Origin of the sequence: Variovorax paradoxus (genome assembly GCF_009498455.1) — a bacterium.
In the GTDB taxonomy this organism is placed as follows: Bacteria; Pseudomonadota; Gammaproteobacteria; order Burkholderiales; family Burkholderiaceae_C; genus Variovorax; species Variovorax paradoxus_H.
On sequence record NZ_CP045644.1, the window covers coordinates 1,727,094 to 1,784,031 of the forward strand.

At 68.8% G+C, this 56,938-nt stretch carries 49 protein-coding genes (2 of these 49 only partly in view); 26 read left to right on the forward strand and 23 right to left on the reverse strand.

Translation table 11 applies throughout. The features are described 5' to 3' along the window. Positions 1–302, reverse strand: the 5' end (the start) of a protein-coding gene (locus tag GFK26_RS07830) for a septal ring lytic transglycosylase RlpA family protein (protein ID WP_153281502.1). Its footprint begins 814 nt before the window's first position; 302 of the gene's 1,116 nt are visible here — the first part of the coding sequence; it begins with the start codon at positions 300–302; its stop codon lies off the left edge, out of view. After that, positions 295–3,090 carry a bifunctional [glutamate--ammonia ligase]-adenylyl-L-tyrosine phosphorylase/[glutamate--ammonia-ligase] adenylyltransferase gene (glnE, locus tag GFK26_RS07835; protein ID WP_153281503.1) on the reverse strand — a complete coding sequence of 932 codons (2,796 nt, stop codon included), beginning with the start codon at positions 3,088–3,090 and terminating at the stop codon, positions 295–297. Before glnE ends, GFK26_RS07830 begins: the two co-directional genes overlap by 8 nt. Positions 3,091–3,115: 25 nt before the next feature. On the opposite strand from glnE, the gene GFK26_RS07840 reads away from it, so the two are divergent. The 4 genes from GFK26_RS07840 to GFK26_RS07855 are packed head-to-tail and all read left to right on the forward strand — an operon-like array spanning position 3,116 to position 10,845. Next, positions 3,116–7,285, forward strand: a complete 4,170-nt coding sequence (locus tag GFK26_RS07840; RefSeq protein ID WP_153281504.1) for a YhdP family protein — start codon at positions 3,116–3,118, stop codon at positions 7,283–7,285. After that, entirely contained in the window at positions 7,282–8,100 is an 819-nt protein-coding gene (locus tag GFK26_RS07845) for a carbon-nitrogen hydrolase family protein (protein WP_153281505.1), read from the forward strand. Before GFK26_RS07840 ends, GFK26_RS07845 begins: the two co-directional genes overlap by 4 nt. A gap of 2 nt (positions 8,101–8,102) precedes the next feature. Then, positions 8,103–10,175 carry a two-component system sensor histidine kinase NtrB gene (locus GFK26_RS07850; protein WP_153281506.1) on the forward strand — a complete coding sequence of 691 codons (2,073 nt, stop codon included), beginning with the start codon at positions 8,103–8,105 and terminating at the stop codon, positions 10,173–10,175. Between the two features lie 43 nt (positions 10,176–10,218). After that, on the forward strand, positions 10,219–10,845 hold the full coding sequence (locus GFK26_RS07855) for a response regulator transcription factor (RefSeq protein WP_153281507.1): 627 nt from the start codon (positions 10,219–10,221) through the stop codon (positions 10,843–10,845). Positions 10,846–10,849: 4 nt separating this feature from the next. Here the strand turns inward: GFK26_RS07855 and GFK26_RS07860 are convergent, their stop codons facing one another. The 3 genes from GFK26_RS07860 to GFK26_RS34000 all read right to left on the reverse strand — a co-directional run bounded on the left by GFK26_RS07860 (position 10,850) and on the right by GFK26_RS34000 (position 12,500). Next, positions 10,850–11,407: an OmpA family protein gene (locus GFK26_RS07860; RefSeq protein WP_153281508.1), complete on the reverse strand. Its 558-nt coding sequence runs from the start codon at positions 11,405–11,407 to the stop codon at positions 10,850–10,852. An 86-nt stretch (positions 11,408–11,493) separates the two neighbouring features. Next, positions 11,494–12,153 (reverse strand): OmpA family protein, encoded by a 660-nt coding sequence (locus GFK26_RS07865; RefSeq protein WP_056575284.1) that lies wholly within the window; start codon positions 12,151–12,153, stop codon positions 11,494–11,496. A gap of 197 nt (positions 12,154–12,350) precedes the next feature. After that, positions 12,351–12,500, reverse strand: coding sequence for a hypothetical protein (locus GFK26_RS34000; protein ID WP_194274051.1), 150 nt, complete (start codon positions 12,498–12,500; stop codon positions 12,351–12,353). Here GFK26_RS34000 and GFK26_RS07870 point away from each other — a divergent pair. Both GFK26_RS07870 and GFK26_RS07875 read left to right on the forward strand, forming a co-directional pair. Next, positions 12,499–13,644: a murein transglycosylase A gene (locus GFK26_RS07870; RefSeq protein WP_153281509.1), complete on the forward strand. Its 1,146-nt coding sequence runs from the start codon at positions 12,499–12,501 to the stop codon at positions 13,642–13,644. The two genes, GFK26_RS34000 and GFK26_RS07870, sit on opposite strands and share 2 nt — an antisense overlap. Before the next feature lie 201 nt (positions 13,645–13,845). After that, entirely contained in the window at positions 13,846–16,116 is a 2,271-nt protein-coding gene (locus GFK26_RS07875; protein WP_153281510.1) for a PhoX family protein, read from the forward strand. 31 nt (positions 16,117–16,147) lie between these two features. Here the strand turns inward: GFK26_RS07875 and GFK26_RS07880 are convergent, their stop codons facing one another. Continuing rightward, complete coding sequence (locus GFK26_RS07880) at positions 16,148–16,621, reverse strand: Lrp/AsnC family transcriptional regulator (RefSeq protein ID WP_062480783.1); 474 nt, start codon at positions 16,619–16,621, stop codon at positions 16,148–16,150. Positions 16,622–16,726: 105 nt separating this feature from the next. Here GFK26_RS07880 and mdeB point away from each other — a divergent pair, with 105 nt between their 5' ends. The 10 genes from mdeB (at position 16,727) to GFK26_RS07930 (ending at position 28,167) form a co-directional block, all read left to right on the forward strand. Further along, on the forward strand, positions 16,727–19,387 hold the full coding sequence (gene mdeB / locus GFK26_RS07885; protein WP_153281511.1) for an alpha-ketoglutarate dehydrogenase: 2,661 nt from the start codon (positions 16,727–16,729) through the stop codon (positions 19,385–19,387). 19 nt (positions 19,388–19,406) lie between these two features. Further along, a complete protein-coding gene (locus tag GFK26_RS07890; protein ID WP_228121942.1) occupies positions 19,407–20,243 on the forward strand; it encodes a FadR/GntR family transcriptional regulator in 837 nt (278 codons plus the stop codon). A gap of 157 nt (positions 20,244–20,400) precedes the next feature. Beyond that, complete coding sequence (locus tag GFK26_RS07895; protein WP_153281512.1) at positions 20,401–21,732, forward strand: MFS transporter; 1,332 nt, start codon at positions 20,401–20,403, stop codon at positions 21,730–21,732. A 16-nt stretch (positions 21,733–21,748) separates the two neighbouring features. Next, on the forward strand, positions 21,749–22,678 hold the full coding sequence (gene ltnD / locus GFK26_RS07900; protein WP_153281513.1) for an L-threonate dehydrogenase: 930 nt from the start codon (positions 21,749–21,751) through the stop codon (positions 22,676–22,678). 41 nt (positions 22,679–22,719) lie between these two features. After that, positions 22,720–23,733, forward strand: coding sequence for a D-erythronate dehydrogenase (gene denD / locus GFK26_RS07905; protein WP_153281514.1), 1,014 nt, complete (start codon positions 22,720–22,722; stop codon positions 23,731–23,733). Positions 23,734–23,736: 3 nt separating this feature from the next. Next, entirely contained in the window at positions 23,737–25,008 is a 1,272-nt protein-coding gene (gene otnK, locus GFK26_RS07910; RefSeq protein WP_153281515.1) for a 3-oxo-tetronate kinase, read from the forward strand. After that, a complete protein-coding gene (locus GFK26_RS07915) occupies positions 25,005–25,670 on the forward strand; it encodes an aldolase (protein WP_153281516.1) in 666 nt (221 codons plus the stop codon). Before otnK ends, GFK26_RS07915 begins: the two co-directional genes overlap by 4 nt. Before the next feature lie 12 nt (positions 25,671–25,682). Continuing rightward, on the forward strand, positions 25,683–26,501 hold the full coding sequence (gene otnI, locus GFK26_RS07920; protein ID WP_153281517.1) for a 2-oxo-tetronate isomerase: 819 nt from the start codon (positions 25,683–25,685) through the stop codon (positions 26,499–26,501). Then, on the forward strand, positions 26,498–27,703 hold the full coding sequence (locus GFK26_RS07925) for an amidohydrolase family protein (RefSeq protein ID WP_153281518.1): 1,206 nt from the start codon (positions 26,498–26,500) through the stop codon (positions 27,701–27,703). The genes otnI and GFK26_RS07925 overlap by 4 nt, the downstream gene beginning before the upstream one ends. Beyond that, positions 27,700–28,167, forward strand: a complete 468-nt coding sequence (locus GFK26_RS07930; protein WP_153281519.1) for a RidA family protein — start codon at positions 27,700–27,702, stop codon at positions 28,165–28,167. Before GFK26_RS07925 ends, GFK26_RS07930 begins: the two co-directional genes overlap by 4 nt. Here the strand turns inward: GFK26_RS07930 and GFK26_RS07935 are convergent. The 13 genes from GFK26_RS07935 to GFK26_RS07995 form a co-directional block, all read right to left on the reverse strand. Beyond that, positions 28,160–28,810, reverse strand: a complete 651-nt coding sequence (locus GFK26_RS07935) for a TetR family transcriptional regulator C-terminal domain-containing protein (protein ID WP_153281520.1) — start codon at positions 28,808–28,810, stop codon at positions 28,160–28,162. The two genes, GFK26_RS07930 and GFK26_RS07935, sit on opposite strands and share 8 nt — an antisense overlap. After that, complete coding sequence (locus GFK26_RS07940; RefSeq protein WP_153281521.1) at positions 28,807–29,769, reverse strand: PDR/VanB family oxidoreductase; 963 nt, start codon at positions 29,767–29,769, stop codon at positions 28,807–28,809. The genes GFK26_RS07935 and GFK26_RS07940 overlap by 4 nt, the downstream gene beginning before the upstream one ends. 36 nt (positions 29,770–29,805) lie before the next feature. Beyond that, on the reverse strand, positions 29,806–30,396 hold the full coding sequence (locus tag GFK26_RS07945; RefSeq protein ID WP_153281522.1) for an NAD(P)H-dependent oxidoreductase: 591 nt from the start codon (positions 30,394–30,396) through the stop codon (positions 29,806–29,808). Positions 30,397–30,537: 141 nt separating this feature from the next. After that, positions 30,538–31,566 (reverse strand): ABC transporter substrate-binding protein, encoded by a 1,029-nt coding sequence (locus GFK26_RS07950; protein ID WP_153281523.1) that lies wholly within the window; start codon positions 31,564–31,566, stop codon positions 30,538–30,540. Positions 31,567–31,625: 59 nt separating this feature from the next. Continuing rightward, a complete protein-coding gene (locus tag GFK26_RS07955) occupies positions 31,626–33,023 on the reverse strand; it encodes an FAD-binding oxidoreductase (protein WP_153281524.1) in 1,398 nt (465 codons plus the stop codon). Continuing rightward, complete coding sequence (locus GFK26_RS07960; RefSeq protein WP_194274052.1) at positions 32,995–33,888, reverse strand: ABC transporter permease; 894 nt, start codon at positions 33,886–33,888, stop codon at positions 32,995–32,997. Before GFK26_RS07960 ends, GFK26_RS07955 begins: the two co-directional genes overlap by 29 nt. Further along, the gene (locus GFK26_RS07965; protein ID WP_153281525.1) at positions 33,866–34,675 is read right to left on the reverse strand and encodes an ABC transporter ATP-binding protein; all 810 of its coding nucleotides are present in this window, start codon (positions 34,673–34,675) and stop codon (positions 33,866–33,868) included. The genes GFK26_RS07960 and GFK26_RS07965 overlap by 23 nt, the downstream gene beginning before the upstream one ends. Before the next feature lie 23 nt (positions 34,676–34,698). Beyond that, complete coding sequence (locus GFK26_RS07970; RefSeq protein WP_153281526.1) at positions 34,699–35,520, reverse strand: creatininase family protein; 822 nt, start codon at positions 35,518–35,520, stop codon at positions 34,699–34,701. A gap of 163 nt (positions 35,521–35,683) precedes the next feature. Then, positions 35,684–37,309 (reverse strand): MFS transporter, encoded by a 1,626-nt coding sequence (locus GFK26_RS07975; protein ID WP_153281527.1) that lies wholly within the window; start codon positions 37,307–37,309, stop codon positions 35,684–35,686. A 21-nt stretch (positions 37,310–37,330) separates the two neighbouring features. Then, the gene (locus GFK26_RS07980; protein WP_153281528.1) at positions 37,331–38,101 is read right to left on the reverse strand and encodes an amino acid ABC transporter permease; all 771 of its coding nucleotides are present in this window, start codon (positions 38,099–38,101) and stop codon (positions 37,331–37,333) included. 92 nt (positions 38,102–38,193) lie between these two features. Beyond that, positions 38,194–38,958, reverse strand: coding sequence for a basic amino acid ABC transporter substrate-binding protein (locus GFK26_RS07985; RefSeq protein WP_153281529.1), 765 nt, complete (start codon positions 38,956–38,958; stop codon positions 38,194–38,196). Positions 38,959–39,038: 80 nt separating this feature from the next. Continuing rightward, positions 39,039–39,818 carry a hypothetical protein gene (locus tag GFK26_RS07990; protein WP_153281530.1) on the reverse strand — a complete coding sequence of 260 codons (780 nt, stop codon included), beginning with the start codon at positions 39,816–39,818 and terminating at the stop codon, positions 39,039–39,041. Further along, positions 39,815–40,291 carry an Lrp/AsnC family transcriptional regulator gene (locus tag GFK26_RS07995; protein WP_153281531.1) on the reverse strand — a complete coding sequence of 159 codons (477 nt, stop codon included), beginning with the start codon at positions 40,289–40,291 and terminating at the stop codon, positions 39,815–39,817. The genes GFK26_RS07990 and GFK26_RS07995 overlap by 4 nt, the downstream gene beginning before the upstream one ends. A gap of 178 nt (positions 40,292–40,469) precedes the next feature. Between GFK26_RS07995 and GFK26_RS08000 the strand changes: the two genes are divergently transcribed. The 5 genes from GFK26_RS08000 (at position 40,470) to GFK26_RS08020 (ending at position 50,140) form a co-directional block, all read left to right on the forward strand. Then, positions 40,470–44,081: an indolepyruvate ferredoxin oxidoreductase family protein gene (locus GFK26_RS08000; protein WP_153281532.1), complete on the forward strand. Its 3,612-nt coding sequence runs from the start codon at positions 40,470–40,472 to the stop codon at positions 44,079–44,081. Between the two features lie 258 nt (positions 44,082–44,339). Then, on the forward strand, positions 44,340–44,675 hold the full coding sequence (gene yajC / locus GFK26_RS08005) for a preprotein translocase subunit YajC (RefSeq protein WP_099793994.1): 336 nt from the start codon (positions 44,340–44,342) through the stop codon (positions 44,673–44,675). Between the two features lie 89 nt (positions 44,676–44,764). Next, a complete protein-coding gene (secD, locus tag GFK26_RS08010) occupies positions 44,765–46,657 on the forward strand; it encodes a protein translocase subunit SecD (RefSeq protein ID WP_153281533.1) in 1,893 nt (630 codons plus the stop codon). Between the two features lie 18 nt (positions 46,658–46,675). Further along, on the forward strand, positions 46,676–47,635 hold the full coding sequence (gene secF, locus GFK26_RS08015) for a protein translocase subunit SecF (protein WP_153281534.1): 960 nt from the start codon (positions 46,676–46,678) through the stop codon (positions 47,633–47,635). Between the two features lie 111 nt (positions 47,636–47,746). Continuing rightward, a complete protein-coding gene (locus GFK26_RS08020) occupies positions 47,747–50,140 on the forward strand; it encodes a DUF1631 family protein (protein WP_153281535.1) in 2,394 nt (797 codons plus the stop codon). A 125-nt stretch (positions 50,141–50,265) separates the two neighbouring features. Here GFK26_RS08020 and GFK26_RS08025 read toward each other — a convergent pair whose 3' ends face one another. From GFK26_RS08025 to GFK26_RS08035, 3 genes are all read right to left on the reverse strand, one after another. After that, the gene (locus GFK26_RS08025) at positions 50,266–50,802 is read right to left on the reverse strand and encodes a DUF494 family protein (protein ID WP_153281536.1); all 537 of its coding nucleotides are present in this window, start codon (positions 50,800–50,802) and stop codon (positions 50,266–50,268) included. Positions 50,803–50,953: 151 nt separating this feature from the next. Next, positions 50,954–52,096 carry a DNA-processing protein DprA gene (dprA, locus tag GFK26_RS08030; protein WP_153281537.1) on the reverse strand — a complete coding sequence of 381 codons (1,143 nt, stop codon included), beginning with the start codon at positions 52,094–52,096 and terminating at the stop codon, positions 50,954–50,956. Between the two features lie 33 nt (positions 52,097–52,129). After that, the gene (locus GFK26_RS08035) at positions 52,130–53,353 is read right to left on the reverse strand and encodes a LysM peptidoglycan-binding domain-containing protein (RefSeq protein WP_153281538.1); all 1,224 of its coding nucleotides are present in this window, start codon (positions 53,351–53,353) and stop codon (positions 52,130–52,132) included. 160 nt (positions 53,354–53,513) lie between these two features. On the opposite strand from GFK26_RS08035, the gene def reads away from it, so the two are divergent. The 5 genes from def to GFK26_RS08060 are packed head-to-tail and all read left to right on the forward strand — an operon-like array spanning position 53,514 to position 56,554. Then, positions 53,514–54,035, forward strand: a complete 522-nt coding sequence (def, locus tag GFK26_RS08040) for a peptide deformylase (RefSeq protein WP_153281539.1) — start codon at positions 53,514–53,516, stop codon at positions 54,033–54,035. Continuing rightward, entirely contained in the window at positions 54,032–54,526 is a 495-nt protein-coding gene (locus tag GFK26_RS08045; RefSeq protein ID WP_153281540.1) for a hypothetical protein, read from the forward strand. Before def ends, GFK26_RS08045 begins: the two co-directional genes overlap by 4 nt. Next, positions 54,523–55,479: a methionyl-tRNA formyltransferase gene (fmt, locus tag GFK26_RS08050; protein WP_153281541.1), complete on the forward strand. Its 957-nt coding sequence runs from the start codon at positions 54,523–54,525 to the stop codon at positions 55,477–55,479. Before GFK26_RS08045 ends, fmt begins: the two co-directional genes overlap by 4 nt. After that, on the forward strand, positions 55,479–56,219 hold the full coding sequence (locus GFK26_RS08055) for an AzlC family ABC transporter permease (protein ID WP_101490875.1): 741 nt from the start codon (positions 55,479–55,481) through the stop codon (positions 56,217–56,219). The genes fmt and GFK26_RS08055 overlap by 1 nt, the downstream gene beginning before the upstream one ends. 56 nt (positions 56,220–56,275) lie before the next feature. Beyond that, positions 56,276–56,554, forward strand: a complete 279-nt coding sequence (locus tag GFK26_RS08060) for an AzlD domain-containing protein (RefSeq protein WP_416222564.1) — start codon at positions 56,276–56,278, stop codon at positions 56,552–56,554. 10 nt (positions 56,555–56,564) lie between these two features. Here GFK26_RS08060 and GFK26_RS08065 read toward each other — a convergent pair whose 3' ends face one another. Beyond that, positions 56,565–56,938, reverse strand: the final stretch of a protein-coding gene (locus GFK26_RS08065; protein ID WP_153281543.1) for a Bug family tripartite tricarboxylate transporter substrate binding protein. The gene runs 601 nt beyond the window's last position; only the last 374 of its 975 coding nucleotides appear in the window; its start codon lies beyond the right edge, outside the window — the gene reads right to left on this strand; the stop codon is at positions 56,565–56,567.

A 56,938-nucleotide genomic window follows, 5' to 3' on the forward strand; every position in this document is an offset into this window, starting at 1 on the left:
CGGCCGTACCACGAGGCGATGCCCGATTCGCGGAACGGCCGGTCGTCGGTGATCGGCTGGTAGCCGCGGCCCAGCACCGTGTAGGGCTTGCTGGTGCCGCCGCTGCTGCGGATGGCCTCGATGCGGGGCTCGGCGTCGGGCACGCGGTCGAGGTCCGAGGGGATGTTGCTGCCGGGGCCGTCGCGGCCGCTGGCGACGCCGCCACCGCTGCTTCGCGGTCCGCTGGCGCAGCCGGCCAGCACGAGCGCGGCGGCCAGGGCGCAGGCCGTCAGCGCGCGGGAAGCGAGCGTGCCGTCAGCCAAAGACCGCCTTCCACAGCGCCAGCATGGCGTCGCGCTCGGCGCTCAGGGCGGGCGGCGTGACCTGTGTCGGCTCTTCGTTCAGGCGTGCGCGGTGCTGCACGCGGCGCAGCTCGCGGTAGGCCTTGGCCGCGTCGCGGCCCACGCCTTCGGGCAGCAGGCCGGCCTGTTCGGCGCGCAGCAGCAGCGCGATGTTGCCCAGGTTGGGAATCAGCTCGGGGTGCGCGCCCGAGGCCGACAGCACCAGGAACTGCACCGCGAACTCGGCATCGACCATGCCGCCGGGGCTGTGCTTCACGTCGAAGCGGTCGGCCTTCACGGGGCGGGCGCCGCGCAGCTTGTTGCGCATGCCGATGATCTCGGCCTTCAGCGACTCGCGGTCGCGCGGGGCCACCATCACGGCCTCGCGCACCTGGTCGAAACGCGCGCCCAGTTCGGCGCCGTGGTCGGCGCTGCCGAGCACGAAGCGCGCGCGCGTCATGGCCTGGTGCTCCCAGGTCCATGCGGTGTTGCTGCCGCGCCCGAGCTGGTACTTTTCGTAGGCCTCGAAGCTGGTGGTGAGCAGGCCCGAGTTGCCGTTGGGCCGCAGCGCGGTGTCGATCTCGAACAGGTCGCCCTCGCGCGTTTTCACCGTGAGCCAGTTGATGAGCTTGCGCACGTAGGCCGCATAGACCTCGCCGGCGCGCTCGTCGTCGTCGTCGTAGACGAACACGATGTCCAGGTCGCTGCCGTAGCCCAGCTCTTTGCCGCCCAATTTGCCGTAGCCGATGATCGCGAACTGCGGCACCTCGCGGTGCCGGTTGCGCACATGCGGCCAGCACCAGCGCGCGGTCACACGCAGCGTGGTGTCGGCCAGCGCACTCAGGTCGTCGGCCACCTGCTCGACGGTGATGCGGCCGTCCACGTCGCGCGCCAGCGTGCGGAACACTTCGGCGTGGTGGGCGTGGCGCAGCAGGTTCAGCAGGCGCTCTTCGTCGGCTTCGCCGGTGCGCGTGAGCGAGGTGTGGCGCGCTTCGAGTTCACGCTCGAATTCGTCGGCGATGAAGCGGCCCGAGAGCATCTCGTCGCTTGCGAGTTCGTCGATCACGCCGGGGTGCTGCATCAAATAGCGTGCCGGCCATTTCGCGGCGCCCAGCAGGCGCAGCAGGCGCTCCTGCACGGCGGGGCGTTCGACCAGCAGCGCCAAATAGCTCTCGCGGCGCATCAGCGGCTCGATCCAGTCGGCCCAGCGCATCGCGGCGTCGACGTGGCGCGGCGTTTGTCCTGCGCCGTCGCCGTCGGGCTCCTTCAGCCACTGGCCGGTGCGTTGCACCAGTTGGCGCAGGCGGCCCCGGGTTTCTTCGCGCAGGGCGAGCACGCGCGGCGTTTCGCACCAGTCGCGGATGCGCTCGGCAAACACGGGCGGCAGGTCGTCGAGCAGGTCGGCCAGGTCGGCGGGCGCGGCCGATTTCTTGCCGTTGCACTTGCCGTTGCAGGGCTTTTCGCCGCCCAGCAGCTTGTCGAATTCCTGCGCAACGAACTCGCGGTGCGTGTCGAGCTGTTCAAGGAAGGGGCAGCAGTCGGCATAGCCCATCGACTGCGCGATCCAGCGCAGGTCGTCGTCGTTGACCGGCAGCACGTGGGTCTGCTGGTCGTCCAGGTACTGGATGCGGTGCTCCACGCGGCGCAGGAACTCGTAGGCCGCGGCCAGCGTGTCGGCCGTGTCCTGCGGCATGAGGTTGGCGCGCGCCAGCCGTTGCAGCGCGTCGAGCGTGGGGCGCGTGCGCAGCTCGGGGAACTGGCCGCCGCGCACCACCTGCAGCAGCTGCACGGTGAATTCGATTTCGCGGATGCCGCCGCGCGAGAGCTTCACGTCGTTGGCGCGCTCGGGGCGTCCGGCGCTGCGGCGCGCCGACTGCTCGCGGATCTGGCGGTGCAGGATGCGCAGCGAGTCGAACACGCTGTAGTCGAGGTAGCGGCGGAACACGAAGGGCAGCACCACGGTGCGCAGCGCCTGCGCCTGGCCGCCGAGCACCACCTCGCGCGGCGCGACCACGCGGCTCTTCATCCAGGCAAAGCGCTCCCACTCGCGGCCCTGCACCTGGAAATATTCTTCGAGCGCATCGAGCGAGACCACGCTGGGCCCCGAGTTGCCGTTGGGCCGCAGCGCCAGGTCGACGCGGAACACGAAGCCGTGCTCGGTCACGTCGCCCACCAGCGCATAGATGCGCTTCACGGCGCGCGCAAAGTACTCCTGGTTCGACAGCTTGCCGCGCCCGTCGGCATCGCCGGCCGTGTCGCCGTCGACGTCGTACAGGTAGATGAGGTCGATGTCGCTCGACACATTGAGCTCGCGCGCGCCAAGCTTGCCCATGCCGATCACCCACAGCTGCGAGCGCTGGCCTTCGGGGCCGAGCGGCGCGCCGTGCTGGGCGTCGAGTTCGTGGCAGGCGTCCTGGCAGGCGATGTCGAGCGCCAGTTCGGCCAGCTCGGTCACGGCCGTGGTCACCACGGCGAGCGGGGCCTGCTGGTCGCAATCGAGTGTGACCAGGCGTTCCATGACGAGCTGGCGCACGATGCGCAACGCATCGCCCACGGCCACGCCGCGCGTGCGCAGTTCGTCGTAGGCGACGGTCATCGATTCGCGCCGGGGCTCGCCGGGCGGCAGCAGATCGAGCTCGGCCGCATAGCGGCGACGCAGTCGCTGGACGAATCGGGACTTGGAAGAAAACGCGGAAAGCGTCGGATTGGATGGCAACTGATTCACACTGGTGTGGGTTGGCGCGGAACCCGGCTCTAGGCTGGCGGTCATAATTCCCGACACAGCGCGACCCTCAATGAACGACACGGCGTCTTCCCCTTCACGTCTGCTCCAAATCACCGCTGTGACAGCGCGCTGGCTATTGGGTCTGCTCTTCGCTGCGTGGCTTCTGCTGGCGCTGTCAGTCGTGGTCCTGCACGCGTGGATTGTGCCGCGAATCGGCGATTTTCGCGGTGCACTCGAGGCGCAGGCTAGCAAGGCCATCGGTGTCCCGGTGCGCATCGGCGCCATCACCGCCCGTTCCGAAGGGCTATTTCCGGCCTTCGAATTGCGCGACGTGGTGCTGCAGGACGCAGACAAACGCGAGGCCCTTCGCCTCGTGCGGGTGGTGGCGAGCGTGTCGCCGCGCTCGCTGTGGCGCCTGAATTTCGAGCAGCTCTACATCGAGGGCCCGCAGCTCGACGTGCGTCGCGACACTCAGGGAAAACTCCATGTGGCTGGATTGCACATGGAGACCGACACCACCGGAGAGACCCGCGCCGCCGACTGGTTTTTCGCGCAGCGCGAGTTCGTCATCGAAGGCGGCACCGTGCGCTGGACCGACGAGCAGCGCCGCGCCGAACCCCTGCTGCTGACCGACGTGCGCTTCGTGTCCCGCAACGGCTCGCGCCGCCACGGCCTGCGGCTGGACGCCACGCCGCCGGCCGGCTGGGGCGAGCGTTTCACGCTGCGCGGCCAGTTCCGCCAGCCGCTGCTGTCGATCCGCAGCGGCCACTGGCAGACCTGGGACGGCCAGCTCTATGCCAACCTGCCCTACATCGACGTCACCCGTCTGGGCCAGTACGTCTCGCTCGATGCGCGCATCCGCGAAGGCAACGGCGCGCTGCGCCTGTGGGCCGACGTGAACGACGGACGCATCGTCGGCGGCGCCGCCGACCTCGGACTGAACCGCATCGACGCCTCGCTCGGCAAGGGGCTGGAGCCGCTGGTGCTGCGCGCCGTCACCGGCCGGCTGGCGGGGCAGCTGAACGCCGAGACCTTCGAGTTCTCGACCACCGCGCTGCAGTTCGACACCGTCGACGGCCTGCGCTGGCCCGGCGGCAACCTGTGGCTGCAGCACACGCCGGCCAAGGGCCGCACGCCCGAGCACGGCGCGCTGAAGGCCGACCGGCTCGACCTCGCGGCGCTGGCCCTCATCGCCGACCGCCTGCCGCTGGGCGAGGCCACGCACCGCGTGCTGGGCGCCTATGCGCCGCGCGGCCTGGTCGAGCGCATCGACATGAACTGGCAGGGCGCGCCCGACGCGATCGCGCGCTACCAGGCCAAGGGCCGGATCAGCGGGTTGCGCGTGGCGTCGCAGCCGGCCCCGGCCGCACCGGTCGCGTCGAGTACGCCGCCACCGGCGGGCGCCGCCACCACGCCGCCCCGCGTGCACCCCGGCACGCCCGGCCTCAGCGGCGCCACGCTCGACTTCGACGCCAGCCACACCGGCGGCACCGCCATGCTGGCCATGGCCAAGGGCACGCTCGAATTCCCCGGCGTGTTCGAAGACCCGGTGATCCCCATCGACCGGCTCTCGACCCAGCTGCAGTGGAAGCTCGACAACGGCGCCATGCAGGTGCAGGTGTCGAAGCTGCGCTTCGCCAACGCCGACGCCGAAGGCGAGGCAGAGGCCCACTGGCGCACCAGCGATCCGGTCACCTCGAGCAGCCGCGCGCAGCACCCCGGCGTGCTCGACCTGCAAGGCAAGCTCACGCGCGCCGACGGCACCCGCGTGTTCCGCTACCTGCCGCTGGACATTCCGCAGCACACGCGCGACTACGTGCGCGAGTCGGTCGTCAAGGGCACGGCCAGCACGGTCGATTTCCGCGTGCGCGGCGACCTGTACGACATGCCCTTCATGGACCCCAAGCAGGGCGAGTTCCGCATCGCGGCCAAGGTGTCGGACGTGCACTACGCCTACGTGCCGCCATCGCTCGCCGCGGCCACGGCCGCCACCACAACCCCAGCGTCGCGCACCGGCCCGCCCGCCGCGCCGCCGCCCGTGTGGCCGGCGCTCACGGGCGTGTCGGGCGAGCTGGTCTTCGAGCGCGCGGGCATGCTGGTGCGCAACGCGCGCGGGCGCATCGCGGGCGCGCCCGGCGTCGAGGTCACGAAGGCCGAGGCGCAGATCGCCGACATGTCGCACCACGCCGCGCTGCTGCGCGTCGACGCGCAGGCCAAGGGCCCGCTGGGCGAAGTGCTGCGCGCGGGCGCGCCGCTGGCCGGCGAGGCCGGGCCTTTCCTGCAGCGCGCGCGCGCCACCGGTTCGGCCGACTACAAGCTGCACCTCGACCTGCCGCTGGACAACGTCGACAACACCAAGGTGCAGGCCACCGTGACGTTGGCCGACAACGAGCTGCAGCTGGTGCCCGAGGCCCCGCCGTTCACGCAGGCGCGCGGCACGCTCAGCTTCACCGACACCGGCTTCTCTCTGGCCGGCGTGCAGGCCCGCCTGCTGGGCGGTGATGTGCGCGTCGAAGGCAAGGGCCGCTTCAGCGGGCCGCAGCGCGAACTGGCGCTGAAGGCGCAGGGCACGGTCAGCGCCGAGGGCCTGCGCGGCGCGCGCGAGGTCGACTGGCTCGCGCGGCTGGCCAGGCAGGCCACCGGCAGCGCGCCGTATGCCGCCACCTTCTCGATGCGCGACGACACGCCCGAGTTCTCCCTCACCAGCAGCCTGCAGGGGCTGGCGCTGAACCTGCCCACGCCGCTGGTCAAGACCGCCGAAGAACAGATGCCGCTGCGCATCGAAAAGAAGGTGCTCATGCGCGACGCCCGCCACGTCGCCACGCAAGACCAGCTGACGCTCGAACTCGGCCGCGTCGGCGCGGTGCAGTACGTGCGCGAACTCTCGGCCACGGGCGAGGCGCGCGTGCTGCGCGGCGGCATCGGCATCGGACTGGCACCGGGCGAGACGGCGCTGCCGCCCGACCGCGGCGTGTTCGCCAACGTCAACGTCGCCAAGCTCGACATGGGCGCCTGGCAGACGCTGGTGGGCACCAGCGCCGCGGCCGCTGCCGGCGGCGAGCGCGCCGACGATCCCGACCTGGCCTACCTGCCCACGCGCATCGCGGTGCGCGCGCAGCAGCTGGGCATCGCGGGGCGCACCCTGCACAACGTGGTGCTCGGCGGCACGCGCGAAGGCGCGCTGTGGCGCGCCAACGTCGACGCCAGCGAATTGAGCGGCTACGCCGAGTACAGCCACAGCCAGGACGGCCGGCTCTATGCGCGGCTGGCGCGCCTGAAGATCGCGCCGACCGAGGCCACGCAGGTCGAGACCTTGCTCGACGAGCAACCCGGCACCTTGCCGGCGCTGGACATCGTGGTCGACGACTTCGAGCTGCTGGGCAAGCGCCTGGGCCGCGCCGAGATCGACGCCGTCAACCGCGGCGGGCGCGAGTGGCTGCTCAACAAGCTCGCCTTCAGCGTGCCCGAAGCCACCTTCACCGCCAAGGGCACCTGGGCGGCGCCGGCGGGCGGCGGCGCAAGCGCCGGCCAGCGCCGCACCACGGCCATGAACTTCAAGCTCGACATTGCCGACGCCGGCGACCTGCTCACGCGCTTCGGCATGCCGGGCGTCCTGCGGCGCGGCAAGGGGCGGCTCGAGGGCGAGGTCAACTGGCGCGGCTCGCCGTTCTCGCTCGACTACCCGAGCCTGGGCGGCCAGTTGCAGGTCGACGTGGAGCAGGGCCAGTTCCTCAAGGCCGATCCGGGCCTGGCCAAGCTGCTGGGCGTGCTGAGCCTGCAGGCGCTGCCGCGCCGACTCACGCTCGACTTCCGCGACGTGTTCAGCCAGGGCTTCGCCTTCGACTTCATCCGCGGCGACGCCAGGATCAACAAGGGCATCGCCAGCACCAACAACCTGCAGATGAAGGGCGTCAACGCCGCCGCGCTCATGGACGGCTCGGCCGACATCGTGCGCGAGACGCAGAACCTGCGCGTGGTGGTGGTGCCCGAAATCAACGCCGGCACCGCCGCGCTGGTGGCCACGGCCATCAACCCGGCCATCGGCCTGGGCACCTTCCTCGCGCAGTGGGTGCTGAGCAAGCCGCTCGCGGCCGCCGCCACGCAGGAGTTCCACATCGAAGGCACCTGGGCCGATCCGAAGATCGCCAAGGTGCCGCGCTCGCTGCAGCTGCCCGGCCTGCCGGGCACGTCGGGCGCACCCGCGGCCGGCGACGGCAGGAAAACGGAGACCACGCAATGAAAGTCGCAGCCATCCAGATGGTGTCCGCCATCACCCGCGAAGCCAACCTCGTGCGGGCCCACGCCCTGCTCGGGCAGGCGGCGCGCGACGGTGCCGAGCTCGCGGTGCTGCCCGAGTATTTCTGCATGATGGGCGCGCGCGACACCGACAAGCTCGGCCTGCGCGAGACCGCCGGCGCGGGCACCGTGCAGGGCTTCCTGGCCGATGCCGCGCGCGAGTTCGGCCTGTGGATCGTCGGCGGCACGCTGCCCATCGAGAGCGACGACGCCGACCACGTCTTCAACAGCTCGCTGGCCTTCTCGCCCGAAGGCAAGTGCGTGGCGCGCTACGACAAGATCCACCTGTTCTTCTTCGACAACGGCACCGAGCGCTACGACGAGCGCCGCGTCATCGCGCCGGGCGCGCAACCCGTGGTGTTCGACCTGCCGTCGCGCGACGGCCACAGCTGGCGCGTGGGCATGAGCGTCTGCTACGACCTGCGCTTTCCCGAGCTGTACCGCGCGCTGGCGGGGCAGGGCGCCGACCTGCTGCTGGTGCCCAGCGCGTTCACGCGCACGACCGGCGCCGCGCACTGGGAGGTGCTGCTGCGCGCCCGCGCCATCGAGAACCTGGCCTGGGTGGTCGCGCCCGCGCAGGGCGGCTCGCACGAGAACGGCCGCCAGACCTGGGGCCAGTCGCTGGTCATCGACCCCTGGGGCACGGTGGTGGCGCAGCAGGCCGTCGAAGAGGGCGTGGTGCTGTTCGACCTCGACGCCCGCCAGGTCGAGCGCACGCGTGCCCAGTTGCCCGCGCTGTCGCACCGCGTGCTCGCCTGACGATGGCCGACGAGGCGCTCGACCTTCCCGCACCGCCGCCGCCGCAACAGCAGCCGCAGCGCCGGGGATGGGTCGTCGCCTTCGCGCGCCTGCGCTCGCTGTGGAAGCGCTGGTTTCTGTGGCTGCTGCTGGCGGTGCTGGTGTCGGCGCTGCTGGTCACCGTCGTGTGGCTGGCCGGCCGGCACGAGGTCGAGCAGGTGCAGGCCGCGCTCGAGCGCGACACCGCCGATGCCGTCGTCGACCTGCGCAGCGGCCTGCAGCGCAACGCCCAGAGCCTGCGCGCCACGCTCGCGCCGGGCATGGAACGCACGCACTGGGCCGACCGCGCGGCGGCGCAGTTGCGCGAGCACCGCGAATGGCTGCGGCTCGAATGGCGCGATGCCGAGCTGCGGCCCATCGAGGCCGTCAACACGCCCTACCGCATGCGCATCCTCGAGGAGAGCAACCGCGGCCCCGCGCAGTCCGACGTGGCGCTGGCCTGCGCCACCGCGCGCAAGGCCGGCGCGCCCGCCTACTCGCCCAGCCACTACGTGCCCGTGGCCGGCGGCGGTGGCGTCGAGGTGATGGAGCTGTGCCTGCCGATGGACGGCGGCGACTACCTGGTGGCGAGCTATTCGCTGCGCGACACGCTGGTCGAACTGGTCGGTCCCACGCTCACGCGCGGCCAGGAGGTCGCCTTCACCGAGGCCGACGGCACGCGGCTGGTGGCGCTGGGCACCTCGCGGCGCATCGGCACGCGCGTGTTCACCGCGCAGCAGCGCATCGACCTGCCGGGCGCCTCGCTCATGCTGCGCGTGGACGGCTGGCGCGCCGCGCCCGACCTGTTCCCCAACATGCTCACGGCGCTGGTCACGGCGATCTCGATCGCGCTCGTGTCGGTGCTCGTGCTGCTGGCGCGCGACACCCGCCGCCGCCTGCGCGCCGAGCGCGACCTGGCCGACGCACTGGCCTTTCGCAAGGCGATGGAAGACTCGGTCATCACCGGCCTGCGCGCGCGCGACCTGCAGGGCCGCATCACCTACGTCAACCCGGCCTTCTGCGAGATGGTCGGCTTCACGCCCGAAGAACTCATGGCCGACAGCGTCGAGGCGCCATACTGGCCGACCGAGCTGGCGCACGAATACCACCTGCGCCAGACGCGCCGCTTCGCGGGCGGCCTGCCGCCGCGCGAGGGCTTCGAGTCGGTCTTCATGCGCAAAGATGGCACGCGCTTTCCGGTGCTCATCTTCGAGGCGCCGCTGATCAACGCGCACAAGGTGCAGACCGGCTGGATGAGCGCCTTCATCGACGTGAGCGAGCAGCGCCGCGTCGAAGAGATCTCGCGCGCCAGCCAGGAGCGACTGCAGGCCAGCGCGCGCCTGGCCACCGTGGGCGAAATGGCCTCGCTGCTGAGCCACGAGCTCACGCAGCCGCTGGCCGCCATTGCCAGCTACGCCACCGGCTCGCTCAACCTGCTCGGGCCCGAAGTGAAGGGCGAGCAGGCCGAGGTGGCCATGGCCGTGAAGCGCATCGCCGAGCAGGCCGACCGCGCGGGCCAGGTCATTCGCAGCGTGCACGACTTCGTGCGCCGGCGCGACCGCATGCGCGAGGCCGTGGCGCCGCAGGCCCTCATCGATGCCGTGCTGCCGCTGGTACGGCTGCAGGCGCGCAAGCTCGACGTGTCGATCGAGATCGTCTTCGAAGAGCGCCTGCCCGCCGTGGTGTGCGACCGCACGCTGGTCGAGCAGGTGCTGCTGAACCTCGCGCGCAACGCCATGCAGGCGATGGACGCCCCCGACAACACCGGCAACCGCCTGTTGAAGCTGCGCGTGGCGCGCGCCCTGCCCGTGGGCGCCACCGTGCCGGCCGACGGCCGCCGCTGGCTCGAGTTCTCCGTGGCCGACCTGGGCTGCGGCATCAGCGACGACGTGGCGGCGCGCCTGTTCACGCCCTTCTTCACCACCCGTGCCGACGGCATGGGCCTGGGCCTGAGCCTGTGTCGCACCGTGGTGGAGCAACATGGCGGCGCGCTGATGTTCGAGCCCAACCGCCCGCGTGGCACTGTCTTCCGCTTTACGCTTCCTGCTGCGGGATAGCCGCCTTTTTCTTCTTCGTTTTCTGTTCCGCTGGACTCATGGCATGCAACCGCTGATCGATGGCTTGATCTTTATCGTGGACGACGACGCCAGCGTGCGCGAGGCGCTGGCCTGGCTGCTGCGTTCGCGCCGCCTCGCCAGCGAACACTTCGGCAGCGCCGAGGCTTTCGAGCAGTACCTGAACGAGGCGCCGCTGCCCGATCAGCCGCGCTGCCTGCTGCTGGACGTGCGCATGCCCGGGATGAGTGGGTTGGTGCTGTTCGACCGGCTGGCCGAACGCGGCCTGCTGGCCGAGATGCCGGTGATCTTCCTGACCGGCCATGCCGACGTGCCGACCGCCGTCGAGGCGGTCAAGCGCGGGGCTTTCGATTTCTGCGAGAAGCCGTTCTCGGACAACGCGCTGGTCGACCGCATCGAGCAGGCGCTGGGCATGTCGCAGCGCGCCCTCGAAGTGCAGCGCGTGCGCCGCGGCCTGGCCGACCGCATCGCCGAACTGACCGACCGTGAGCGCGACGTGATGCGGCTCGTGGTCGAAGGCCTGCCGAACAAGCTCATCGCCGACCAGCTCGCGATCAGCGTGCGCACGGTGGAGGTCCACCGCGCGCGCGTGTTCGAGAAGATGGAAGTGAAGTCGGCGGTCGAGCTGGCGAACCGCCTCCGGGACCTTTAGAAGGTCAGATCTTTTCAGCGACGAAGATTTCGACGCGGCGGTTCTGGGCGCGGCCGGCGGCCGTGCCGTTGTCCGCCAGCGGCTCGCGCGAACCGCGGCCGTCGGTGGTGATCACGGTGGTCGACACACCGCGGCCCACGAGGTGGTTGCGCACGCTGTCGGCGCGGCTCACCGAGAGGCGCTCGTTGCCTTCTTCGCTGCCCGTGCTGTCGGTGTGGCCGACCACGCGCAGGCTGGCGGTGGTGGCGCTCTTCAGGCCTTCGGCGACCTTGTCCAGCACCTGCGCCAGGTTGCGCTTGACGTTGGAACGGCCCGTGTCGAACGAGAGTTCATTGGGAATCACGACGTGAAGCTGGTTGTCGGCGGTCTGCTCGATCACCACGCCGGTGCCCTTGGTGGAGCCTTCGAGCTCGGCCTTCAGCGCGGCCAGTCGGGCGGTCCAGCTGTTGGCCGGTGCGGCCTGCTGTGCGGCCGGTGCTTCGGCCGGCGGGGTCGACGATGCGCACCCCGCGATGAACAACACAGCGGCCAGGGCCGCGCTAGACACTACAAACTTCCTCATGAATTTTCCCTCTGCTTGGACCAATGAAAACTGAAGCGGGAACCGGCCGTTCGATGGTGCGGCCGGTTTCCCGGTGGGGCTTTTGATCAGCCGCGCGGTGCGCGCTCGCCCACGTAGATCTCGACGCGGCGGTTCTGTGCCCGGCCGGCGTCGCTGTTGTTGTCGGCCACCGGCTCATGCGAGCCGCGGCCTTCGATGCGGAATGCCGCGGCGCTCACGCCGCGTGCCACCAGGTAGTCGCGCGTGCTGGCGGCGCGGTCCACCGACAGCGGGTTGTTGATGGCGTCGGAGCCGGTGCTGTCGGTGTGGCCAATGATGCGCACCTCGGCGTTCGGGTTGTTGCGCAGGCCGTTGGCGAACTGGTCGAGCACGGGCGCGAAGTTCGACTTGATGTTGGAGCGGCCCACGTCGAACGACACGTCGCTCGGAATGGCGAGCTTCAGCTCGTTGTTGGCCGTCTGCGTCACGGCCACGCCGGTGCCCTGCGTGGCGGCTTCCATCTGGCGCTTCTGGTTTTCCATGCGCTGCGACCACAGGTAGCCGCCGAGCGCGCCGGCTGCCGCGCCGACCACGGCGCCCGTGCCGATGGCACCGCGGTTGCCGCCGGTGGCCGAGCCGATGGCGGCGCCGCCGAGTGCACCGATGCCGGCACCGATGCCGGTGTTGCGTTGGGTGTCAGTCATGCCGCCGGCACAGCCGGACAAGACGAGGGCTGCTGCGGTGGTTGCAAGAACGAACTTTTTCATGGCGATCCCTTTCAAGGTTGAATCAAGCGGGCCACAGCTTAGCCCCCGACGCGCCCCCGATGGTACGTGCTCAAAGCCCTACGGAAAATAAGAAAACTTTCGCCATCGCCCGTGAATGCTGCGATGATTGCTACTAAAGTTGTAGCAATGGGGTGCTTGTCCGACAACGGGCTGCGCCGTGCGGCTACACAAGCAATTCACGCTTTCGGCGGCCGGTCCTCGCCGGGATGCTCGGCATCGGCCTCGTCATGCAATTCACCCTTGTTACGCCCGGAAAACATGGTCCACCAGATGATCAAGATCAGGACAAGTCCTGCGGCGAGGGCTTCAAGCAGAATCAAACCCATGAGAAATGGACTCCAGTGGCTGGTCGGGCTTGCGATCGTAGCAACGCTCGCCGGCTGTTCCCTCGGCCCCGCGCCCCGAAGCCCCACCCGACCCACCGTCACCCCGCCGCGCGACCTCGGTCCGCTGACCGGATCGCTCGCGCATCCGAAAAGCCGCTGGGTGCCCGTGGGCTGGTCGGAACTGCCGGGCTTCAGCGAAGACCCGTTGCATGAAGGGTGGATCGCGTTGCTGGCCAATTGCGCACGCCCCAACGCCGCCTTTGCGCCGCTGTGCCGCGACGTGCGCCAGCTCGCCATCGCCACGCCCGAAGAGCAGCGCCGCTGGATGACCGACCGGCTGCAGCCCTACCGCGTCGAATCGCTCGCGGGCCAGAGCGAAGGCAAGCTCACGAGCTACTACGAGCCCGTGTACGAAGCGTCGCGCGTGCCCTCGGCCGGCTTCAGCGTGCCGCTGTACCAGGCGCCCGACGGCCTCGTGCCCAAGCGCCCCTGGTTCACGCGCCAGGAAATCGAAACCCTGCCCGAAGCCCAGGCCGCGCTGCGCGGTCGCGAGATCGCCTGGATGGCCGACCCCATCGACGCGCTCATGCTGCACATCCAGGGCTCGGGCCGGTTGCGCATCACCGAGGCCAACGGCTACCAGCACACCGTGCGCGTGGCGTATGCGGCCACCAACGAGCAGCCGTACCGCAGCGTGCAGCAATGGCTCGTGAGCCAAGGCGTGAGCAAGGTCGGCAAGTGGCCCGACGACACCAAGGCCTGGGCTGCGCAGAACCCGCAGCGCGTGTCGCAGATGCTGTGGAGCAACCCGCGCTACGTGTTCTTCCGCGAAGAAACGATGAGCGAACTCGACGCCGCCTTCGGCCCGCGCGGCGCGCAGGGCGTGCCGCTGACGGCGGGGCGCTCCATCGCGGTCGACCGCGAAAGCATTCCCTACGGCACGCCGGTCTGGCTCGCATCGAGCGGCCCGACCGCGCAGCTGCAGAAGCTGGTGGTGGCGCAGGACACGGGCAGCGCCATCGTGGGCGCGGTGCGCGCCGACTACTTCGCCGGCACCGGCCCGGAAGCCGGCCGGCTGGCCGCGAGCGTGAACCAGCCGTTGCGGCTGTGGGCGCTGTGGCCGAGGCAGTCGCCGGCGCCCTGAGCAAGGGCAAGGCACACGTCTCTTCCAGAAACACCGCGGAACCGGCTCTGCCGGGCCGCTGGTGTTGCCCCCGGTAGGGGGTTGGCGCAGCGACACGAAGTGCGCGAAGCCTGGGGGCGAGCCACAGTTTCACAGGCATGTCATGCGAAGTGCCTAACTTCGCGGGTTGGTTTCAATCCCAACCCACGAAAGACATTGCGCATGACCGCAAACACCCGCACGGACGCCCATGGCGTCGATCTCGACGACGTCGGCACCAACGATTCCCCGAATCCCTCCTTCACCGATCTGGTCGCGTCGCGCCTGAGCCGCCGCCATCTGTTCGGCCTGGGCGTCGGCACCGCCGGTACCGCACTGCTGCAGGCCTGCGGCGGCGGCAGCGGTGGTGGCGGCGCAGCCTTCCCCATTCTTCCGCCCGCACCGGCCCCCGCGCCGGCTCCGGCCCCGTCGCCCGCGCCGATGAAGCTCGGCTTCAACGCCGTCGCGAAGAGCCTCGCAGACGTGGTCACCGTGCCTGCCGGCTACACCGCCAGCGTGCTCTATCGCCTGGGCGACCCGATCGCCGCTGGCGTGGCCCCGTACAAGAACGACGGCACCGACGATCCGGCCACCTACGACCGCCGTGCCGGCGACCACCACGACGGCATGACCTTCTTCGGCATGAACGCCGCGAACAAGTGGGACGCGGCCAACGCTTCGCGCGGCCTGCTGGTGATGAACCATGAAGCCATCACGCCGCTGTTTTTGCATCCCAACGGGCAGACGGCACTTAACCCGGTTTACAGCAACGCAACCGGCACGTCGCTGGTCGACGGGCAGCGCAATGTTCCCGACGAAGTGCTGCGCGAGTTCTACCTGCATGGCGTGAGCGTGATTGAAGTCAACAAGAGCGGGAACAGCTGGAGCTACAAGCAGGATTCGAGCTTCAACCGCCGCGTGCACACGCTCACCGAAATGCAGTTCTCCGGCCCGGCCGCCAAGACCGACTACCTGAAGACCAAGTACTCGACCGACGGCAGCAAGACCCGCGGCACACTCAACAACTGCGCCAACGGCACCACGCCGTGGGGCACCTACCTCACTTGCGAAGAGAACTGGGCTGGCTACTTCCGACGCATCGCGGGTGATACCAACGACGACAAGAACCGCACCCTCAAGGAGCTGAAGTCCTTCAGCCGTTACGGCGTCGCCGGTACCGGACGCGAACTCTGGGCCACTGTCGCCGGCGGCGACGACATCCATGCGCGCTGGAACACCGAAGTCGTCGGCGCCACCGCCACCGACGACTACCGCAACGGCCACAACACCTACGGCTGGGTGGTCGAGATCGATCCGTTCAATCCCACCAGCACGCCGAAGAAGCGCACCGCCCTCGGCCGCTTCGGCCACGAAGGCGCCTGCCTCGGCCCGGTCGTGGTCGGCAAGCCGCTGGTCTGGTACATGGGCGACGACTCGCGCAACGAGTACATCTACAAGTTCGTCTCCACGAAGAACTGGGACGCGGCCGACATCGGCGGCGGCATGGCCTCGGGCGACAAGTACATGGACGACGGCCGCCTCTACGTGGCCAAGTTCAACGCCGACGGCACGGGCGTGTGGCTGGAGCTGAAGCTCGGCGTGAACGGCATCACCTCCAGCAATTCGACGTACGCCTTCGCCGATGCCGCTGACGTGGTGACCAACGCGCGTCTGGCCGCCGACGCTGCAGGCGCAACCAAGATGGACCGTCCCGAATGGGCCGCCGTCAACCCGAAGACCGGCGACGTCTACGTGACGCTGACCAACACCAGCGCCAGCGCGCGCCCCATCGGCAGCACCGACGCAGCCAATCCGCGCTTCTACGACGACAAGACCACCGCCAACAAGTCGCAAAAGGGCAACCCCAACGGGCACATCGTGCGCTTTGCGGATGACAACGCCGATCCGACCGCGCTGAGCTTCAAGTGGGACGTGTACCTCTTCGGTGCGCGCGCCACGGCCTCGGCCGACGTCAACCTCTCGCAGCTCACGGCCGACAACGACCTGTCCAGCCCCGACGGCATGTGGTTCAGCCAAGCGGCGCCCGGCCTGCTGTGGCTCGAGACCGACGACGGTGCCTACACCGATGTGACCAACTGCATGTTGCTGGCTGCATTGCCCGGCAAGGTGGGCGACGGCGGCGCGAAGGCGATCACCAACGTCGACGGCACCACCACCCGCACGCAGAACACCTTCGTGGGCAAGGCCCCCGGTACGGAAGGCCTGCGCCGCTTCCTGGTCGGTCCGGCGGATTGCGAGATCACCGGCATCGCGGAATCGGGCGACGGCCGCGCGCTGTTCGTGAACATCCAGCATCCGGGTGAAGGTACGGGCAGAGCCGACATCACCGACCCGACGAAGTTCCTGAGCCACTGGCCGCAAGGCGGCAGCGCCCGCCCGCGCTCGGCCACCGTGGTCATCACGAAGAACGACGGCGGCCTGATCGGTCTCTGAGTTTCTTTCCGCCCCGTCTGGGGCGTGCCAATTACAACGGCGCTGCTGGCAACGGCAGCGCCGTTTTGTATCTGACCTGCTTGAGCGCAAAGCTCGAGCGGATCTTCTCGATCCCCGGAATCGGCGTCAGCTGCTCCATGATGAAGCGCTCCAGCGCCGCCATGTCGGCCACGGCGATGCGGATCAGGTAGTCGCTGTCGCCGGTCATTAGATAGCACTCCATCACCTCGTCGTGCTCGGCGATGCGCTGCTCGAAGTCGGCCAGCGACTGCTTGCTCTGCGTCGTCAGGCTGATCGAGATGAACACGTTGAGCCCCAGGCCCAGCGCCTTGGCGTTCGCCAGCGCCACATAGCGATCGATCACGCCGCTCGTCTCCAGCACCTTCACGCGGGCCAGGCAGGGCGAGGGCGACAGGTGCACGCGGCGCGCGAGTTCGACGTTCGACAGCGCGCCGTCGCGTTGCAGCTCGTCGAGAATGCGCAGGTCGATGGCATCGAGTTCCATGAAATTCCGCGAAGCTGTTGAATCGCAGCATTTTATGCTTGCGAATAGCCATGAAATCGAAGGTGCCGGTAGCTAATTTTCCGCAAAGCGGCTTAAAGTGCTGGCATGAACGCCCCGATCTCCGCCGACCAGATGCGCGCCCTGTTGCTCGACACGCCGCCGTCGCACGACCCCGACCCCGAAGAGACCGCCGAATGGCGCGACGCCTTCCTGGCGCTGGCGCAGACGCAAGGGTCGCAGCGCGCGCGCCAGATGTTGACCGAGCTGGCGCGCCTGGCGCGGCAGCAGCGCATCGGCTGGCAGCCCGAGCTGGCCACGCCGTACGTCAACACCATCGCCGCGGCCGACCAGCCGCCGTTCCCGGGTGACCTCGCCGTCGAGGAAAAGCTCGCCTCGCTCATGCGCTGGAACGCGCTCGCGATGGTGGCCAAGGCCAACCAGGCGTACGGCGAACTCGGCGGCCACATCGCCAGCTATGCGAGCGCGGCCGACCTGTTCGAAACCGGCTTCAACCACTTCTTCCATGCGCGCAGCCCGGCGCACCGCGGCGACCTCGTGTTCTTCCAGCCGCACAGCGCGCCCGGCGTGTATGCGCGGGCGTACCTCGAAGGCCGCCTGAGCGAAGAAGACCTGAACCACTACCGCCAGGAACTAACTGCGCCGGCGTTCGTGAACGGCAGCGGCGCGCGCGGGCTGTGCAGCTACCCGCACCCGTACCTGATGCCGGACTTCTGGCAGTTCCCCACCGGCTCGATGGGCATCGGCCCGATCAGCTCGATCTATCACGCGCGCTTCATGCGCTACCTCACGCACCGCAACCTGCTGAACTGCGAAGGCCGCAAGGTCTGGGGCGTGTTCGGCGACGGCGAGATGGACGAGCCCGAATCGATGAGCGCGCTGACGCTCGCCGCGCGCGAAAAGCTCGACAACCTCGTGTGGGTCGTCAACTGCAATCTGCAGCGTCTGGACGGCCCCGTGCGCGGCAACGGCCGCATCATCGACGAGCTCGAAAAGCTCTTCGCCGGGGCCGGCTGGAACGTCGTCAAGCTCGTGTGGGGCAGCGACTGGGACGGCCTCTTCGCGCAGGACGTGAGCGGCGCGCTCGCACGCGTGTTCGCCAACACCGTCGACGGCCAGATGCAGACCTTCGCCGCAAAAGACGGCCGCTTCAACCGCGACAACTTCTTCGGCCAGAACCCCGAGCTTGCGCGGCTGGCCGAAGGCATGACCGACGAGCAGATCGACCGCCTGAAGCGTGGCGGCCACGACCTCGTGAAGATCCATGCCGCGTATGCCGCAGCCGCTGCCCACAAGGGCCAGCCCACCGTGATCCTTGCCCACACCAAGAAGGGCTACGGCATGGGCAGCGCGGCGCAGGGCAAGATGACCACGCACTCGCACAAGAAGATGGGCGACGTCGATCTCATCGAGTTCCGCGACCGCTTCAACCTGCCGCTCACCGACGCGCAGGCCACCGCGATGGATTTCTACCGCCCGGCCGAAGACAGCGCCGAGATGCGCTACCTGCGCCAGCACCGCGAAGCGCTCGGCGGCGCCATGCCGCGCCGCGAGACCGCGTGCGACGTCGTGCCCAAGCCCGACATCGCGGCCTACGCGAACTTCGCCACGGCGGCCGCCGGCAAGGAGATGAGCACCACCATGGCCTTCGTGCGCATGCTGGGCAACCTCATGAAGGACAAGGCGCTGGGCCCACGCATCGTGCCCATCGTGGCCGACGAGGCGCGCACCTTCGGCATGGCCAACCTGTTCAAGCAGGTCGGCATCTATTCGAGCGTGGGCCAGCGCTATGCGCCGGAAGACATCGGCTCGGTGCTGAGCTACCGCGAAGCCACCGACGGGCAGATCCTTGAAGAAGGCATCAGCGAAGCCGGCGCCATTGCGAGCTGGACGGCCGCGGCCACGAGCTACAGCGTGCACGGCCTGGCGATGCTGCCGTTCTACATCTACTACTCGATGTTCGGCTTCCAGCGCGTGGGCGACGCCATCTGGGCGGCGGCCGACCAGCGCGCACGCGGCTTCCTGCTGGGCGCCACCTCGGGCCGCACCACGCTCGGCGGCGAAGGCCTGCAGCACCAGGACGGCAGCAGCCACCTCGTGGCCGCGACCATTCCCAACTGCAAGGCCTACGACCCGGCCTTCGCGGGCGAGATGGCGGTCATCGTCGACGCAGGCATCCGCGAGATGATGGTCGAGCAGCAGGACGTGTTCTATTACGTCACGCTCATGAACGAGAACTACGCGCAGCCCGACCTGCCGGCGGGCGCCGAGGCCGACATCCTGCGCGGCTGCTACCGCTTCGGCACGTATGCGCCGACGTCGGGCAAGGCCAAGAAGAGCGTCACGCTGCTGGGTTCGGGCGCGATCCTCACCGAGGTCATCAAGGCCGCGCAGCAGCTGGCCGACGAAGGCATCGAGGCCGAGGTGTTCAGCGTCACGAGCTGGAGCGAACTGGCACGCGACGGCCAGGCCTGCGAGCAACGCGCGTTGGCTGGCGAGAAGAACGCCGGCACGCCCTTCGTCGCGCAGCAGCTCGGCAAGGGCAGCAAGGCCCCGATCGTCGCCGCCACCGACTACGTGCGCGCCCTGCCCGAGAGCGTGCGCGCCTTCCTGCCCGAAGGCCGCCGCTACCTCACGCTGGGCACCGACGGCTTCGGCCGCAGCGACACGCGCGCCGCGCTGCGCGACTTCTTCGGCGTGGACGCGGCGAGCATCGCGCGGGCCGCGCGCCACGCGCTCGGCCTCTGACACAGGCGAAGGCGCGGCCATGCGGCGTGACGGTGCGGTGCCTGCGTTAGAGTCGCAGACCCCACCGCCTCCCCGCGCCCATGACCCCCGTTTCCAGTCCCTTGCTCCCGCCGTCCGCCTGGCCGACCAGGTGGCGGATGCGCTCGTGGCCGAGGTGCGCAGCGGGCGCTTGTCGGAAGGCGACCGGCTGCCCACCGAGACGGCGTTGGCCACCCAGTTCGGCGTGAGCCGCACCGTGGTGCGCGAGGCGGTGTCGCGGCTCAAGTCGCTCGGGCTGGTCGATTCGCGGCAGGGCAGCGGCGTGTTCGTGCGCGCTGCCGGCGTGGAGCCTTTGCGCTTCGAGATGCCGCATGTGGCGTCGCGCGAAGCGGTGGTGCAGATGGTCGAGTTGCGCCGCGCGCTCGAGGCCGAGGTGGCCGCGCTCGCGGCCGAGCGCCGCACGCCCGAGGACATGCTGCGCATCCGCGACGCCATCGATGCGCTGCACGCGGCGGTGTCGATGGGCAGCAATGGCGCCGACGAAGACGTGCGCTTTCACCGCGCCATCGCCGAGGCCGCGCGCAACCCGTTCCTCATCGGCACGCTGCAGTACCTGCGGCAGTTCCTGCATGGCGCCACCCGCGTCACGCGCGCCAACGAGGCGCGCCGTGCCGACTTCGTGCGCGAAGTGGCGCAGGAGCACGCGCGCATCGTCGAGGCGATCGACGCCGGCGACCCGCTGGCGGCGCGCGAGGCCGCCAAGGCGCACATGGACAACGCCATCCGCCGCATCGAGCAGGCCGACCCGGCCTTCTGGCAGCAGGAAGGCGCCCAGCTCGCCCGACCCCTGGTCGAAGGCTGGCCTGCGGGCAAGTAAGCCCACGCTCACCATTTCTTGAAGAGATCGGAATGTGCGGGTTATCCCGTATCCGAGAGCTTGTCTTAAATTTGTATGATGACCTGACAAGTAAGGGGCGACCGCGCCGCAGGGTGACGGGACGACCCCGTTTTTTCATCCAGCGGACTCCCTCCCAATGACTTCCACCCTCCAGGCCGGCGCGCCTTCGGCCATGGCCGACCTGCCCGTCGATGCCGCGCTCGAGAAACGCGCCTACGCCAAGGTGTTCTGGCGCCTCGTGCCCTTCCTGATGCTCTGCTACGTGGTCGCGTACCTCGACCGCGTGAACGTCGGCTTCGCCAAGCTGCAGATGGGCGCGGACCTCGGCTTCAGCGAAACCGTGTTCGGCCTGGGCGCCGGCATCTTCTTTTTGGGCTACTTCCTGTTCGAGGTGCCGAGCAACCTGCTGCTGAACCGCGTGGGCGCCCGCGTGTGGATCGCGCGGATCATGATCACCTGGGGCCTGCTGTCGGCCTGCTTCGTGTTCGTGGAAGCGCCGACCAGCTTCTACATCCTGCGCTTCCTGCTCGGCGTGGCCGAGGCGGGCTTCTACCCCGGCGTGATCCTGTACCTGACGCACTGGTACCCGTCGCACCGGCGCGCGCGGATCATCGCGGTGTTCATGTCGGCGATTCCCGTGGCGGGCATCTTCGGCAACCCGCTGTCGGGCTGGATCATGGACGCCTTCCACGGCGTGTCGTCGATGCACGGCTGGCAGTGGATGTTCATCATCGAAGCCATTCCCGCCGTGCTGGTGGGCGTGATGGTGCTGCTCTACCTGGACAACGGCATCCAGCACGCACGCTGGCTCTCGCCCGAAGAAAAGCAGCTGCTGCAGCGTGAAGTCGCGCGCGACCAGGCGCACGGCGCCAAGGGCCCGCACTCGGTGGGCGCGATGTTCCGCGACGCGCGCGTGTGGTGGATGGCCCTCATCTACTTCGCCTTCGTCATGGGCCAGTACGCGCTGACCTTCTGGCTGCCGACTCTGGTCAAGGCCACGGGCGTGCAGGGCAACTTCAACATCGGCCTGCTGAGCGCCATTCCGTTCCTGTGCGCGATCGTCGCGATGAACCTCTTCGGCCGCAGTGCCGACGCGCGCCGCGAACGCCGCTGGCACCTGATCATTCCCGCGATGATGGGCGCCGTGGGCTTCACGGTCGCGGCCTCGTACACGCAGAACACGGTCGTGTCGCTGACCTTCCTGTCGCTCGCGGCAGCCGGCGTGCTCACCTGCGCGCCGCTGTTCTGGTCGCTGCCCACCGCCTTCCTCTCGGGCACGGCGGCAGCAGCGGGCATCGCGGTCATCAACTCGGTGGGCAACCTCGCGGGCTTCGTGAGCCCGTACCTCATCGGCTACCTGAAGGACCTCACGGGCAGCACGCAGATCGGCATGTACGTGCTGGCCGGCGCGTTGGTGCTCGGCGCCATCGGCGTGTGGCTCACGCCCAAGCAACTCGTCAACCGCTGATCGAAGGACGCACGACATGACTTCTTCTTCCAACACCCCCCCCGTCGTCGGCCTCGTGGGCCTGGGCGCCATGGGCAGCGGCATGGCGCAATCGCTGCGCCGCGCGGGCCATGCACCGCATGTGTTCGACGTGCGACCCGGCGTCGCCGAAGCCTTCGCGCGCGAAGGCGGCACCGCCTGCGACACGCTGGCCGCGCTCGGTGCGCAGTGCGACATCGTGGTCAGCGTGGTCGTCAACGCGGCGCAGACCGAATCGGTGCTGTTCGGCGACGGCACCACGCCCGGTTGCGCGGCGTCGATGAAGCCCGGCAGCCTGTTCGTGATGTGCTCCACCGTCGACCCGAACTGGTCGGTGGCGCTCGAAGCGCGCCTGGCGCAGCAGGGCATCCTGTACCTCGACGCGCCGATTTCCGGCGGCGCTGCCAAGGCCGCGAGCGGCCAGATGACGATGATGACCGCCGGCACGCCCGCGGCGTACGAGAAGGCCGGCGCGATGCTCGACGCGATGGCCGCCAAGGTCTACCGCCTGGGCGATTCGGCCGGTGCGGGCAGCAAGGTGAAGGTCATCAACCAGCTGCTGGCCGGCGTGCACATCGCCGCCGCGGCCGAAGCCATGGCGCTCGGCCTGCGCGAAGGCGTGAACCCCGACGCGCTGTACGAGGTCATCACCCACAGCGCCGGCAACAGCTGGATGTTCGAGAACCGCATGGCCCACGTGCTCGCGGGCGACTACACGCCGCTGTCGGCCGTCGACATCTTCGTGAAGGACCTGGGCCTGGTGCTCGACGTGGCGCGCGCCAGCAAGTTTCCGCTGCCGCTGTCGTCCACCGCGCACCAGATGTTCATGCAGGCCTCCACGGCCGGCTTTGCGCGCGAAGACGACAGCGCGGTCATCAAGATCTTCCCGGGCATCGAATTGCCTGCTGCGAAAGAATCGAAGAAATAGCATCGAGCGTTGCGCTCCACCGATCAGGAAAGACACACACCATGAACGTTCTCATCACCGGCGGCTGCGGCTTCCTCGGCGCCCGCCTCGCCCGCACCCTGCTCGCCGGCGGCCCGCTCGCACTGGCCGGCGGCCAGCCCCGGGACATCGCGCGCATCACGCTCGCCGACCGCGTGCCGCCGCCCGCCGACCTCGCAGCCGACGCGCGCATCCAGTTCGTGCAGGGCGACCTCTACGAGCAGGCCGCCAACGGCGCATTGCCGCTGGCCGACACCGACGCCGTGTTCCACCTCGCCGCCGCCGTGAGCGGCGAGTGCGAGGCCGACTTCGACCTCGGCATGCGCAGCAACCTCGACACCACGCGCGCCCTGCTCGACGCCTGCCGCAGCGCCGGTCATGCGCCCGTGTTCGTGTTCTCCAGCTCCGTCGCCGTGTTCGGCGATTCGCCCGAGCAGCGCCTGCCTGCGGTGATCGAAGACACCACGCTGCCCACGCCGCAGAACAGCTACGGCATCCAGAAGTTCATCGGCGAGCAGCTCGTGGCCGACTACACGCGCAAGGGCTTCGTGCAGGGCCGCAACGTGCGGCTCATGACGGTGTCGGTGCGCCCGGGCCGCCCGAACGGCGCGGCCTCCAGCTTCCTGAGCGGCATGCTGCGCGAGCCGCTGGCCGGCGTGCGCGCACGCTGCCCCGTGGCGCCCGAGACGCCGGTCGCGCTGGCTTCGCCCGGCAACACCGTCGCCGGCATCGTGCGCGCGGCCACCGCCAGCGCCACCGAATGGGGCGCGCGCACCGCCATCAACCTGCCCGCGCTGACCACCACCGTGCGCGAGATGGCGCAGGCGCTCGAGCGCATCGCCGGCACCGAGGCCACCGCCCTCATCGACTGGGAGCCCGACGCCGCCATCGCGAAGATCGTCACCAGCTGGCCCAGCCGCATCCACGCCGCGCGCGCCGACGCGCTGGGCCTGAAGGCCGACGCCAGCTTCGACGCCATCCTGCGCGACTACGTGCGCGAGAACGCACAGGCGGTCACGCTGCCGCTGAAGGGCTGAGCGATGGCGAAGCTTGTGCTCGGCTGCATCGCCGACGACTTCACCGGCGCCACCGACCTGGCCAACAACCTCGTGCGCGCCGGCATGCGCGTGGTGCAGACCATCGGCGTGCCCGCCGGTCCGCTCGATGCCGACGTGGATGCGGTCGTGGTCGCGCTCAAGTCGCGCACCATCGCGCCGGCCGACGCCATCGCGCAGTCGCTCGACGCGCTGCGCTGGCTGCAGGCGCAGGGCGCGCAGCAGATCTACTTCAAGTACTGCTCGACCTTCGACAGCACGGCCCAAGGCAACATCGGCCCCGTGACCGAGGCGCTGATGGACGCGCTGTCATGCGACTTCACCATCGCCACGCCCGCCTTCCCCGACAACAAGCGCACCGTGTTCAAGGGCTACCTGTTCGCGGGCGACGTGCTGCTCAACGAGAGCGGCATGCAGAACCATCCGCTCACGCCGATGACGGACCCGAACCTCGTGCGCGTGCTGCAGGCGCAGTGCACGCGCAAGGTGGGCCTGATCGACCACGCGGTGGTCGCACGCGGCGCAGCGGCCATCGAAGAACGCATCGCGCAATTGAAGGCCGAAGGCGTGACCATCGCGATCGTCGATGCGGTCTCGAACGACGACCTGCTGCGCATGGGCCCGGCGCTCGCGAAGCTGCCGCTGCTCACGGCGGGCTCGGGCGTGGCCATCGGCCTGCCGGCCAACTTCGGCCTCGCGCCGTCGTCGCAGGCCAGCGCGTTGCCGAAGGCCGGCGGCAAGACGGCGGTGGTGTCGGGCAGCTGCTCGCTCGCCACCAACCGGCAGGTGCTCGACTTCATCCAGCGCGGCGGCGCGGCCATGGCCATCGACCCGCTGCGCATCGCGGCGGGCGTGGACGTGGCGGCCGAAGTGCTGGCCTGGGCCGCACCGCTGATCGACAAGGGTTCGGTGCTCGTCTACTCGACCGCCGAAGCCGGCGCCGTGAAGTCGGTGCAGGGACGGCTCGGCGTGGAAGAAGCCGGTGCCATGGTCGAGCGCACCATCGCCGCCATTGCGCGCGGCCTGGTCGAGCGCGGCGTGCACCAGCTGGTGGTGGCCGGCGGCGAAACCTCGGGCGCCTGCGTGCAGGCGCTGGGCATCGCGCAGATGCAGATCGGTCCGCAGATCGACCCCGGCGTGCCGTGGTGCCATGCGCGCTCCGATGCCGCGCCCGACGCCGGGCTGCACATCACGTTGAAGTCGGGCAACTTCGGCAGCGACGATTTCTTCACCAAAGCTTTTACAGTGCTCGCATGACCGAGAACGAAGCCCGCGACGAAATCTGCCGTGTCGGCCGCAGCCTGTTCGAACGCGGCTACGTGCATGCCACGGCCGGCAACATCAGCGTGCGGCTGGACGACGGCTTTCTCATCACGCCGACCGATGCCTGCCTGGGTTTTCTCGACCCCGCGCGGCTCGCACGGCTCGATGCCCAAGGCCAGCAGACCGGCGGCGACCGCGCCAGCAAGACCATCGCGCTGCACACGCGCATCTACGCCGCCGCGCGCGCGTTCGATGCCGGCACGGCCTGCGTGATCCACACGCACAGCACGCACTGCGTCGCCCTGACCTTGGGCAACCCGCAAGCCGAACTGCTGCCCGCGCTCACGCCCTACTTCGTGATGAAGGTCGGCCATGTGCCGGTCATTGCGTACCACCGCCCCGGCGCGCCCGAGGCGGCCGAGCAGGTGGCACACACCATCGCGCGCTACGGCGCGGCCGGCACGCCGATCCGCGCCGCGATGCTCGCGCGCCTGGGCCCCAACGTCTGGCACGAGACGCCGGCCGCCGCGATGGCCGTGCTCGAAGAGCTGGAAGAAACCGCACGCCTGCAGATGCTCACGCAGGCCACCCGGCCTGCACCGCTCGCCCCCGATCAGATCGATGAACTGCGCCGCACTTTCGGTGCGCGCTGGTAGTACAAACACCCCATGCCCCAATTTGCCGCCAACCTCTCGATGCTCTACCCGGAGCTCGCATTTCTCGACCGCTTCGACGCCGCCGCGAAAGACGGCTTCCAGGCCGTCGAGTACCTCTTCCCCTACGACTTCAGCAAAGAAGAGATCGTTGCGCGCCTGAAGCACAACGGCCTGCAGCAGGTGCTGTTCAACGGCCCGCCCGGCGACTGGGCCGGCGGCGAGCGCGGCTTGGCCTGCCTGCCGGGGCGCGAGGGCGAGTTCCGCGAAGGCATCGCCAAGGCCATCGACTACGCCGTGGCACTCGACTGCCCGCGCATCCACGTCATGGCGGGCCTGGTGCCCGACAACCTTGCACGCGACGCCGCAGAAGCTGTCTATGTCGAGAACTTGCGCTGGGCCGCGGCCGAGGCCGCGAAGGCTGGGCGCGACGTGCTGATCGAGCCGATCAACACGCGCGACATTCCGCGCTTCTTTCTCAACCGGCAAGACCACGCGCACCAGATCGTCGAGACCGTCGGCGCCGCGAACCTCAAGGTGCAGATGGACCTGTACCACTGCCAGATCGTCGAAGGCGACGTGGCGATGAATCTGCGCCAGTACCTGCCGACCGGCCGCGTCGGCCACCTGCAGATCGCGGGCGTGCCCGAGCGCCACGAGCCCGATGTCGGCGAGCAGAACTACGACTACCTCTTCGGCGTGATCGACGAGGTGGCGGCGCAGTGCGGCTGGCAGGGCTGGGTCGGTTGCGAGTACCGCCCGCGCCGCGGCATGGAACCCGGCGGCACCTCGGCCGGCCTGGGCTGGCTGCGCGACTGGCGCCAGCGCGCATGACGACGCTCGAAGCGCTGCGCATCCCGATGCCGCTGCGTGGCTTTGCGGCCGTGGGCAATGCGCAGGTCTTCGACGTCACGATCGACGGCGACACGGTCGCGGCCATCGTGCCCAGTGCGTCGCAGACGCAAGCGCGCGGCACGTTGCTGAGCGCGCTCGTCGAGGCGCACGCGCACATCGACAAGAACTTCACCGTCCAGGACGTCGGCGCCGCGCAGGGCGACCTGTTCACCGCCATCGAGCGCATGGGCCGTCACCGCGCGAGCTGGACCGGCGCCTCGCTGCGCCTGCGCATGGAGCGTGCGTTGCACGAGGCCTGGCGCGCCGGCACGCGCGCGCTGCGCACGCACCTCGACTGGGTCGAGCCCGAGCCGCCGGCCGCGCTGGCCGTGTTCGAGGCGCTGCGCGAAGAGTGGGCCGGCCGCATCGAACTGCAGTTCGTCGCGCTCGTGCCGCTCGACGTGTTCGCCGACCTCTCGGCCGGCGAGCGCATCGCGCGCGACGTGAAGCGCGCGGGGGGCGCGCTGGGCGCTTTCGTCTACCGCAACGGAGGATTGGTCCCCAAGCTGGGCCGCGTATTCGACCTCGCGCAGCAGCACGGGTTGACGCTCGACTTCCATGTCGACGAAGGCCTGGACACCGACGCCAGCGGCCTGCGCAGCATTTCGCAGCTGGTGCGCGCGCGCGACTTCAAGGGCCGCGTGGTCTGCGGCCACGCCTGCTCGCTCTCGGTGCAGGACGATGCGGTGGCCGCCGAAACGCTCACGCTGTGCGCCGGCGCCGGGCTGCACCTGGTCGCGCTGCCGACCACCAACCTCTACCTGCAGGGCGCGTGGGACCGCACGCCCGTGGCGCGCGGCATCACGCGCATCCGCGAGGCCGCCGCGCACGGCCTGCGCGCGAGCCTGGCCACCGACAACGTGCAGGACGCCTTCTATCCCTACGGCAGCTACGACCTGCTCGAGACCTTCGGCCTCGGCGTGCAGATGGCGCACCTCGCGCCCGCCGCCGACTGGCTCGACACGATCACCGTGAACCCCGCGAAGGCGCTGGGGCTCGCGTGGGACGGCCGGCTCGCGCCGGGCTGCCCGGCCGACCTGGTGGTGCTGGCCGCCACCGACGAACACGAACTCATCGGCCCGCGCGGCCGCCTGCGCAGCGTCTACCGCGCGGGTCAACTTCTGGAGCCGACAACACCATGAGCATGGGCAAGCCGATGGCCAACTATGCCGCCGCCAAGCGCGTCGGCGATTTCGTCTTCATGAGCGGCGTGGTCGCCGTCGACCCGGCCACGCGCCGCGCGGTGGCCGGCTACGACGCCATTCCCGAAGAAGCCCGCACCGCGTTGCAAGGCGTGGGCTATGCCACGGGCCAGATGTCGGTCGACATCTTCGAGGCGCCCATCGTGGCGCAGAGCTGGTTCGTGCTCGAGCGCATCCGCCAGATCGCGGCCGAGCACGGCGGCACCATGGAAGACGTGGTGAAGCTGGTGCAGTACTTCCGCCACCTGCCGCACTACGCGTTCTACAACCGTGTGCGCGGCCTGTTCTACCCGGGCGAGCCGCCGGTGAGCACGGTGGTCGAGGTGTCGCGCTTCCTGCCGGGCGACGAGGTGCTCGTCGAGGTGGAAGCGACGATGTTCCTGCCCCTGCGCGGCGCTACCTGACGCCTGCGCCTTTCAAAAGAAACTCCGTCACCTGCTCGATGAGGTAGCGGCGGTCCTTGTCGTCACCCTCTTGTGCGGCGCTGCGGTAGTAGGCGGCCTGCGTCGCGTGGTCGGCGTAGAACTGCGTCACGGCCCAGATGTGGAACAGCACCAGCATCGGGTCGGCTGTGTCCATCAGGCCCTGGTTCATCCAGTTCTGGATCACGGCGGCGGCCTGGTCGGTGCGCTGCTTGCTCGTGTCCATCATGTTGTTGATGACGGGCGCGCCGCGCATCATCTCGGCCGTGAAGATGCGCGAGCGCAGCGGGTGCTCGAACGAGAACATCATCTTGCGCTGGATCAGGTCGCCCAGCACCTTGCGCGGGCCGAAGGCCTCGTCGCTGAAGCCGAACACCACGATCCAGTCGGTGAGGATGTCCTGCAGCACCTGGCGGTACAGCGCTTCCTTGCTCTCGATGTAGTAGTGCAGCTGGGCCTTCGACAGCCCCGCCTTGTCGGCGATGGCCTGCGTCGACGCGCCGGCCAGCCCTTCGCTCGCGAACACTTCGATGGCGGCCTGGTTGATGAGGCCGAGCACCTGCGTGTACTTGCGCGAACGCCCGCGCGTGGCGGGTGCTTCGCTGTCGGTGTCGCTCACGCTCACAGCTGCAACACCAGGTCGGGGCCCTTGGCGCGCGAGCAGCACAGTGCAACCTTGGTACGCCGCTCGGTGCCCGTGAGGCAGAAGTCGCGGTGCTCGGCGCCGTCGCCATCGCCCTCGACCACGCAGGTGCCGCACAGGCCCTGCTGGCACGACACGGGAATGTCGATGCCGACTTCGTGCAATGCATCGACCGCGGTCTGGTCGGCCGCCACCGGCACCTCGATGCCGCGCCGCGCCAGCTTCAGCGTGAAGGGCAGGCCCGTGGTGGCGGCGGCCGTGCCGGTGGGCGCGGCGAAGTACTCGGTGTGCAGCGCGTCTTCGGGCCAGTGCGCGGCGGCCTCGCGCACCGCCTGCATGAAGCCGCCGGGGCCGCACACGTACAGGTGCGTGTCGGGCGCGCGGTCGGCCAGCAGCGCGCGCAGGTCGATGCGTTGCGTCGCGTCACCCTGGTCGAGGTGCAGCTTCAGATGTGGGGCCAGCGCGGGCGCATACAGCGCCTCGGCAAAGGCCAGGTGCTCCTCGCTGCGTGCGAACACGCACAGCGTGAAGTCGGCGCCGCGCGCGGCCAGCGCCTGCGCCATCGCCAGCAGCGGCGTCATGCCGATGCCGCCGGCCAGCAGCAGGTGGCGGCGAGCTTCGGCGCGCAGCGGGAAGGTGTTGCGCGGCGCGCTGATCGCAATCAGGTCGCCCTCGCGCACGCGCTCGTGCATCGAGGCCGAGCCGCCGCGGCTCGCGTGTTCGCGCTTCACGCCGATCACGTAAGAGCCCGTGCCCGAGGGCGCGCGCGCCAGTGAATACTGGCGCGAGAAACCGCCGGGCATGTGCACGTCGATGTGCGCGCCGGCCTCGTAGCCGGGCAGCGCGCGGCCCCACGGATGCGTCAGCTCGAAGGCCAAAATTTCCGGCGTCTGGCGCGAGATGCGTTCGACGCGGACGGTCAGGGTGCGTTCGAGGCTCATGGTGTCTGTCTCCCTGCTTGCTTGCTTGTTTGTGGGCTATATGTTGTGCAGCGTGCGCGCCACGCGCGCGATGAAATGGGTGCGGTCGCGGTCGGTGACGGCGTTCATGTCGTGCAGCTGCAGCCATGTGACCTTGCAGCGCCACGCGAACAGCGCCCGCAGCGCGCGTGTGAACAGCCGCCGCCCCGGGTCGCCGATGGCCATCACGAACCAGCGCGGCGAGCCGCCCGTGGTCACCACCGTCAGCCGGCGGATGTGCCGCATGCCCGACTTCGCGAGTTGTCCCTTGCGCTCCGCGGGCAGGAAGGCCACGCCCGGCAGCCACACGCGCTCGAGCCAGCCCTTGAGCATGGACGGTGGTCCATGGAACCAGGTGGGATAGACGAACACCAGGTGCTCGGCCCACAGCAGCGCTTCGACGTGGGGTTTCACGCGTTCGCGGATCAGTTCGGGGTTGTCGAGGTAGGCGATGCGCTCTTCGCGTGTCAGCGTCGGGTCGAAGCCTTCGGCGTACAGGTCGATGGCCCGCACGGGATGGCGAGGCTGCAGCGCGTCGAGGGCGGTGCGGTAGAGCGCGTGGTTGAAGCTGTCAGGATTCGGATGGCAATGGACGACGAGCGTTTTCATGGTTCGGGCCGGTTCGCCTGTTCGGCGAGACGGGGTCAGAGCCCAGGGATAAAAGGCCGCGCGTGCCTTATGGCAAACCCAGGCGCCGGCATCTGACCCCGGCGCAAGCCCCGCGCGACCCACGGGAAAAAACGAAATGAATTACTTGCCGGCGAGCTTCTTGCGAACGTCGACACCGACGCCCTTGTTGACGAACTGCGTGCTCACGACCTTCGACAGGTCGATCTCGCCGGGCTTGTAGAGGCCGGCCTTGACCATCTTGTCGTAGAAGTCCTTCACGCGCGCTTCGTCCATGGCGCCGATGCCCTTGGTGAGCGAGTCGCCGCTGTCCACGATGCCCATCTTCTTGATGAGATCGATGGAGCCCTGCAGCGCGGCCGGCGTGGCGTCGGGGTTGGTCTTGGCCATGAGCTCGTTGGCGGCCTTGTTGTCGCCGTAGAGGTAGTTGTTCCAGCCGATGATCGAGGCCTCGATGAACTTGCGCACCGTCTCGGGCTTGGTCTTGATGAGATCGGCGCGGGTCTCGATGGTGGTGGCGTAGGTCGAGAAACCGTGGTCGGCCAGCAGGTGCACCACGGGGTCGAAGCCGGCCTGCGCCTTGATCGACAGCGGCTCCGAGATGGCGTAGCCCTGTTGAATGGACTTCTTGTCGGCCAGGAACGGGCCGACGTTGAAGGTGTAGGGCTTGAGCTGCGCATCCTTGAAGCCGTGCTCCGACTTCATCCACTGCCAGAAGCTGAACTGGCCGTCCTTGCCGATGAAGGCCACGGGCGCCTTGGTCATGTCCTTGAAGCTGTCGTAGCCCTGGCCCGGGTGCGCGAACATGGCCTGCGGGTCTTTCTGGAAGATGGCCGCGACCACCACGGTGGGCACGCCGTTCTTCACGTTGTCGAACGACTGCAGCAGGTTGCCGGTCATCAGGAAGTCGACCTTGCCGGCCGGCAGCATGGGCCGGTTGTTGACCATCGGGCCGCCCTGCATGATTTCCACGTCCAGGCCGTACTTCTTGTAGGTGCCGTCCACCAGCGCCTGGTAGAAGCCGCCGTGGCCGGCCTGCGCCTTCCAGTTGGTGGCGAACACCACTTTTTCCTGGGCATGTGCGGCGAGGGCAGCACCTGCAAGGGCCAGGCCGAAGGCCAGCGGCCGGAGAGAGAAAGCGGGGATGCGCATGGGGACGGACTCCTGTGGAGGTTGGGGTGGGGACGGGATGCGAAGACTAAATGTTTTTCTCAACGCTCGACGGCCATGTCGGGCGTCCAGCCGCGCGTTTTTCCGGGGTTCATCAAACCCATCGGATCGCTGCGCTTCTTGAACTCGATCTGCTGCGTGTCGATGGTCTTCATGCCGCCGTCCTCGATGGTGAAGACGTGCGGGTTGAAGATCTGCGCGCCGCCCTGCGACTCGATCTCGCGCATCACCTCGTACTGGTGGGCCTCGCCCTTCCAGCGCACGAGCAGGATGCCGAAGGTGCCGCATTCGCCGTTGGCGCGTGCGAAGTCCTGGTGCTGCAGCACGTCGTCACCGAAGATCTGCAGATGGCGCTCGACCACGGCCGGATCGAAGGGCTGGGCGTAGGCCACCTGCAGGTAGGTCCAGCTGCGGTCGGCCTTCAGCGCCTGCAGCGTCGTGTGGTTGAAGGCGCACTCGTAGGCCGGCGGCAGGCCGGCGGCCAGCAGCTCGTCTTCGGTGCCAGCCACCGAGATGGTGCCGCCGTGCGCCGCGGCCAGCGCGCGAAAGCCCGCCAGCGTGTCGGGCGACACCATGGTGAACACGGCATGCCGGTCGGGCGGAAAGTGCTCGCCCATGGCCGTGTAGTAGGGCGAGAAGCGCGCCTCCACGGTCGAGAGCAGAAACAAATCGAACTCGGGCGCCTGTGCGGCAATGCCGAAGTCGAGCGCACCGCGGTACGTTTCGAACAGCACCGTGCAGTGCACCCAGTCGACCGCCGGGCTCAGCGCCACTTCGACGTCGAGGATCACGCCGTTGGTGCCGTAGGCGTGGTGCACCTGCTGGATCTCGTCGCCCACCAGCTCGATGACGCGCGGCTCGCGCTCCACCGTCATCACGCGCGCGCGCAGCAGGTTGCCGGGGTCGCGCAGGATGCCGTGGCGGAACGAGCCGATGCCGCCGAAGCCGCCCGCAATGAAGCCGCCGATGCTGGCCACGTGCCAGGTCGAGGGCCACATGCGCAGGGCCTGACCCGTCTCGCGCGCGGCCAGGTCGATGTCGTGCATGCGCGCGCCGGCCTCGACGCGGATGCGGCCGTCGGCCAGGTCGAGCACGCGGCACATCTGCGTCACGTCGAGCACGAGGCCGCCTTCGAGCGGCACGCACTGGCCGTAGTTGCCGGTGCCGCCCGCGCGCACGGTGAGCGGCAGCTTCCACTTGGCGGCCACGGCCGCGGCTTGGCGCACGTCGTCCTCGGTGCTGACCTTGACCACGAGGTCGGCCACGCAGCCCGCGAGCTGCGCCGTGAGGATCGGGCTGTACCAGTAGAAGTCTTTGGACAGCTGCTTGCGCTGGCTGGGCGTGGCGATCACGTTCAGGCCGCGCAGGTCCTCGCGCACGGCATCCCAGTCGACCGCGGACAGCGGGGTTCTAGCGTTCACGGCGCATTTCGCTTTCATGCCAGTGGCCGAGCACCAGCCGCGACAGGGCGGCGAACACGATGAAGATCACGATGCCCAGCAGAGACACCAGCAGCAGCGCCGCGAACATCATCGGGATCTCGGTGCGGAAGCTCGACTCGAGGATGCGCGAGGCCAGCCCCGTCTCCTTGCCCGCCGTGCCGGCCGTGAACTCGGCCACCACCGCGCCGATCAGGCTCAGGCCGCCGGCGATCTTCAGGCCCGCCATGAAGTACGGCAGCGCGCTGGGCGCGAGCAGGTAGCGGAAGGTCTGCCAGGGCGAGGCCTTGTACAGCTGGAACAAATCGCGCAGGTTGCTGTCGGCGCTCTTCAGGCCGATGACGGTGTTCGACAGGATTGGGAAGAAGGCCACGATCCACGCGCACAGCAAGAGCGCCGCGGTGGTGCTCGACACGTAGATCAGGATGAGCGGCGCGATCGCGATGATCGGCGTCACCTGCAGGATCACGGCGATCGGGAACAGGCCGATCTCCACCCACTTGAACAGCGCGAACGCAATCGCCAGCAGCACGCCGCCGACGATGGCGGCGCCCAGCGCGAGCAGCGTGAGCTTCACCGTGAACCACAGCGCGCCCGAGAGCGAACCCCAGTTGTCGAACAGCGTGCGCAGGATGAGCGAGGGCGCCGGCAGGATGTAGTGCGGGATGTCGTTGGCGCGCACCATCCACTCCCACACCAGCAGCAGCGCGGCGACGATGACGACCGGCACGACGACGCGCAGCGTCGACTCGCGCCGGCGCAGCTTGTCTTCGTGCGCGCGCAGCGTCTCGGCGGACGGCGTGGCTTCGTGGGCGGTGGTGGTGTCGAGGGGCATCACGGTTTCAATGGTCGATGTCGAGGCCATGGAGCGCTCCGTGCAGAGAGTGTGAAACGGCGGTGCAGTGCGCGTTGTAGCGGCTGGAGGTGCGGAAGGCTTCGCCGCGCGGGTAGGGCTCGTCGATGGCGATCTCGTCGATCACGCGGCCCGGGCGCGCCGCCATCACGACGATGCGGTTCGACAGATACACCGACTCGTACACGCTGTGCGTGACGAACACGATCGAGAAGCGGTGCTCGCGCCAGATGGCCAGCAGGTCGTTGTTGAGCTTGATGCGCGTCATTTCGTCGAGCGCGGCAAAGGGCTCGTCCATGAGCAGCAGGCGCGGGTGCGTGACCAGCGCGCGCGCAATCGACACGCGCATCTTCATGCCGCCCGAGAGCTCGCGCGGGTACACATCGGCAAAGCGCGACAGGCCCACCAGCTCCAGCACCTGCTGCACCACCGGCGCGGCTTCGTCGCGGCCCATGCCCGCCAGCTTGAGCGGCAGCCAGACGTTGTCGAACACCTTGGTCCAGGGCATGAGCGTGGGCTCCTGGAACACGAAGCCCAGGTCGCGGTCGCTCTTGCTGTCCTTCGCGGTGCCGGTGTTGGCGCCTGACCATTGCATGTCGCCCGAGCTGATGCGGGTGAGCCCGGCGATCAGCCGCAGCGCGGTGCTCTTTCCGCAGCCCGAGGGGCCGAGGAAGCTGACGAAGTCGTGCTCGCCGATGTCGAGCGTCATGCCCTGCAGGGCGAGCGTGCCGTTGGCGAATCGCTTGCCGACGTTGCGAAGGCGGACCAGCGGCGGCGTGGATGGCGTGGTGCTTTCCATGGGACTCCTTGTGCAGCCGGGGCTCAGCGCCAGGCGGGAACGTTGGCCAGCCGCTCCATCGGGAAGCGGTCGATCTCGTGCAGCAGTTCGACGAAGCGTTGGCCCACGTGGTCGAGCACCGCGGCGCCTTTTTCGGCCGTGGCGCGCGTGGCATCGCCGGCGGCGCCGGCCGGGTTGATGTCGTGCATCTGCCAGCCGAGTTTGCCGCTGGGCGTGATCGACAGGAACTTGTTTTCGGCGGCCATCTGCTCGGTCAGGGAGCTGAAGTTCTGGAACTGGTCGCGGCGCACGTAGTCGGGCGTGAGGTGCAGCATCACCGAGCTTTCGAGGTCGCCCGCGTGGATGCCGTGCTTGCCTTCATGCGCGGTGAACAGGCCTTCGGGCAGGCCCAGCGTGTACCAGTTGGCGGCCACGACCATCATGTCGTGTTCTTCGCGCAGGTCGCGCGCCACGATGTCCATGACGCTCATCTGGCCGCCGTGGCTGTTGTAGAGCACCAGCTTGCGCACGCCGGCCTTGGCGACGCAGGCGCCGACGTCCTTCCACAGCGAGATCAGCGTGTTCGCCGACACCGTGAGCGTGCCCGGGTAGCGCGAGTGCTCGTTGCTCTTGCCGTAGGGCACGGTGGGCAGGAACAGCACCGGCAGGTCGTCGGGCAGGTAGGGCAGGCTGGCCTGCACCATGCCGTCGATGGTGGCGGTGTCGGTCGACATCGGCAGGTGGGGGCCGTGCTGTTCGGTCGCCCCCACCGGCAGCACGGCGATGAGCCGTTCGCGGTCGAGGCGGGAGAACTCTTCACTGGTCAGGTCGGACCAGAAGCGGCTGCGCAACGGGGGCGGATTCATCGTGGCAAACCTCGTGACAACGGTGGGAGGGTCTAAATTATCCGTCTGGTCAAAAAAAGTAGACCATGCGTGGATACCCTTGCCCAGCCGCTTGCAAGCGGCATGCCAGCAAAACAATGCAGGTGGTCAAAACACCTGAGTAGGGCCCGCCCGGCCCGTGGTGTCAGCGGCGCACCACGAAGCGCGTGATCACCGGCGCCGTTTCGCCGAGGTGGAACGCCAGCCGGCGTTCGCGCAGCGCCATGTCGGCGGCGGTGGCGCGGTTGAAGCGGCGCAGGTGGTCGGTCCACGACTCGTCGACGATCTGCTCCACGTAGCGCTCGGGCTGCGCGATGTCGTGCAGCAGTTCCCAGCCGATGGCGCCCTGGCCCAGGCGCGCGCGCCGGGTCTGCTGCATCACGAGGTGGAAGGCGGCGGCGCGCGACGGGTCGATGAGGTACTCGACCGTGATCACCACGCGGCCGTCTTCCTGCGGCGCCTCGGCCGGCGGGCCGGTGGCCCAGCCGGCCTGGGCGGGACGCACGTCGTCCTCGCCGCTCACGTCGGTCACCCAGCGGATGGCCGCCAGCATCAGCAGCGTGCCGCTCACGGCGGCGATGGCCAGGCTCAGCGTCAGCGACGTGACGGTGGCCACCTGGCCCCACAGCGCCGCGCCGATCGCGCTCGCACCCATGATCGCCATCTGGTAGGTCGACATGCCGCGCGCGCGCACCCAGTCGGGCAGCGCGAGCTGGGCCGACACCGACAGCGAGTTGGCCACCGTGATCCACGCCATGCCGCCGAAGAACATCGCCGGCACCGCGACCCAGGCGTTGGGCGCCACGGCCATCACGGCGGTGGCGGCCGACTGCAGCATGGCGCCGCGCAGCACCAGCTGGTCGCGCCCGAGCGCCTGGCGCAGGCGCGGCAGAAAGAGCACCGCGATGATCGCGCCCGTGCCCATGGCGGCCAGCAGCAGCGTGAAGGTGCCAGCACCGCCGCCCTCGAGGTTGCGCGCCAGCAGCGGCAGCAGCGCCAGCAGCGCGGTCGAGTGGAAGAAGAAGAGCGACACGCGCGTGAGCACCGCCCGCATGCGCTGCGACTGGCGCACGAACTGCACGCCCACGCGCATCGCGCTGATGAGCTTCTCGCGGCCCAGCGGGTTGGGCGTGTGCTCGCGGCGCCAGCGCAGCACCACGAAGCCCGAGGCCACCGACAGCACCGCGTTGAGCGCGAACACCCACACGCTGCCCGCGCTCGCGATCAGCATGCCGGCCGTGAGCGGGCCGACGATGCGCGAGGCGTTCATGGCGATGCCGTTCAGGCCCAGCGCCGCCGGCAGTTGCTGGCGCGGCACCAGCTCGGGCACGATGGCCGAGAACACCGGCCAGCGCAGCGCCAGCCCGATGCCGTTGGCGAAGGTGAGCGCCAGCAAAAGCGGCGCGGTCATCACGTCGAGTGCGATGGCGGCGCACAGCACGACGGCGGTGCCGGCCAGCCAGAACTGCGTGGCCACCAGCCAGCGCCGGCGGTCGAGGATGTCGGCCAGCGCGCCGCTCGGAAGGCCGAGCAGGAACACCGGCAAGGTGGAGGCCGACTGCACCAGCGCCACCCAGATCGGCGAGGAGGTGAGCGAGGTCATCATCCACGCCGCCGCCACATCGTTCATCCACATGCAGATGTTGGCGATGAGCCAGGTGCTCCACAGCATGCGGAACACGGGGAGCTTCAGGGGCTCGAGCGCCGCGAGGTTCGAGGGCTGCGGCTTGGCCGGCGGGAGGGGTGTCTCTTCGGGGGATATGGGCGGCATGTCGCGCTATTGTGGCGCGGCTCAGCCTCTGTCGCTGCGGGCGAGGCGATGCTCGAGGCGGCGCAGCAGCGTCGTCAGCACCAGCGTCATCACCCAGTACACGACCGAGATCGCGAGGTACGGTTCCCAGTAGCGCGCATACGCGCCGGCCACGGTGCGCGCGGCATAGGCCAGTTCGGCCAGGCCGATGGCCGACACGAGCGAGGTGTCCTTGAGCAGTGCGATCGCGTTGTTGCCCAGCGGCGGCAGCATGCGGCGAAACGCCTGCGGCAGCACCACGTAGCGCATCACCTGCGCAGGGCTGAAGCCCAGCGAGCGGCCGGCGTCGAACTGCCCGCGCGAGATCGACTGGATGCCGGCCCGGAACACTTCGGAGATGTAGGCCGCCGAATTCAGCGTGAGCGCGACCACGCCCGAGATGAGCGCGCCGTGCTCCTGCTTGAGCGTGCGCGCCAGGTCGCCGTCGATGAGCAGGCCCGTGCTCGGATGGATGAACACCGGCATCACCGCGAAGTGGATCAGCAGGATCTGCACGAACAGCGGCGTGCCCCGGAAGAAGCTCACGTACACCGTGGCGGGCCAGCGCAGGAACACGCGCGTGAGCCAGGTCCACGGCGCATGGCGCGCCTGCGCCAGCCGCGCGAGCGCCAGGCACAGGCCCCAGCTCGCGCCCAGCAGCACGCAGACCACGGTCATGCGCAGCGTCATCCAGGCGCCCTGCCAGAACAGGTCCTTGTATTCCACGAGGATGTCCCAGCGGAACCATCCGAAAAGCAGCACTGGTTGTTCCATGCTTGCGTCCTCCACTCTGTCTATCTGTCTGTCTTCGAAAAAAACGAAACGGCCGCGTGAGGGCGGCCGTGTTCAGGAAAATGCCGTGCGGCTCAGCGCACGTTCGGGTCCTTGTTGAACCACTTCTTGTAGATCGTCACGTAGCTGCCGTCGGCGCGGATGGCCGCCAGGCCGGCGCTGAGCTTGTCGAGCAGCGCCTTGTCGCCCTTCTTCACGACGATGCCGAAGCCTTCTTCGGGGAAGGACTTGTCGTCGAGCGTCTTCAGCTCGGCGTGCTGCGCCACGCGGTAGGCGATCACGCCGTTGTCGCCCATGGCGGCATCGACGCCGCCGCCGGCCAGCTCGGAAATGATGAGCGGCGTGCTCTCGAAGCGGCGGATGTTGGGGCTGGTCTTGCCGAACTCGCGCGAGGCGATGTCGTCGGCGGTGGAGGCGCTGACCACGGCGATCTTCTTGCCCGTGAGGTCCTTCAGCGAGGTGACGGTGCTGTTCTTCGGCAGCGCGATGAGCTGGCGCGCCGCGAAGTACGGCGGCGTGAAGTCGTAGCTCTGCTTGCGCTTCTCGTTGATGGTGACGCCCGAGATCACCAGGTCGACGTCGCCATTGTTCAGCGCGCCGAAGATGCCGGTGAAGGGCGTGTTGACGACCTTGATCTTCAGGCCCTGCTGCTTGGCGATGGCGTTGATGATGTCGATGTCGAAGCCGACGATCTGCTTGTCCTTGTTCTCGAAGGCAAACGGCGCGTAGGTGGCGCTGGAGGCCACGGTGAGTTCGCGGTTCTGGGCTTGGGCCTGGGCACCGAAGGTGAGCGAAGCGGCTGCGAGGCCGAGGGCCAGGGCGCGGCGGAGGGAGTTCATTCGGGGTCCTTGTGTCTTGCCGCCCGGCGGGAAGCGGTGGGCGAGCATTTTAGGTGGTCGCTATCGGGACCCCTTGCCGGTTACCGGGCGAACAGGAAGTAGAGCGCGACCGCCACCACCGCCACGACGGCGATCACCTTGCCCGCGCGGGGCGAACCCGAAGCGCTGGACGCGCCCGTGCTGTGCCACGTCACGGTGCGGGTATGCACCGTCTTCGTGTGGCCGTCGCTGCTGCTGCGCTCGGTGCGGGTGTGCACCGATTTCGTGTGGCCGCCGCTGCCGCGTTCCGTGCGGGCGAGCGCGTCGGCCACGACCTGCCGGCCTTCCGGCGAGATCGCGGACATCGGCGTGGCGAGCGCCTGCAGCTGCGCGGGCGTCAGCACGCCGGTGCGCACGGCCCAGGCCAGCGTGGCGGCCGGCGAAGCGGGCGCGGCCCATTCGGGTTCCTGTTCGGGCAGCAGGCTGCGGGCCTGGAAGTGCTGCACGGGGTCGATCAGCTGCAGCGCCTGCAACTGGTCGAGCGCGCTGTCGGTCACGCCGTCTTCGAGGCGGTGAGCCATGAGGCCGATCTCGAACAGCACCCAGGCCGGCGCCTGCCCGCTGACCATGGCCACCGCGTTCGCCACGGTGCGGTGCGCCTCGTCTTCCGCGCCGGGGGCGGCACGGGCGCGCAGGCCCGGCAGTGCGTCCGCCGCGACGATGTCCTTGGCGGCGGCCCAGCCCAGCGCTTCGCTCGGGGTGCGCAGCGCGGTGTTCGGCAGGTCGGGGTGCGCGAGCGCCTGCGCGTGTTCCGCGTCGGTCAGCAGGCCCAGGGTGTGCAGGTGCGACAGGGCCAGCAGGCGGTTTTCTTCGAGAGTCATCGGGCCAAGTGTCCCAGAGGCAGCGCGCTGTTGGCCTTTACTTCGCCCAGCGAGAAGCTGGTGTGCAGGTCTTTCACGTTCGGCAGGTTCATGAGGTTCTGCCGCGCGAAGGCCGAGAAACCGTTCAGGTCCTGGGCCACCACCTGCAGCTCGAAGGTGCCGGTGCCGCTGATGTAGTGGCAGGCCACGACCTCGGGCATCTTGCGGATCGCGTCTTCGAGCTTGCGCGTGGCTTCGTGGGTGACGCGCTCGGTGTCCACGCGCACGAAAGCGAGCACGCCCAGCCCGATCTTGTGGCGGTCGATCTCGGCGCGGTAGCCCTTGATGAAGCCGGCGTCTTCGAGTGCGCGCACGCGGCGCCAGCAGGGCGCCGCCGACAGGCCCACGCGCTGCGCCAGCTCGGCGTTCGTGAGGCGGCCGTCGGTCTGCAGTTCTTGCAGGATAGCGAGGTCGAACTTGTCAATGCTTTCCATGGGGGTAGATGTTAAGCAAGATTCTTTCTGTACACGGCTTTTTTGGGGCAAAAAACGCAAACACCTGTCGCGGACCCCGGCATACACTTTGCGTGATCATGGGCTCGCGCCCTACCGGGCACAGACCCACACCCATCAGCCAGGCCCACAAAGCCCTGCCACTACGGAGACAGAAGACATGAACGCCCCGCTGCCCGAGCACATTCGCCGCGCGCTAGAAACCGTCACGCTCGACGACAAATACTCCCTCGATTACGGCCGCGCCTTCATGAGCGGGGTCCAGGCCCTGGTCAAGCTGCCGATGCTGCAGCGCCTGCGCGACAAGCAGGTCGGCAAGAACACCGCCGGCTTCATCAGCGGCTACCGCGGCTCGCCGCTCGGCGGCTACGACCAGGCGCTGTGGAAGGCCAGCAAGTTCCTCAAGGAACAGAACATCGTCTTCCAGCCCGGCGTGAACGAAGAGCTCGCGGCCACGGCGCTGTGGGGCACGCAGCAGCTGGGCTTCTCGCCCCAAGGCACCAACAAGTTCGACGGCGTCTTCGGCATCTGGTACGGCAAGGGCCCGGGCGTGGACCGCTGCTCCGACGTCTTCAAGCACGCCAACATGGCGGGCACCACCGCCTGGGGCGGCGTGATCGCGGTGGCCGGCGACGACCACATCTCCAAGAGCTCCACGGCCGCGCACCAGAGCGACCACATCTTCAAGGCCTGCGGCACGCCGGTGTTCTTCCCGGCCAACGTGCAGGAAATCCTCGACCTCGGCATTCATGCCTTTGCGCTGAGCCGCTTCTCGGGCGTGTGGTCGGGCATGAAGACGATCCAGGAGATCGTCGAGTCGAGCGCCACGGCCATGATCGACCCCGAGCGCGTCGACATCGTCATTCCCACCGACTTCGAAATGCCGCCCGGCGGCCTGCACATCCGCTGGCCCGACCATGCGCTGGAGCAGGAAGCCCGGCTCATGCACTACAAGTGGTACGCCGCGCTGGCCTACATCCGCGCCAACCGCCTGAACCACAACGTGATCGAAGGCCCCAACGACCGCTTCGGCATCATGGCCAGCGGCAAGGCCTTCAACGACACGCGCCAGGCGCTCATCGACCTGGGCCTGGACGACGCGGCCTGCCGCCAGCTGGGCATCCGCTTGCACAAGGTGGGCGTGGTGTGGCCGCTCGAGGCGCAGCTCACGCGCGACTTCGCCACCGGCCTGCAAGAGATCCTGGTGGTCGAGGAGAAGCGCCAGGTCATCGAATACCAGCTCAAGGAAGAGCTCTACAACTGGCGCTCCGACGTGCGCCCCAACGTGGTCGGCAAGTTCGACGAAGGCGCCAGCTCCACGGCCGACGGCTACTCCGGCGGCGAATGGTCGATGCCCAACCCGACCTCGCACACGCTGCTGCGCGCCAACGCCGACCTGAACCCGGCGCTCATCGCCAAGGCCATCGCCGCGCGCCTGAAGAAGACCGGCCTGCTGGCCGCCGCCGGCGCCGACATGGCCGCGCGCATCGATGCGCAACTGGCCATCCTCGAGGCCAAGGAACGCGCGATGGTGGTGCAGCAGGCGTCCACCAGCGTGGCCGACGCCACGCGCCAGCCCTGGTTCTGCTCGGGCTGCCCGCACAACACCAGCACCGTCGTGCCCGAAGGTTCGCGCGCGATGGGCGGCATCGGCTGCCACTTCATGGCGACCTGGATGGACCGCTCCACCATCGGCTTCACGCAGATGGGCGGCGAGGGTGTGCCATGGGTGGGGCAGCAGCCCTTCACGACCGACCAGCACATCTTTGCCAACCTGGGCGACGGCACGTACTTCCACAGCGGCCTGCTCGCCATTCGCCAGAGCATCGCGGCGGGCGTGAACATCACCTACAAGATCCTCTACAACGACGCGGTTGCCATGACCGGCGGCCAGCAGGTCGGCGAGCGCCCCGAGGGCCACTCGGTGCTGCAGATTGCAGAAAGCCTGCACGCCGAAGGCGCCAAGAAGGTCGTGATCGTCACCGACGAGCCCGAGAAGTACGAGGGCGTGACCATTCCGGGCGACCACGTGCAGGTGAAGCACCGTGACCTGCTCGACGACATCCAGCGCGAGTTCCGCGCCATGGCCGGCACCACGGCCATCATCTACGACCAGACCTGCGCCACCGAGAAGCGCCGCCGCCGCAAGCGGGGCACGGCCGTCGATCCGGCCAAGCGCGTGGTCATCAACGAGCTGGTCTGCGAAGGCTGCGGCGACTGCAGCGTGCAGAGCAACTGCCTGAGCGTGGAACCGCTGGAAACCGAATTCGGCCGCAAGCGCACCATCAACCAGAGCAGCTGCAACAAGGACATGAGCTGCCTGAAGGGCTTCTGCCCGAGCTTCGTGACCGTCGAGGGCGGCCAGCTCAAGAAGAAGGGCAAGAACAAGGCGGCCACGCCGGCCGAGTTCGGCCTGCTGACCGAGCCCGTCATTCCGTCGCTCGTGGGCGGCAAGGTCTGGGGCGTGGTGGTGGCCGGCGTCGGTGGTACCGGCGTGATCACCATCGGCCAGCTGCTGGGCATGGCCGCGCACATCGAGGCCAAGGGCATCGTCACGCAGGACGCGGCGGGCCTGGCGCAAAAGGGCGGCGCCACCTGGAGCCACGTGCTCATCGGCGACACGCAGGACGACATCCGCACCACCCGCGTGGGCACCGCGGCGGCCGACCTGATCCTGGCCTGCGACCCGCTCGTCACGATCAATGCCGAGACCATGGCGCGCATGCGCGAAGGGCGCACGCACGTGGCGCTCAACAGCCACAGCGCACCCACCGCCGCCTTCGTGCGCAACGCCAACTGGCAGAACCCCGAAGACGCCTGCGCCGCTGAAATTGCGCGCGCCGTGGGCATCGACGGCCTGGGCGCCTTCGACGCCGATGCCGCCGCCACCGCGCTGATGGGCGACACCATCTACGTCAACCCGATGATCCTGGGCTACGCCTGGCAAAAGGGCTGGGTGCCGCTGGCGCACGAGTCGCTGATGCGCGCCATCGAGCTGAACGCCGTGGCCATCGAGAACAACAAGACCGCCTTCGAATGGGGCCGCCAGGCCGCCGTGCGCCCGGACGAGCTGCAAAAGCGCGTGCGCCCGGGCCAGGTCATCGAGTTCAAGAAGCGCGAGACGGTCGAGGCCCTGGTGGCGCGCCGCGCCGAGTTCCTGACCGGCTACCAGAACGCCGCCTACGCCGAGGAATACAAGGCCTTCGTCGGCCGCGTGCAGCAGGCCGAAGCGGCCGTCGGCAAGAGCACGGCGCTGAGCGAAACGGTGGCGCGCTACCTGTTCAAGCTCATGGCCTACAAGGACGAGTACGAAGTCGCCCGCCTGCACACCGACCGCACCTTCCTGGACCGCGTCGAGGGCATGTTCGAAGGCGACTACAAGCTCAACTACCACCTGGCACCGCCGCTCATCGCCAAGAAGAACGCCAAGGGCCAGCTGCAAAAGCAGAAGTTCGGCCCCTGGATGCTCACGGGCTTCCGCGTCCTCGCCAAGCTCAAGGGCCTGCGCGGCACGGCGCTCGACGTCTTCGGCCGCACCGAAGAGCGCAAGACCGAGCGCGCCCTCATCGGCGAGTACCGCGCCAGCATCGACGAAGTGCTCAAGGGCCTGCGCGCCGACAACCACGCGCTGGCGCTGGAGATCGCGGCGCTGCCCGAGCAGATCCGCGGCTACGGCCACGTGAAGGAGCGCAACCTGGCGGCGGCCCGCACCCGCTGGAACGAGCTGCTGGGCAAGTGGCGCAACCCGCAGGCGCAGCGCGCAGCGGCCTGATCCACCGGCCCCGTTTCCCCGTGAAAAGAGCGCCCTTGTGGCGCTCTTTGCTATTTAAACAATAGCGAAAAGCCCTCCCCGCCGCGCCGGATAAGGGCGCGAAACGGCCATCTGCGACGAATACAATGCCCGACTGCGCGCGGCCTCCCCCGCCGAGCCTTTGACTTGCGGCCCGCATCCTTCGTGGGCGCGGAACCGCGGGCCCGGCCTGCGCATCTGAAGTCTTTTTCTTCTCTCTTCCCTCTGCTGGAGACTCTCTTGTTCATTTCCTCTGCTTTCGCACAAACCGCGCCCGCAGCCGCCGGTGGTGGCGACATGTTGTCTTCGCTGGGCAGCATGCTGCCGCTGGTGCTGATGTTCGTGGTGCTGTATTTCGTCATGATCCGCCCGCAAATGAAGCGCCAGAAAGAAGCCCGCGCCATGATCGAAGCCCTGGCCAAGGGTGACGAAGTCGCCACGGCCGGCGGCGTGCTCGGCAAGATCACCTCGATCAGCGACCAGTACCTCGGCCTCGAGATCGCCAACGGCATCGAGATCAAGATCCAGCGCAGCGCGGTGGTCCAGGTGCTGCCCAAGGGCGCCGTCAAGCAATAAAAGCGTGAGCTGAACCTTGCGCTTCGCGGCGCAGGGCCCCAAGTCACGCCGTGTTCCCTTTCTGAAACGCTTGTGAAAAGCGCCTTCTCATGAACCGTTACCCGGTCTGGAAGTACGCGATCATCGTGATCGTGCTACTCGTGGGGCTCATTTACGCCCTGCCCAATTTCTTCGGCGAAGCACCCGCGGTGCAGGTGTCCGCGGCCAAGACGACCGTCAAGGTCGATGCCGCCACCCAGACCCGGGTCGAGGAGGCGCTGAAGGCGGCCGGCCTGACGCCCGACCTGGTGACGCTCGACGCCGGCTCGCTGCGCGCCCGCTTCACCACCACCGACGACCAGCTCAAGGCGCGCGACGTCGTGCAGCGCGCGCTGGTGCCCGACGCCAGCGACCCGCCCTACACGGTGGCGCTGAACCTGCTGTCGCGTTCGCCGAAGTGGCTCACGTCGCTGCATGCGTACCCGATGTACCTGGGTCTGGACCTGCGCGGCGGGGTCGATTTCCTGCTGCAGGTCGACATGAAGGGCGCCATCGACAAGAAGGCCGAATCGTTCGCGAGCGACCTGCGCACCACCTTCCGCGACAAGAACATCCGCGGCACCCAGGTCAGCCGCAACGGCCAGACCGTCGAGGTGACGTTCCGCGACGCGGCCTCGCTCGAGACCGCCAAGCGCCTGATCGTGGACCAGTTCCCCGACCTCAGCACCACCGACGCGCAAGACGGCACCAACTGGCGCCTGACCGCCACCATCAAGCCCGAGGCGGCCCGCCGCCTGCAGGACGCCGCGCTCAAGCAGAACATCACGACCCTGCACAACCGGATCAACGAACTCGGCGTGGCCGAGCCGGTGATCCAGCAGCAGGGCCTGGACCGCATCGTCGTGCAGCTCCCGGGCGTGCAGGACACGGCCAAGGCCAAGGAAATCCTGGGCCGCACCGCCACGCTCGAAATGCGCATGGTGGACGAAAGCGCCGAAGGCCGCGCGGCCGAACTGAGCGGCGCGCCCGTGCCTTTCGGCTCCGAGAAATTCCTCGACCGCAGCGGCCGTCCGGTGATCGTGAAGAAGCAGGTGCTCGTCACCGGCGAGAACCTCACCGACGCCCAGCCCGGCTTCGACCAGCAGAGCAATCAGCCCAAGGTCGACCTGACCATGGACGCCAAGGGCGGTCGCATCATGCGCGACGTCAGCCGCGAGAACTACAAGAAGCGCATGGCCATGCTGATCTTCGAGAAGGGCAAGGGCGAAGTGCTCACGGCCCCGTCGATCAACGGCGAACTGGGCAACCGCTTCCAGGTTTCGGGTTCGATGACGGTGGCCGAAGCCAGCGACCTCGCCCTGCTGCTGCGCGCCGGCTCGCTGGCTGCGCCCATGGAGATCATCCAGGAGCGCACCATCGGCCCGACGCTCGGTGCCGACAACATCGAAAAAGGCTTCAAGAGCGTGATGTACGGCTTCCTGGCCATCATGGTCTTCATGTGCCTGTACTACGCACTGTTCGGCCTGTTCTCGTCGATCGCGCTGGCCGTCAACCTGATGCTGCTGGTCGCCATCCTGTCGATGCTGCAGGCCACGCTCACGCTGCCCGGCATCGCGGCCATGGCGCTCGCCATCGGCGTGGCCATCGACTCCAACGTGCTCATCAACGAGCGCGTGCGCGAAGAGTTGCGCAACGGCGCCTCGCCGCAGGCCGCCATCCACGCGGGCTACGACCGCGCCTGGGGCACGATTCTCGACTCCAACGTGACCACGCTGATCGCGGGCATTGCGCTGCTGGCCTTCGGCTCGGGCCCGGTGCGCGGCTTCGCCGTGGTGCACTGCATCGGCATCGTCACCTCGATGTTCTCCGCCGTGTTCTTCTCGCGCGGCCTCGTGAACTTCTGGTACGGCAACAAGAAGAAGCTCAAGACCGTGTCGATCGGCACCGTCTGGCGGCCTAAAACCGGTAGCGCCGACGGCACCGCCGTGGTCGAAACCAAGTAACGGCCGAGGACCATCGCCATGGAATTCTTCCGCATCCACAAGACCATCCCGTTCATGCGCCATGCCCTGGTGCTGAACATCATCTCCTTCGCAACCTTTGCGCTGGCGCTGTTCTTCCTGTTCCACCGCGGACTGCACCTGTCGGTGGAGTTCACCGGCGGCACGGTGATGGAAGTGGCCTACGAGCAATCGGCCGACATCGGCAAGGTGCGCGAGGCCGTCACCAAGCTCGGCTATCCCGAAGTGCAGGTGCAGAACTACGGCACCTCGCGCGACGTGCAGATCCGCCTGCCCACGCAGAAGGGCATGAGCTCCGACCAGCAGAGCGCGCAGGTCATGCAGGCGCTGAAGTCGGTCGATCCGTCGGCCACGCAGCGCGGCATCGAGGTCGTCGGGCCGCAGGTCGGCGAGGAGCTGACCACCAACGGCATCAAGGCGCTGGCCATGGTGGTGGTGGGCATCATGATCTACCTGGCGTTCCGCTTCGAATGGAAGTTCGCGCTGTCCACCGTGCTGGCCAACCTGCACGACGTGGTGATCATCCTGGGCTTCTTCGCGTTCTTCCAGTGGGAGTTCTCGCTGGCGGTGCTGGCGGCGGTGCTGGCGGTGCTGGGCTACTCGGTGAACGAGTCGGTCGTGATTTTCGACCGCGTGCGCGAGAACTTCCGCCGTTACCGCAAGATGACGACCACCGAAGTCATCGACAACGCGATCACCTCGACCATCAGCCGCACGATCATCACGCACGGCTCCACGCAGCTCGTGGTGCTGTCGATGTTCTTCTTCGGCGGCCCCACGCTGCACTACTTCGCGCTGGCACTGACGATCGGCATCTGCTTCGGCATCTACTCGTCGTGCTTCGTGGCGGCCGCGATCGCGATGTGGCTCGGCGTGAAGCGTGAAGACTTGATCAAGGGCCCCGTCAAGCGCGACGGCGATCCCGGCGGCGACGACCCGAACGCCGGCGCGGTGGTCTGAGGGATACTGCGGCGCGGCTGCGCGTCAACCGCACTTGTGCGGTGACGCATCCCGATGCAAGCTCGGGGTTGTCATGCACGAACCGTATCCTCCGGCCTTTCTGATTCTTCAATGAGCACTGCGCGGTCCGCCTCTTCCCTGCAGCTCGCACGCGAGGCGCGTGAGCGTTTCGTGGCGGCCACGGAAGGTGCGATCGCTCCGCTGGCCCAGGCCATCCGCGACCGGCTGACCGCGGTGGCCTCCGATGTCGGCAGCGCGCGCACCATGCAGGAAAGCCGCGACGACCTCGTGGCGTTCCAGGGCCACGCCTCGCAGTGGGTGTCGCTGGCGCAGGCCGGCTGGCGCAAGGCGCTGGGCACGGGCCCGACGGGCACCACTTCTTCGGCCCCTGCGGCGCTGCGGCTGGAACTCATCGGCGACGAGGTGGTCGAGAGTCACATCCTCGCTTCGCGCCTCGCACAGACCATTCACGACAAGGCCAGCTTCGAACTCAGCGACCTGCGCCTGCGCATCCAGCATCTCGAAGGCACGCACGAGCTCGACGCCCGCGACGTGCTGAAACCCGAGACGCTGGCCCAGCTGCTGGTGGATCAGTGGCTGGCCGCCGGCCTGAGCCGCGAGGCCTGGGGCCGCGTGCAGGGCACCGTGCAGCAGGCCCTGGCCGATGTGGTCGTGAAGGCCTACGAAAGCGCCAACGCCTTCCTGATCGCGCAGGGCGTGATGCAGGAGATCGATCTCAAGAGCTTCGTGCGGCGCACGGGCGATTCGGGCGGCGGTTCGTCGTCCATGGGCATGCCGACGTCGTCGAGCATGCCGATGGGCCAGGGCGTGCCGGGCGGTGCGCCGGTGTCGCACGTCCGGCAGCCATCGTCACAGCCCTCGCAACCGCAGCGACCGGGCTTCGGCTTCCAGGCATCGGTGCCGTCGTCGGGGCCGGCCTCCAGCTCGATGATGGCCAGCTCGCCGCTCGCCTTCGCACGGCAGCGCGCGCAGACCGCGCTGCTGAGCCTCAAGCGTTTTGTCGCCGCGCGCATCGGTGGCGAGGCCGGCGCCTCGCAACCGGGCGGGGTGACCGGCACCGGCGGCGGCGTGGCTGCGCCCCGCGTGTTTTCGCGCACCTTTGCCGGCGCCATCGCCGATGCCGAGGTCGCCTACCGCATGGCGGCCACGCAGTACATGGACGGCGGTGGCGAGCAGGCCACGCTGATCCAGCAGACCGCGGTCGACCTGCGTCGCCGCACCGCCGAACTCAAGAAGCGCGCCCCCACCACGGCCGACAAGGCCACGGTCGAGATCGTGGCGCTGATGTTCCAGGCCATCCTCGCGGAAGAGCGCATTCCGTTCTCCGCCCGCGTGTGGTTCGCACGGCTGCAGATGCCCGTGCTGCGCGTGGCCATCGCCGAGCCCGAGTTCTTCGGCACCTTGCAGCACCCCGCGCGCATGCTGATCGACCGCATGGGCTCCTGCGTGATGGGCTTCGACGCCGCCGCCATCACCGGCAGCGCGCTCGAGAACGAGATCAAGCGCGTGGTGCAGGTGATCGAGCAGTACCCCGAAACCGGCCAGCGCGTGTTCAAGCTGGTGTTCGACGAGTTCGTCGCTTTTCTGGGCCGCTACCTCACGCAGAGCGACGCCACGCAGCGCGTCATGAGCGTGGCGCAGCAGGTCGAGCAGAAGGAGACGATGGCGATCCAGTACACCATCGAGTTGCGCAAGATGCTCAACGACATGCCGGTGCGCGACGAGATCCGCGAGTTCCTGTTCAAGGTCTGGGCCGAAGTGCTGGCCATTGCGGCGCTGCGCTACGGCGCGCAGGGCGAGCACACCGTGATGCTCAAGCGCGTGGCCTCCGAGCTGGTCTGGGCCGCGAGCGCCAAGCCCAACCGCGCCGACCGCGCCCGCGTCATTCAAGACCTGCCGCAGCTGCTGCAGCGCCTGCGCCAGGGCATGGACCTGCTGGGCATCGTCGGCGAGCCGCAGGAAGGCCACATCAAGATCATCGGCGCCACGCTGACCGACGCCTTCATGTCGAAGACCGAGGCCATTCCCCAGGCCAAGATCGAGGCCATGGCCGAGCGGCTGGCGCACCTGGAAGACTTCGTGACCGACGACGGCAGCGCCTCCAGCCTGCCGCTCGACGCGCAGAGCATCGAGCTGCTGCTCGGCGTGGACGCCAGCGCCATCGAGGTCATTTCCGACACCGCCGGCGTCAAGGTCGCGGACGAGATGCTCGCGTGGACCCACGAGCTGCAGGTAGGCAACTGGTTCATGCTGGACCACAACGACCGCGTGACCCAGGTCCAGTTCGTCTGGCGCAGCGACCGCAAGCAGCTGCACCTGTTCGCCTCGGCCGACGGCCGCAGCTTCCTCATCCAGGCCGGACGGCTGGCGATGTACCTGCAGGCCGGCCTGCTGGTGCCGGCCGAGGAAGAAACGCTCACCGCACGCGCCACGCGCGAGGCGCTGGCGAAGCTCGATGCGAACCCCGAGCGACTCTTGAATTAGTCAGCCGCCTCGGCTGTTCTTGTCTGTTTGTGGAACACCGAGGAACCGGCTTTGCCGGGCCTCAGGTGTTGCCCCCGGTAGGGGGTTGGCGAAGCGACACGAAGTGCGCGAAGCCTGGGGGCGAGCTAATGTGCAGTGCGGCCTTCGCGGCTCTCGCAGAGTTCGTCGAGCACCAGCGCATCGGGCTCGATGCCGGTGCTCCAGTGCACCATCAGCACGATGATCTTGAGTTCGTCCAGCGCCACCGGGTCGCCCGGCGCGGCCATTGCGCGCTCGACGACGATCTCGCGCAAGCCGCAGGGCAGCACGTTCGACAGTTCGAGAAAACGGATGAAGCCGAGGCATTCGGCGCCGAGGTGTTCCTGTTCCGACGGCGAGTACACGCGCATCGACTGGCTCGACTGGGGCAGCGCCGCATCGGGTGCGCCGCCCAGCGTGACACGGGCCGCGGTGATGGCGTTGTCGCCGTCGCCTTCGCTGGGCTGATGTTCGAACTGCAGGCCTTGCGTGGCAAGGCTCAGGCCGTCGAGCCACTGCAGGGCGTCGCGAATTTCTTCCGCCTCGAAACCGTGCGCACTGAGCTTGCGGCCCAGCTGTTCGGGTTCGGGGCAGGCATCGCCGCGCCAGTAGTTTTCATACACAAACACGAGCACTTCGAACATGGGCTCAATATAGCCCAGGAAACCGTGGCTCGCCCCCAGTCTTCGCGCACTTCGTGTCGCTACGCCAACCCCCTACCGGGGGCAACACCAGCGGCCCGGCAAAGCCGGTTCCGCGGTGTTCCACGAAAAATCGGGCCCGGGGCCCCGGGCGTCAGCCGACGGCGGCTCTTTGGAACAGGCCGCCGGGCAAACGCGCGACATGCCCATCGAGTTCAAGCTCGAGCATCTTCGCCTGCAGCATGGCCGCGCTCCAGCCGGTGCGCGCGCTCAGCGCATCGAGGCTCACAGGGTCGAAACCGAGGGCGTCGAGCAGCGGATGCTCCGGGGCCGACGAGGGCGTGTCGCTGGCAACCGTGCGAGCGGGTGGCGTCAGCGGCGGCAGCTCTTCGAGGATGTCGTTCACCGACTCGACCAGCTTCGCACCTTGGCGGATCAGCGCGTGGCAGCCGCGCGATTGCGGCGAGTGGATCGAGCCCGGGATCGCGAACACTTCCTTGCCCTGTTCCGACGTGAGGCGCGCCGTGATCAGCGAGCCCGACGCCAGTGCGGCCTCGACCACGAGCGTGCCGCGCGCCAGGCCCGCGATGAGGCGGTTGCGCTTGGGAAAGTTCTGCGTGAGCGGCGGCGTGCCCAGCGGCAGCTCGCTCACGATGAGCCCTTGCAGCGTGATGCGGTGCGCGAGGTCGCGGTGCCGCGCGGGGTAGACGCGGTCCAGGCCGGTGCCGACCACGGCCACGGTGGCGAGCACCGGTGCGTCGCCGGCCGCGTCGAGTGCGCCCAGGTGCGCCGCGCCGTCGATGCCGAGCGCGAGCCCCGAGACGACGGGCAGGCCCGCCTCGCCCAGCGCCCGCGCGAAGGCGCGCGCGTGGCTCGCGCCCTGCGGTGTCGGGTTGCGGCTGCCGACCACGGCGAGGCTGCGGCCGAGCTGCGTGAGGTCGAAGGCGGGGGCGCCGAGCACGTAGAGCATCAGCGGCGGGTCGACCATCTCGAGCAGCGAACCCGGGTAGCCGGCATCGCCGAGCGTCACGACGCGGCGCGTGACGGCGCCGCCGGTGGGGTCGTCCGCGGGGTGCAGCCATTGCCAGGTCTGGTCGACCTGCGCCTGCAGGCCGGAGGGCAGCTGCTTCAGCGCGGCGGCCTGGGCGTTGCTGACGACTTCGCCCAGCGTCGCTTCGGGCTGCGCGAAGATCGCCTCAGGCAGCCCGAAGGCCGCGAGCAGACGGCGTGCGGCGCCGTCGCCGACGCCTGGTGTCAGTGATAGTCGCAGCCAGCCTGCGAGTTCTGCGCGTTCCAAACGAGTGTGCGAGAAAAAAGCCTCAGGCGCGTGTCAGGGATTGACGAGGAAGTCGCCGGCGCGGGGAGTGTCGTTGATTTCGAGCACCAGTGCGTACGAGACTTTCTCGAAGGTGCGGAACACCATCAGCAGGCCGATGCGTTCGTTGGGCAGCTTGATCGTTTCCTTGCGGGCGCCGGTGCGGTCGAGGATGGTCTCGCCGTTCTTCAGGATGGCCAGCACGTGGCCGTTGTCGACGCCGTCGCGCGTGCCCTTGTTGATGGCCACGACCTGGTTCTGCGCGGCGTACTGCACGGCGTTGCCGTAGACCGAGATGATGCGGCCGTCGACCTGCGTCGATGGTGCGCGCGGTGCGTAGCTCAGCAGCTGGCGCGGCGGCTCGGGCAGCAGGCGGTCGCCGGCGCGCATTTCTTCGCGCGACGCAATGATGTCGATGCTGGCCGGCACGACCGTGATGACGTCCTTGTCGCCGGTCGTCTCGACGGTGGTGGATTCGCCGCGCTGCAGCTGCGCCTTGCCCAGGTACTGCGCCTCGTAGCCGAGGATTTCGCCGGTGCCGGGGTCTTTCAGCGGCGTGGCGCTGCGGAAGATGCGGTAGTGCTGCACCGGGCCGGGCTTTTCGACCAGCGGCGATTCGGCGTTGCCGCGCGCATAGGCACGGTCGCCGCGCGACAGCAGCACGCGGCTGTCGTTGCCGGCCACGATGCGCGGCGCGGCGTCGAGCGTGTTGGCATCGACCACGATGGGTTCGCTGAGGAAGGGCTCGATGAGGCTCGGGTTGAGCGTGGGCAGGGCCATGCCCGCGAGCGAGTCGAAGCGGGTGCGCGGCGACAGCTTGATGGTGCCGCCGTCGCCGCCGGCCGCGCCGCGGCGCGTGGTCAGGCGGGCGCGGCCGCCGCTCTTGTCCAGGTACAGCACCTGGCCCGGGTAGATGCGGTGCGGGTCCTGGATCTCGTTGATGTTCATGCCCCAGAGTTCCGGCCAGCGCCAGGGGCGCAGCAGGTACAGGCGCGAGATGGCCCAGAGCGTGTCACCGGGCTTGACGGTGTATTCGTCGGGCGCCTTCGGCGACAGTTCGCTCAGCGGCACGCCGGCCTGGGCGGTCTGCTGGGCGGTGGCGCGTTGCTGGGGCGTGACCGGGTAGGTCGTCTGCGCCCAGGCCGCCGTGGTGCCGCAGCTGCCGGCCACTGCCAGGGCGGCCGTCCAGAAGGCAAAGAAGGTCGGGCGCTGGTGTTCGGTGGGGCTGGGCTGTGTCATGTCTGGATGGGTGAGCGCACGAAGTATCGTGGCGCATACGAATCTCACAATTTGCTACGAATTCTGCGCCCGAAGCCCTTGCAAGGGCAACGTTTTCGCGTCAATGCGCCGCGACGCGTCGCGGAATTGGCGAAAATAGCCACAACTTCCCCCCGATTTCATGGCCAAACGAATCATTCTGAGTTACCCCGACAAGCGCCTGCACACGGTGGCCAAGCCGGTGCAGGGCGTGGACGCGCGCATCAAGACGCTGGTGGCCGACATGCTGGAAACGATGTACGACGCGAGCGGCATCGGCCTGGCCGCGACCCAGATCGACGTGCACGAGCGCGTGGTCGTGATCGACGTGTCCGAAGAGCGCAACGAGCCGATCGTGCTCATCAACCCCGAAATCACCTGGGCCAGCGACGAGAAGGTGCTCAACGAAGAGGGCTGCCTCTCGGTGCCCGGCATCTACGACGGCGTGATGCGCTCCACCTCGGTGAAGGTCCAGGCGCTCGACGCCGACGGCAACAGTCACACCATTGAGGCCGATGGCCTGCTGGCCGTGTGCATCCAGCACGAGCTCGACCACCTCCTGGGCAAGGTCTTCGTCGAATACCTGTCGCCGCTGAAGCGCAACCGCATCAAGAGCAAGCTTCTCAAGCAGCAGCGCGAGGACATGAAAGACGCACGGGCATGAGCCCGCGGGCTGCGAGCGCGTTGGCCGCCGCCGGACTGTTGTTCCTGGCGGGTTGCGTCAGCGAACCCACGCGCATCCAGCCCGGCACCTCCGCCGCCGACACCCTGCAGCGCCTGGGCGCGCCCACGGGCCGCTACCCGCTCAACGGCGGTGGCGAGCGGCTGCAGTACTCGCGCATGCCGGCGGGCTTCGAGGTGGTCGACATCGACCTCGACGCGTCCGGCAAGGTCGTCTCGGTGACCCAGGTGCTGACCGAGGCGCGCTTCGGCCACGACATCCAGGTCGACCGCTGGCGCCAGAACGACGTGCTGGCCTTCTACGGCAAGCCCTACGAAATCAGCCGCGTCAGCTCGTTCGACGGCACCGTCTGGACCTGGCGCTACAAGGCCATCAACGAGCGCCGCATGCTCTATATCTACATCGACCCCACCGGCGTGGTGCGCCGGTACCACACGGGGGATGACCTCGAATTCGAACGGATCCGGGATTGAGCGCGTTGAAAGTCGTTTTTGCGGGCACGCCCGAGTTCGCGCGCGTCGCCCTGGAGGCCATTGCCGCTGCCGGCCATGACATCGTCGGCGTGATGAGCCAGCCCGACCGGCCCGCCGGCCGCGGCATGAAGCTGCAGGCCTCGCCCGTCAAGCAGTGCGCCGTTGCCCACAGCTGGCCCGTGGCGCAGCCGCGCAGCCTGCGGCTCGATGGCAAGTACCCCGACGAGGCCACCGCCGCGCGCGACACGCTGCTGGCGTGGCAGCCCGACGTGATGGTGGTCGCGGCCTACGGGCTGATCCTGCCGCAGTGGGTGCTCGACCTCCCGCTGCACGGCTGCCTCAACATCCACGCCAGCCTGCTGCCGCGCTGGCGCGGCGCGGCGCCGATCCACCGCGCCATCGAGGCCGGCGACACCCAAACCGGCATCACCATCATGCAGATGGACGCGGGCCTGGACACCGGCGACATGCTGCTGCGCGAAGCGGTCGACATCGCCCCCGACGACAACACCGCCCGCCTGCACGACCGGCTGGCCGCGCTCGGCGGCCGCATGGTGGCCGAGGCGCTGGCGCAGATCGGCCAGCTGGTTCGCACACCGCAGCCCACCGAAGGCATCACCTACGCCCACAAGGTCGAGAAGCACGAAGCGCTGATCGACTGGACGCAGCCGGCCGGCGCCATCGTGCGCCGCGTCCTGGCCTTCGATCCGTTCCCCGGCGCCAACAGCCCGCTCGGCGGCGAGACCGTCAAGCTCTGGGCCGCGCACGTGGCGGCCGGCGCTACAGGTGCCGCGCCCGGCACCGTCGTCTCGGCCGACGCAACGGGCGTCGCCGTGGCGGCGTCGGATGCAACGGTGGTGCTCACCGAACTGCAACGCCCGGGCGGCAAGCGCCTGCCTGCGGCCGATTTCCTGCGCGGCTTCGACCTGAAGACCGGCCAGGTCTTCGGCTGATGTTTCTCTCGCCCACGCTGCGCCGCCAGCCCGAGTTCCGCGCCGGCATGCGCGACATGGCCTCGGCCGCGCTCGGCATCGGCGCCTGGGGCCTGATGACCGGCGTGGCCATGGTCAAGTCGGACATGAGCGTGCTCGAGGCCGTGGCGATGACCCTGTTCGTCTACGCCGGCAGCTCGCAGCTCGCCGCCATCCCGCTGCTGGCCGCGGGCGCGCCGGCCTGGGTGATCCTGGCGACGGGCTTCTGCGTCAACCTGCGCTTCGTGGTGTTCAGCCTGCATCTGCGGCCCTACCTCATGCACATGCCGCGCTGGCGCCGCCTGCTGCACGGCTACCTGACGGCCGACCTGAGCTACGCGCTCTTCACGAAGCAGTACACGGCCCCGCCGACCACGCCCGCCGAGCAGCTGTCGCAAGAGGCCTACCTCACCGGCAACTACTTCGTGACCTGGTGCGCGTGGATGGGCATGAGCCTGCTCGGCATCGCGCTGGCCAACTTCATTCCGCAGACCTGGGGCCTGGGCTTTGCCGGCGTGCTGAGCCTGGTGGCCATCGTCTGCTCGATGGCGACGACGCGGCTGCGCGTGCTGGCCGCGCTCATCGCGGGCGCCACGGCGGTCGCGGCCTATGCGCTGCCGCTCAAGCTCAACATCGTGGTCGCGATCGGCGTGGCCGTGTTGCTGTGCTTCTGGCTCGAAAAGCAGTTCGGGCTCGACCCCGACGCGGAGGACGACAAGTGAGCGGCGGCACCGACTGGTGGTCCATTGCCGTGATCGCCGGCCTCGCGGCCGTCACCATGCTCACGCGCTGCTTCTTCTTCATCCTCGACCGGCCCTGGGGCCTGCCCGAGTGGGCGCACCGCGCGCTGCACTACGCACCGGCTGCCGCGCTGGCCGGCGTGATTGCGCCCGAGATCGTCATGACGCAGGGCCACCTGATCACCACGCTGCACGACGCCCGTCTCTATGCGGCGGTCGTCGGCGGCGCCTATTACTTCTGGCGGCGCGGCGTGCTCGGCACGATGCTGGCCGGCATGGCGGTCTACCTGCCCCTGCACCTCGGCCTGGGCTGGTGACCGGGTTCGATCAGTCGAGTTTCACGCCCGCGGTCTTGATGATGTTCCCCCAGCGCTCGCTCTCCGCGCGCGAGAGCTTGTAGAAGTCCTGCGGCGTGCCGGGCAGCGCCTCGAAGCCGAACTCCGAGAACAGCTTCACCACCTTCGGTGCCTTCATCGCCTTGTGCAGCTCGGTGTTGATGCGCGCCACGGCCTCGGGCGGCATGCCGGCCGGGCCGATCAGGCCGTGGAAGGCGTAGGCGTTGACGTCGCTGAAGCCGGCTTCGACGAAGGTCGGCACCTCGGGCAGGGCGCTGGCGCGCTGCGGCAGCGCAATGGCCAGCACGCGCACCTTGCCCGACTTGATGATCGGCAGGCCCGAGGCCAGGTCGAGCATCATCGTCG

Excerpts from the sequence above, each read along its gene's own strand:
- otnI (WP_153281517.1), top strand. The coding sequence starts at position 25,683 with ATGCCCCAATTTGCCGCCAACCTCTCGATGCTCTACCCGGAGCTCGCA.
- otnK (WP_153281515.1), top strand. The coding sequence starts at position 23,737 with ATGGCGAAGCTTGTGCTCGGCTGCATCGCCGACGACTTCACCGGCGCC.
- GFK26_RS08020 (WP_153281535.1), top strand. The coding sequence starts at position 47,747 with ATGAGCACTGCGCGGTCCGCCTCTTCCCTGCAGCTCGCACGCGAGGCG.
- secF (WP_153281534.1), top strand. The coding sequence starts at position 46,676 with ATGGAATTCTTCCGCATCCACAAGACCATCCCGTTCATGCGCCATGCC.
- GFK26_RS07950 (WP_153281523.1), bottom strand. The coding sequence starts at position 31,566 with ATGCGCATCCCCGCTTTCTCTCTCCGGCCGCTGGCCTTCGGCCTGGCC.
- GFK26_RS08025 (WP_153281536.1), bottom strand. The coding sequence starts at position 50,802 with ATGTTCGAAGTGCTCGTGTTTGTGTATGAAAACTACTGGCGCGGCGAT.
- mdeB (WP_153281511.1), top strand. The coding sequence starts at position 16,727 with ATGAACGCCCCGATCTCCGCCGACCAGATGCGCGCCCTGTTGCTCGAC.
- GFK26_RS08000 (WP_153281532.1), top strand. The coding sequence starts at position 40,470 with ATGAACGCCCCGCTGCCCGAGCACATTCGCCGCGCGCTAGAAACCGTC.
- def (WP_153281539.1), top strand. The coding sequence starts at position 53,514 with ATGGCCAAACGAATCATTCTGAGTTACCCCGACAAGCGCCTGCACACG.
- GFK26_RS07980 (WP_153281528.1), bottom strand. The coding sequence starts at position 38,101 with ATGGAACAACCAGTGCTGCTTTTCGGATGGTTCCGCTGGGACATCCTC.
- GFK26_RS34000 (WP_194274051.1), bottom strand. The coding sequence starts at position 12,500 with ATGGGTTTGATTCTGCTTGAAGCCCTCGCCGCAGGACTTGTCCTGATC.
- GFK26_RS07955 (WP_153281524.1), bottom strand. The coding sequence starts at position 33,023 with ATGAAAGCGAAATGCGCCGTGAACGCTAGAACCCCGCTGTCCGCGGTC.
- GFK26_RS07925 (WP_153281518.1), top strand. The coding sequence starts at position 26,498 with ATGACGACGCTCGAAGCGCTGCGCATCCCGATGCCGCTGCGTGGCTTT.
- GFK26_RS07895 (WP_153281512.1), top strand. The coding sequence starts at position 20,401 with ATGACTTCCACCCTCCAGGCCGGCGCGCCTTCGGCCATGGCCGACCTG.
- GFK26_RS07940 (WP_153281521.1), bottom strand. The coding sequence starts at position 29,769 with ATGAGCCTCGAACGCACCCTGACCGTCCGCGTCGAACGCATCTCGCGC.
- secD (WP_153281533.1), top strand. The coding sequence starts at position 44,765 with ATGAACCGTTACCCGGTCTGGAAGTACGCGATCATCGTGATCGTGCTA.
- GFK26_RS07960 (WP_194274052.1), bottom strand. The coding sequence starts at position 33,888 with ATGGCCTCGACATCGACCATTGAAACCGTGATGCCCCTCGACACCACC.
- GFK26_RS07865 (WP_056575284.1), bottom strand. The coding sequence starts at position 12,153 with ATGAAAAAGTTCGTTCTTGCAACCACCGCAGCAGCCCTCGTCTTGTCC.
- GFK26_RS07965 (WP_153281525.1), bottom strand. The coding sequence starts at position 34,675 with ATGGAAAGCACCACGCCATCCACGCCGCCGCTGGTCCGCCTTCGCAAC.
- GFK26_RS07855 (WP_153281507.1), top strand. The coding sequence starts at position 10,219 with ATGCAACCGCTGATCGATGGCTTGATCTTTATCGTGGACGACGACGCC.
- GFK26_RS07990 (WP_153281530.1), bottom strand. The coding sequence starts at position 39,818 with ATGACTCTCGAAGAAAACCGCCTGCTGGCCCTGTCGCACCTGCACACC.
- GFK26_RS08060 (WP_416222564.1), top strand. The coding sequence starts at position 56,276 with ATGCTCACGCGCTGCTTCTTCTTCATCCTCGACCGGCCCTGGGGCCTG.
- GFK26_RS08035 (WP_153281538.1), bottom strand. The coding sequence starts at position 53,353 with ATGACACAGCCCAGCCCCACCGAACACCAGCGCCCGACCTTCTTTGCC.
- ltnD (WP_153281513.1), top strand. The coding sequence starts at position 21,749 with ATGACTTCTTCTTCCAACACCCCCCCCGTCGTCGGCCTCGTGGGCCTG.
- GFK26_RS07845 (WP_153281505.1), top strand. The coding sequence starts at position 7,282 with ATGAAAGTCGCAGCCATCCAGATGGTGTCCGCCATCACCCGCGAAGCC.
- GFK26_RS08045 (WP_153281540.1), top strand. The coding sequence starts at position 54,032 with ATGAGCCCGCGGGCTGCGAGCGCGTTGGCCGCCGCCGGACTGTTGTTC.
- GFK26_RS07970 (WP_153281526.1), bottom strand. The coding sequence starts at position 35,520 with ATGAATCCGCCCCCGTTGCGCAGCCGCTTCTGGTCCGACCTGACCAGT.
- GFK26_RS07880 (WP_062480783.1), bottom strand. The coding sequence starts at position 16,621 with ATGGAACTCGATGCCATCGACCTGCGCATTCTCGACGAGCTGCAACGC.
- GFK26_RS07985 (WP_153281529.1), bottom strand. The coding sequence starts at position 38,958 with ATGAACTCCCTCCGCCGCGCCCTGGCCCTCGGCCTCGCAGCCGCTTCG.
- GFK26_RS07875 (WP_153281510.1), top strand. The coding sequence starts at position 13,846 with ATGACCGCAAACACCCGCACGGACGCCCATGGCGTCGATCTCGACGAC.
- GFK26_RS07945 (WP_153281522.1), bottom strand. The coding sequence starts at position 30,396 with ATGAAAACGCTCGTCGTCCATTGCCATCCGAATCCTGACAGCTTCAAC.
- GFK26_RS07975 (WP_153281527.1), bottom strand. The coding sequence starts at position 37,309 with ATGCCGCCCATATCCCCCGAAGAGACACCCCTCCCGCCGGCCAAGCCG.
- denD (WP_153281514.1), top strand. The coding sequence starts at position 22,720 with ATGAACGTTCTCATCACCGGCGGCTGCGGCTTCCTCGGCGCCCGCCTC.
- GFK26_RS07915 (WP_153281516.1), top strand. The coding sequence starts at position 25,005 with ATGACCGAGAACGAAGCCCGCGACGAAATCTGCCGTGTCGGCCGCAGC.
- GFK26_RS07890 (WP_228121942.1), top strand. The coding sequence starts at position 19,407 with ATGCGGCGTGACGGTGCGGTGCCTGCGTTAGAGTCGCAGACCCCACCG.
- GFK26_RS07930 (WP_153281519.1), top strand. The coding sequence starts at position 27,700 with ATGAGCATGGGCAAGCCGATGGCCAACTATGCCGCCGCCAAGCGCGTC.
- GFK26_RS07995 (WP_153281531.1), bottom strand. The coding sequence starts at position 40,291 with ATGGAAAGCATTGACAAGTTCGACCTCGCTATCCTGCAAGAACTGCAG.
- GFK26_RS07840 (WP_153281504.1), top strand. The coding sequence starts at position 3,116 with ATGAACGACACGGCGTCTTCCCCTTCACGTCTGCTCCAAATCACCGCT.
- GFK26_RS07850 (WP_153281506.1), top strand. The coding sequence starts at position 8,103 with ATGGCCGACGAGGCGCTCGACCTTCCCGCACCGCCGCCGCCGCAACAG.
- GFK26_RS08055 (WP_101490875.1), top strand. The coding sequence starts at position 55,479 with ATGTTTCTCTCGCCCACGCTGCGCCGCCAGCCCGAGTTCCGCGCCGGC.
- GFK26_RS07860 (WP_153281508.1), bottom strand. The coding sequence starts at position 11,407 with ATGAGGAAGTTTGTAGTGTCTAGCGCGGCCCTGGCCGCTGTGTTGTTC.
- glnE (WP_153281503.1), bottom strand. The coding sequence starts at position 3,090 with ATGACCGCCAGCCTAGAGCCGGGTTCCGCGCCAACCCACACCAGTGTG.
- GFK26_RS07870 (WP_153281509.1), top strand. The coding sequence starts at position 12,499 with ATGAGAAATGGACTCCAGTGGCTGGTCGGGCTTGCGATCGTAGCAACG.